53 protein-coding genes (2 of these 53 only partly in view) are annotated in these 56720 nt (G+C 65.9%); 24 read left to right on the top strand and 29 right to left on the bottom strand.

Annotated elements, in window-relative coordinates; all coding sequences use genetic code 11:
- Together atpA and WFP78_RS04725 are read right to left on the bottom strand one after the other, a co-directional pair.
- Window positions 1–822: the 5' portion of a F0F1 ATP synthase subunit alpha gene (atpA, locus tag WFP78_RS04730; RefSeq protein ID WP_336959220.1), read on the bottom strand. The gene continues 708 nt to the left of window position 1, outside the view; the window shows 822 of its 1530 coding nt (coding positions 1–822); it begins with the start codon at window positions 820–822; the stop codon falls past the left edge of the window.
- Between the two features lie 34 nt (window positions 823–856).
- A complete protein-coding gene (locus WFP78_RS04725; protein WP_336959218.1) occupies window positions 857–1411 on the bottom strand; it encodes a F0F1 ATP synthase subunit delta in 555 nt (184 codons plus the stop codon).
- A 338-nt stretch (window positions 1412–1749) separates the two neighbouring features.
- Here WFP78_RS04725 and WFP78_RS04720 point away from each other — a divergent pair, with 338 nt between their 5' ends.
- The gene (locus tag WFP78_RS04720) at window positions 1750–3501 is read left to right on the top strand and encodes a methyl-accepting chemotaxis protein (RefSeq protein ID WP_336959216.1); all 1752 of its coding nucleotides are present in this window, start codon (window positions 1750–1752) and stop codon (window positions 3499–3501) included.
- A gap of 34 nt (window positions 3502–3535) precedes the next feature.
- Here the strand turns inward: WFP78_RS04720 and WFP78_RS04715 are convergent, their stop codons facing one another.
- On the bottom strand, window positions 3536–5092 hold the full coding sequence (locus tag WFP78_RS04715; RefSeq protein ID WP_336959214.1) for a S1C family serine protease: 1557 nt from the start codon (window positions 5090–5092) through the stop codon (window positions 3536–3538).
- Window positions 5093–5227: 135 nt separating this feature from the next.
- Between WFP78_RS04715 and ada the strand changes: the two genes are divergently transcribed.
- From ada to yfiB, 4 genes are all read left to right on the top strand, one after another.
- Entirely contained in the window at window positions 5228–6322 is a 1095-nt protein-coding gene (gene ada / locus WFP78_RS04710; RefSeq protein ID WP_419722917.1) for a bifunctional DNA-binding transcriptional regulator/O6-methylguanine-DNA methyltransferase Ada, read from the top strand.
- 192 nt (window positions 6323–6514) lie between these two features.
- Window positions 6515–7054 carry a regulatory sequestration protein YfiR gene (gene yfiR, locus WFP78_RS04705; RefSeq protein ID WP_336959212.1) on the top strand — a complete coding sequence of 180 codons (540 nt, stop codon included), beginning with the start codon at window positions 6515–6517 and terminating at the stop codon, window positions 7052–7054.
- Complete coding sequence (gene dgcN, locus WFP78_RS04700; protein ID WP_336959210.1) at window positions 7051–8259, top strand: diguanylate cyclase DgcN/YfiN; 1209 nt, start codon at window positions 7051–7053, stop codon at window positions 8257–8259. The genes yfiR and dgcN overlap by 4 nt, the downstream gene beginning before the upstream one ends.
- 32 nt (window positions 8260–8291) lie before the next feature.
- Window positions 8292–8780 carry an outer membrane lipoprotein YfiB gene (yfiB, locus tag WFP78_RS04695; RefSeq protein ID WP_336959207.1) on the top strand — a complete coding sequence of 163 codons (489 nt, stop codon included), beginning with the start codon at window positions 8292–8294 and terminating at the stop codon, window positions 8778–8780.
- 74 nt (window positions 8781–8854) lie between these two features.
- Here the strand turns inward: yfiB and WFP78_RS04690 are convergent, their stop codons facing one another.
- The 3 genes from WFP78_RS04690 to WFP78_RS04680 form a co-directional block, all read right to left on the bottom strand.
- On the bottom strand, window positions 8855–10384 hold the full coding sequence (locus tag WFP78_RS04690) for a hypothetical protein (protein ID WP_336959205.1): 1530 nt from the start codon (window positions 10382–10384) through the stop codon (window positions 8855–8857).
- A 78-nt stretch (window positions 10385–10462) separates the two neighbouring features.
- The gene (locus tag WFP78_RS04685) at window positions 10463–12631 is read right to left on the bottom strand and encodes a primosomal protein N' (RefSeq protein WP_336959203.1); all 2169 of its coding nucleotides are present in this window, start codon (window positions 12629–12631) and stop codon (window positions 10463–10465) included.
- 349 nt (window positions 12632–12980) lie between these two features.
- Window positions 12981–14237: a penicillin-binding protein activator gene (locus WFP78_RS04680; RefSeq protein ID WP_336959201.1), complete on the bottom strand. Its 1257-nt coding sequence runs from the start codon at window positions 14235–14237 to the stop codon at window positions 12981–12983.
- A gap of 11 nt (window positions 14238–14248) precedes the next feature.
- Between WFP78_RS04680 and rsmI the strand changes: the two genes are divergently transcribed.
- Genes rsmI through WFP78_RS04660 form a run of 4 tightly spaced genes read left to right on the top strand, consistent with a single transcriptional unit; the run spans window position 14249 to window position 17105 of the window.
- Window positions 14249–15082 carry a 16S rRNA (cytidine(1402)-2'-O)-methyltransferase gene (gene rsmI / locus WFP78_RS04675; protein WP_336959199.1) on the top strand — a complete coding sequence of 278 codons (834 nt, stop codon included), beginning with the start codon at window positions 14249–14251 and terminating at the stop codon, window positions 15080–15082.
- Window positions 15079–15459 (top strand): YraN family protein, encoded by a 381-nt coding sequence (locus WFP78_RS04670; protein ID WP_336959197.1) that lies wholly within the window; start codon window positions 15079–15081, stop codon window positions 15457–15459. Before rsmI ends, WFP78_RS04670 begins: the two co-directional genes overlap by 4 nt.
- A gap of 55 nt (window positions 15460–15514) precedes the next feature.
- Window positions 15515–16471 carry a glutathione synthase gene (gene gshB / locus WFP78_RS04665; protein ID WP_336959195.1) on the top strand — a complete coding sequence of 319 codons (957 nt, stop codon included), beginning with the start codon at window positions 15515–15517 and terminating at the stop codon, window positions 16469–16471.
- Window positions 16472–16487: 16 nt separating this feature from the next.
- A complete protein-coding gene (locus WFP78_RS04660; RefSeq protein WP_336959193.1) occupies window positions 16488–17105 on the top strand; it encodes a DedA family protein in 618 nt (205 codons plus the stop codon).
- A 6-nt stretch (window positions 17106–17111) separates the two neighbouring features.
- On the opposite strand, the gene WFP78_RS04655 is transcribed toward WFP78_RS04660, so the two are convergent.
- Together WFP78_RS04655 and hemW are read right to left on the bottom strand one after the other, a co-directional pair.
- Window positions 17112–18008, bottom strand: a complete 897-nt coding sequence (locus WFP78_RS04655; RefSeq protein ID WP_336959191.1) for a tyrosine recombinase XerC — start codon at window positions 18006–18008, stop codon at window positions 17112–17114.
- Between the two features lie 71 nt (window positions 18009–18079).
- Complete coding sequence (gene hemW / locus WFP78_RS04650; RefSeq protein ID WP_336959419.1) at window positions 18080–19237, bottom strand: radical SAM family heme chaperone HemW; 1158 nt, start codon at window positions 19235–19237, stop codon at window positions 18080–18082.
- A 79-nt stretch (window positions 19238–19316) separates the two neighbouring features.
- Here hemW and WFP78_RS04645 point away from each other — a divergent pair, with 79 nt between their 5' ends.
- From WFP78_RS04645 to WFP78_RS04635, 3 genes are all read left to right on the top strand, one after another.
- Window positions 19317–19895 (top strand): CAP domain-containing protein, encoded by a 579-nt coding sequence (locus tag WFP78_RS04645; RefSeq protein WP_336959189.1) that lies wholly within the window; start codon window positions 19317–19319, stop codon window positions 19893–19895.
- A 237-nt stretch (window positions 19896–20132) separates the two neighbouring features.
- The gene (locus WFP78_RS04640; protein WP_336959187.1) at window positions 20133–20543 is read left to right on the top strand and encodes a hypothetical protein; all 411 of its coding nucleotides are present in this window, start codon (window positions 20133–20135) and stop codon (window positions 20541–20543) included.
- 217 nt (window positions 20544–20760) lie between these two features.
- The gene (locus tag WFP78_RS04635) at window positions 20761–21231 is read left to right on the top strand and encodes a GNAT family N-acetyltransferase (protein WP_336959185.1); all 471 of its coding nucleotides are present in this window, start codon (window positions 20761–20763) and stop codon (window positions 21229–21231) included.
- A gap of 68 nt (window positions 21232–21299) precedes the next feature.
- Here WFP78_RS04635 and rdgB read toward each other — a convergent pair whose 3' ends face one another.
- Window positions 21300–21929 (bottom strand): RdgB/HAM1 family non-canonical purine NTP pyrophosphatase, encoded by a 630-nt coding sequence (rdgB, locus tag WFP78_RS04630; RefSeq protein WP_336959183.1) that lies wholly within the window; start codon window positions 21927–21929, stop codon window positions 21300–21302.
- A complete protein-coding gene (gene rph, locus WFP78_RS04625; protein WP_336959181.1) occupies window positions 21926–22642 on the bottom strand; it encodes a ribonuclease PH in 717 nt (238 codons plus the stop codon). Before rph ends, rdgB begins: the two co-directional genes overlap by 4 nt.
- Window positions 22643–23014: 372 nt before the next feature.
- On the opposite strand from rph, the gene WFP78_RS04620 reads away from it, so the two are divergent.
- Window positions 23015–23536, top strand: coding sequence for a DUF6438 domain-containing protein (locus WFP78_RS04620; RefSeq protein WP_336959179.1), 522 nt, complete (start codon window positions 23015–23017; stop codon window positions 23534–23536).
- Between the two features lie 515 nt (window positions 23537–24051).
- Here the strand turns inward: WFP78_RS04620 and WFP78_RS04615 are convergent.
- The 7 genes from WFP78_RS04615 to WFP78_RS04585 all read right to left on the bottom strand — a co-directional run bounded on the left by WFP78_RS04615 (window position 24052) and on the right by WFP78_RS04585 (window position 33414).
- Window positions 24052–24744 (bottom strand): CDP-alcohol phosphatidyltransferase family protein, encoded by a 693-nt coding sequence (locus tag WFP78_RS04615; protein WP_336959177.1) that lies wholly within the window; start codon window positions 24742–24744, stop codon window positions 24052–24054.
- Between the two features lie 178 nt (window positions 24745–24922).
- Window positions 24923–26680: a M1 family metallopeptidase gene (locus WFP78_RS04610; RefSeq protein ID WP_336959175.1), complete on the bottom strand. Its 1758-nt coding sequence runs from the start codon at window positions 26678–26680 to the stop codon at window positions 24923–24925.
- Window positions 26681–27410: 730 nt separating this feature from the next.
- On the bottom strand, window positions 27411–29105 hold the full coding sequence (locus WFP78_RS04605) for a long-chain-fatty-acid--CoA ligase (RefSeq protein WP_336959173.1): 1695 nt from the start codon (window positions 29103–29105) through the stop codon (window positions 27411–27413).
- A gap of 355 nt (window positions 29106–29460) precedes the next feature.
- Window positions 29461–30144, bottom strand: coding sequence for a DUF1013 domain-containing protein (locus tag WFP78_RS04600; RefSeq protein WP_336959417.1), 684 nt, complete (start codon window positions 30142–30144; stop codon window positions 29461–29463).
- Between the two features lie 245 nt (window positions 30145–30389).
- Complete coding sequence (locus WFP78_RS04595) at window positions 30390–31418, bottom strand: glycosyltransferase family 4 protein (protein ID WP_336959171.1); 1029 nt, start codon at window positions 31416–31418, stop codon at window positions 30390–30392.
- A 19-nt stretch (window positions 31419–31437) separates the two neighbouring features.
- A complete protein-coding gene (locus WFP78_RS04590) occupies window positions 31438–32316 on the bottom strand; it encodes a UDP-2,3-diacylglucosamine diphosphatase (protein ID WP_336959169.1) in 879 nt (292 codons plus the stop codon).
- Window positions 32317–32433: 117 nt separating this feature from the next.
- Window positions 32434–33414, bottom strand: coding sequence for an NAD(P)H-quinone oxidoreductase (locus WFP78_RS04585; RefSeq protein ID WP_336959415.1), 981 nt, complete (start codon window positions 33412–33414; stop codon window positions 32434–32436).
- A 136-nt stretch (window positions 33415–33550) separates the two neighbouring features.
- On the opposite strand from WFP78_RS04585, the gene WFP78_RS04580 reads away from it, so the two are divergent.
- The 7 genes from WFP78_RS04580 (at window position 33551) to msrA (ending at window position 42297) form a co-directional block, all read left to right on the top strand.
- On the top strand, window positions 33551–33748 hold the full coding sequence (locus WFP78_RS04580; RefSeq protein WP_336959414.1) for a DUF1192 domain-containing protein: 198 nt from the start codon (window positions 33551–33553) through the stop codon (window positions 33746–33748).
- Window positions 33749–33924: 176 nt separating this feature from the next.
- Window positions 33925–36243, top strand: a complete 2319-nt coding sequence (gene clpA / locus WFP78_RS04575) for an ATP-dependent Clp protease ATP-binding subunit ClpA (RefSeq protein ID WP_336959167.1) — start codon at window positions 33925–33927, stop codon at window positions 36241–36243.
- A 502-nt stretch (window positions 36244–36745) separates the two neighbouring features.
- A complete protein-coding gene (locus WFP78_RS04570) occupies window positions 36746–37720 on the top strand; it encodes a hypothetical protein (RefSeq protein WP_336959166.1) in 975 nt (324 codons plus the stop codon).
- Window positions 37721–37731: 11 nt separating this feature from the next.
- Window positions 37732–38130, top strand: a complete 399-nt coding sequence (locus WFP78_RS04565) for a Pepco domain-containing protein (RefSeq protein ID WP_336959164.1) — start codon at window positions 37732–37734, stop codon at window positions 38128–38130.
- Window positions 38131–38678: 548 nt separating this feature from the next.
- Window positions 38679–39911: a hypothetical protein gene (locus WFP78_RS04560; protein ID WP_336959162.1), complete on the top strand. Its 1233-nt coding sequence runs from the start codon at window positions 38679–38681 to the stop codon at window positions 39909–39911.
- 233 nt (window positions 39912–40144) lie between these two features.
- Window positions 40145–40774, top strand: a complete 630-nt coding sequence (locus tag WFP78_RS04555; RefSeq protein WP_336959160.1) for a glutathione S-transferase family protein — start codon at window positions 40145–40147, stop codon at window positions 40772–40774.
- A gap of 989 nt (window positions 40775–41763) precedes the next feature.
- Window positions 41764–42297, top strand: a complete 534-nt coding sequence (msrA, locus tag WFP78_RS04550) for a peptide-methionine (S)-S-oxide reductase MsrA (RefSeq protein ID WP_336959412.1) — start codon at window positions 41764–41766, stop codon at window positions 42295–42297.
- Window positions 42298–42583: 286 nt separating this feature from the next.
- On the opposite strand, the gene WFP78_RS04545 is transcribed toward msrA, so the two are convergent.
- Window positions 42584–43909, bottom strand: a complete 1326-nt coding sequence (locus WFP78_RS04545) for a PQQ-dependent sugar dehydrogenase (RefSeq protein WP_336959158.1) — start codon at window positions 43907–43909, stop codon at window positions 42584–42586.
- Between the two features lie 41 nt (window positions 43910–43950).
- Window positions 43951–44133 (bottom strand): hypothetical protein, encoded by a 183-nt coding sequence (locus tag WFP78_RS04540; protein ID WP_336959156.1) that lies wholly within the window; start codon window positions 44131–44133, stop codon window positions 43951–43953.
- 181 nt (window positions 44134–44314) lie between these two features.
- On the opposite strand from WFP78_RS04540, the gene WFP78_RS04535 reads away from it, so the two are divergent.
- On the top strand, window positions 44315–44524 hold the full coding sequence (locus WFP78_RS04535) for a hypothetical protein (RefSeq protein WP_336959154.1): 210 nt from the start codon (window positions 44315–44317) through the stop codon (window positions 44522–44524).
- Between the two features lie 182 nt (window positions 44525–44706).
- Here the strand turns inward: WFP78_RS04535 and argC are convergent, their stop codons facing one another.
- From argC to WFP78_RS04515, 4 genes are all read right to left on the bottom strand, one after another.
- Window positions 44707–45660, bottom strand: coding sequence for an N-acetyl-gamma-glutamyl-phosphate reductase (argC, locus tag WFP78_RS04530; RefSeq protein WP_336959152.1), 954 nt, complete (start codon window positions 45658–45660; stop codon window positions 44707–44709).
- Window positions 45660–46562, bottom strand: coding sequence for a C40 family peptidase (locus tag WFP78_RS04525; RefSeq protein ID WP_336959150.1), 903 nt, complete (start codon window positions 46560–46562; stop codon window positions 45660–45662). The genes argC and WFP78_RS04525 overlap by 1 nt, the downstream gene beginning before the upstream one ends.
- Window positions 46522–46926 (bottom strand): MarR family transcriptional regulator, encoded by a 405-nt coding sequence (locus WFP78_RS04520; protein ID WP_336959148.1) that lies wholly within the window; start codon window positions 46924–46926, stop codon window positions 46522–46524. The genes WFP78_RS04525 and WFP78_RS04520 overlap by 41 nt, the downstream gene beginning before the upstream one ends.
- 146 nt (window positions 46927–47072) lie before the next feature.
- Window positions 47073–48470, bottom strand: coding sequence for a leucyl aminopeptidase family protein (locus WFP78_RS04515; protein WP_336959146.1), 1398 nt, complete (start codon window positions 48468–48470; stop codon window positions 47073–47075).
- 155 nt (window positions 48471–48625) lie between these two features.
- On the opposite strand from WFP78_RS04515, the gene WFP78_RS04510 reads away from it, so the two are divergent.
- Window positions 48626–48823: a hypothetical protein gene (locus WFP78_RS04510; protein WP_336959144.1), complete on the top strand. Its 198-nt coding sequence runs from the start codon at window positions 48626–48628 to the stop codon at window positions 48821–48823.
- A complete protein-coding gene (locus WFP78_RS04505; protein WP_336959142.1) occupies window positions 48823–49707 on the top strand; it encodes a DUF4163 domain-containing protein in 885 nt (294 codons plus the stop codon). Before WFP78_RS04510 ends, WFP78_RS04505 begins: the two co-directional genes overlap by 1 nt.
- A gap of 438 nt (window positions 49708–50145) precedes the next feature.
- On the opposite strand, the gene WFP78_RS04500 is transcribed toward WFP78_RS04505, so the two are convergent.
- From WFP78_RS04500 to serS, 6 genes are all read right to left on the bottom strand, one after another.
- On the bottom strand, window positions 50146–50469 hold the full coding sequence (locus WFP78_RS04500; protein WP_336959140.1) for an MliC family protein: 324 nt from the start codon (window positions 50467–50469) through the stop codon (window positions 50146–50148).
- A 121-nt stretch (window positions 50470–50590) separates the two neighbouring features.
- On the bottom strand, window positions 50591–51220 hold the full coding sequence (locus tag WFP78_RS04495) for a beta/gamma crystallin-related protein (RefSeq protein ID WP_336959138.1): 630 nt from the start codon (window positions 51218–51220) through the stop codon (window positions 50591–50593).
- Between the two features lie 133 nt (window positions 51221–51353).
- Entirely contained in the window at window positions 51354–52733 is a 1380-nt protein-coding gene (rimO, locus tag WFP78_RS04490) for a 30S ribosomal protein S12 methylthiotransferase RimO (RefSeq protein WP_336959136.1), read from the bottom strand.
- 259 nt (window positions 52734–52992) lie between these two features.
- Window positions 52993–54030, bottom strand: coding sequence for a potassium channel family protein (locus WFP78_RS04485; RefSeq protein ID WP_336959134.1), 1038 nt, complete (start codon window positions 54028–54030; stop codon window positions 52993–52995).
- A 108-nt stretch (window positions 54031–54138) separates the two neighbouring features.
- Window positions 54139–54903, bottom strand: a complete 765-nt coding sequence (gene surE / locus WFP78_RS04480; RefSeq protein ID WP_336959131.1) for a 5'/3'-nucleotidase SurE — start codon at window positions 54901–54903, stop codon at window positions 54139–54141.
- A gap of 74 nt (window positions 54904–54977) precedes the next feature.
- The gene (gene serS, locus WFP78_RS04475; protein WP_336959129.1) at window positions 54978–56258 is read right to left on the bottom strand and encodes a serine--tRNA ligase; all 1281 of its coding nucleotides are present in this window, start codon (window positions 56256–56258) and stop codon (window positions 54978–54980) included.
- 91 nt (window positions 56259–56349) lie between these two features.
- Here serS and WFP78_RS04470 point away from each other — a divergent pair, with 91 nt between their 5' ends.
- A protein-coding gene (locus WFP78_RS04470) for a host attachment family protein (RefSeq protein WP_336959127.1) crosses the window boundary here: on the top strand, window positions 56350–56720 show its 5' portion. Its footprint extends 67 nt past the window's final position; only the first 371 of its 438 coding nucleotides appear in the window; it begins with the start codon at window positions 56350–56352; its stop codon lies beyond the right edge, outside the window.

The raw sequence follows: 56720 nt of genomic DNA, 5'->3' as shown, positions 1-56720 counted from the left end.
CTGCTTGGAAAGATCGTCATATACGATGACGGCATGCATGCCGTTGTCGCGGAAGAACTCGCCCATGGTCACGCCGGTATAGGGCGCGAGATACTGCAGCGGCGCGGGCTCGGAAGCGGTCGCGGCGACGACGATGGAATATTCCATCGCGCCATTTTCTTCGAGCTGCTTGACGATCTGCGCCACGGTCGAGCGCTTCTGGCCGATCGCGACATAGATGCAATAGAGCTTCTTGCCCTCGTCGTCGCCGGCGTTCACGCCCTTCTGGTTGATGAAGGTGTCGATGGCGACGGCGGTCTTGCCGGTCTGGCGGTCGCCGATGATCAGCTCGCGCTGGCCGCGGCCGACGGGGACGAGGGCGTCGATCGCCTTGAGGCCGGTCTGCACGGGCTCATGCACCGACTTGCGGGGGATGATGCCCGGCGCCTTCACTTCCACGCGCTTGCGCTCGGTATACTGGATCGGCCCCTTGCCGTCGATCGGGTTGCCCAGGCCGTCCACGACGCGGCCCAGCAGGCCCTTGCCCACGGGCACGTCGACGATGGTGCCCGTGCGCTTGACGGTGTCGCCTTCCTTGATCTCGCTGTCCGAGCCGAAGATCACGACGCCGACATTGTCGGCTTCCAGGTTGAGCGCCATGCCCTGCACGCCATTGGCGAACTCGACCATTTCGCCCGCCTGGACGTTGTCGAGGCCATGGACGCGGGCGATGCCGTCGCCCACGGTCAGCACGGTGCCGACTTCGCTCACCTGTGCTTCGGTGCCGAAATTGGCGATCTGGTCCTTGATGACCTTTGAGATTTCTGCGGCGTTGATATCCATGTTCAGCCTTTCGTCGGACCTTTTTTAGGGGCCTTCAGCCCTTCATAGCATGGGCGAGAGTATTCAAACGGGTACGGATGGAGTTGTCGATCATCTGGCTGCCGATCTTGACGACCAGCCCGCCCAGGATCGCGGGATCGACCTTCGCCTCGATCGCGACATCGCGGCCGACGCGCGCCCGCAGGCTCTTCTGCAGGGCGGTGATCTGGGTCTTGGACAGCGGATGGGCGGACACCACCTCCGCGCGGGTCTCGCCCCGGTGATTCGAAAGCAGCGTCTCATAGGCGCGGATGACCGCGGGCAGCTGGGAGAGGCGGCGGTTCTGGGCGAGCACGCCCAGGAAATTGCCGGTCAGCACGTCCAGCTTCAGGCTGGCGGCGACGGCGGCGACCGCCTTTGTCGCGACATCGCGCCCGATCAGGGGGCTTGTTATCAAGTCCTTGAAATCGCTCGATTGTGCCAGCGCGATTTTCAGCGTGGCAAGGTTTTCGCCAACTGAATCGAGCGCCTTTCCATCACGGGCCAGCGCGAACAGCGCTACTGCGTAGCGCCCGCTGAGGCTTGCCTGAATGCCGCCGCTGTTTTCCACGCGCTCCAAATCCTCCGGCTCGATGTGCTGGCCATGCGAAACGGGGGAGGGAAGTTGCCTGCCCCCCATGACATGCGGGCCGGTTAGCAGGGGGGAGGCAGGGATGCAAGGCGGCTTAAAGCATTACTTGGCAGCGTCGCATTTGTGCGGAAAAAGGGCTGCCCCCGGCCATTTTCCCCGATCGCCGCAGTCCGCAATTGTTAACGGTTACATGACAGAAATGTGACGGTTTTCCGGGGAAAATTCTGTTTTTTCTTCGCCGCCATTAACCGGTTTTTATGTCCGAACTGCGAGTGATCGCCCGGCATTACGAACCTAATCGGGGCATGAATATAACCATGATCGACAAGTTGGGGTGGCGCGTGGGGCAATTTCTGCGGCGCAATCGCTCGCTGGCGGGGCAGGTCCGGCTGACGGTTGCGCTGTTGTGCGCGCTGCTGCTGGTCCTCACATTATCGGTTTTTGCCGCGACTCTGGTGAATCAGGTCGGCCTGGCCCGGCTGGTGGACGGGCGGATGCAGCCGATCGGTGCGCTGCAGCGGGCGGCAAGCGGCTATGGCCGGGCCATCGGCATCGCGTACAAGGTGCGCAGCGGCAATATGACGCCCCAGGGCGGCGTGAGCGCGGTCGGATCGCTGCAGAAGGAGATCGACCGGGACTGGGCGGCCCTGGAAGGGCGAGTCCCGGCCAGCGCCGGCGGCGTGCGCTGGGCCAGCCTGCGCGACGCGCGCGGACCTGCCGACGCCGCGCTGGTGCAGCTTGTCCGCCTGCTGGAACATGATGACGAGGACGGGCTGGATTTCTTCCTTTCCGGCAATTTCTATACGCAGGTCGATCCGTTGCTGACCACGGCGCAAAGCTATGTTGTCGGGCTGCGGCGGATGGCGGAACAGGAGCAGGCCGCGCTGCAGGCGGTGGCGCTCGGCACGCAGTTGATGACCGCGCTCACGCTGATTGCCGGCATGGCCTCGGGCTTCCTGATGCTGCGCCATGCCAATCGCAACCTTGTCGGGCCGCTGGTGGAGATTGGCCACTATACCGCCGGCAACTGGGCGAGCGGGGATGCAAGCGGCGTCGTGCCGCACCATGATCGCCAGGACGAGATCGGCGAGATCGCCCGCGCCATCGCCACGGCGGCCGAGCGCGCGGCCGAGGCCCGGCGGGAAGCGGCGGCCCGCCATGAGGCCGAACGGGTCATGCTGGCCATGGAACATGATGCGGTGGAGGCGGAGAGGCGCCGCGCCGCCGCGCTCGACCTGTCCTTCACCCGTTTCGAGACCGGGCTTTCGGCACTGGTCGGCGGCCTTGCCTCGGCCGCGCAGTCGATGCGCGGCATGGCGCACCAGTTGACCACCGCATCGGCGACCTCGGCCGACATGGCCGCCACGGCCGCGGGCGATGTCGAATCGATCGCCATCACCATGACCCAGATCGAGGAGGCGAGCACCACGCTGTTCGCCATCGCCGGCGATGTCGAGACGACGATCGGCCTGGCGCGCACCCAGACGGCGAACGTCTATGCGCAGAGCCAGGAGAACCGCACCCATGTCCATGCGCTGGGCGGCCTGGTGCAAGATATCTGCGGCGCGCTGGAGTTGATCAGCGCCATCGCGCAGCAGACCAACCTGCTCGCCCTCAATGCGACGATCGAGGCAAGCCGGGCGGGCGACGCCGGGCGCGGCTTTGCCGTGGTGGCGCAGGAAATCAAGAATCTGGCGCTGCAGACCCAGGGGGCCGCCGCCGACATCGACACCCGCCTGCAGCGGATCGTCGGCACCAGCGACCGGGTGCTGACCAGCGTCTCGCTGGTGGAAGACATGGCGGCGGGCATGGAACGCAATGCCGACCGTATTGGCGAGGCGGTGGCGACGCAGAGCCACTCCAGCCGGGAAATCGCATCGGCGCTGGGCCATGCCCGGATCAGCACGCGCGATGCGGTGGGCGGCATGACCGTGCTGCAGGACCGCGCCAGTGCCGTGCGGGCGGAGGCGAACGGCCTGTTCGCGACGGCCGAGGATATTGCCTGCAAGGCGGAGGCGCTGCGCCACGAATTTGCGCGTTTCGCCGGAGAGGTGAAGCACGCGGCCTGACCGGCCCATGGCCGGCCGTGCCGTTCAACCCGTGTCAGGGTTGTTCGGCCGGATCGGGCAGTTTCCCTTTTTCGCAATGATAGACCAGCTTTTCATTGGGCTGGGAGGGCAGGAGCGCGGCGATTTCCGATTGCATCCTGGCGATCTGCTGCAATGCCGCAGGATCGCCGGTGCAGGCGCCTTCCTTGTACTTCGCCCGGATTTCATGCGCCTGGTCGAGCGTGGCGAGGTCGGCAAGATAGCGGTCGGCCGTAAAGGTGCCGGTGCCGGGGTTGAAGCGGTCGATGGTGATCGCCGCGTCTTCCTTCGGCGCCGTCAGCCGGGTCCACTGGTCGCCTTCCGGCACGAACTGCGTCGCGCCGTTCGCGCAGCCCTGTTCGGTCCAGTTGAGCGGCACGTCGCTCAGGTCCGACACGGTGATGCGGCTGCGGCCTTCGTCGATCCGGCAGATATTGTCGCCGGCGGCGACATAGCCCTGGCTCGTCCGGGTCGTCGCTTCCCCGGTGTCGGGCGTCACGATGCGGTCTTCGATGCTGGAAAAACTGGGCTTGAGGAAAAAGAACAGCAGCGCGCCCAGCAGCAGCACGCCGCCCCCGATGCCGCACCACAGCGTCTGCCGTCGCTTGCCCTGCGTATAGCCGAGCCCGGCGGCGCCCAGCGCCAGCACCGCCATGGCGAGCAGCACGGCCGCGCCCGCCATCGCGTTTTCGCGGCCGGAAATGACTTGCTGTTCGGCCGTATCGCGCGCGCGCGCCATGGCGGCGTCGCGCCGCTCGGCATTGGTGCGCTCCGTCTCGGCGCGGACGGTCGCTTCCTGCGCGGAGCGGCGGGCATCCTCTTCGGCGAGCTGCGCGCTCGACTTGCACTGCACGCTGGTGTGCATGAATTTGACCCCCGCCTGCCGCAGGAAGGACGCGATCTCGCGGTTGGACACGGCAAAGCCATATTCCGCGTCATTGCCGTCCGACACCGAACCGAAGCTGTTGAGCCCCAATATGCGCCCGCAATCGTCCACCAGTGGCCCGCCGCTGTTGCCCGCCGCCATGGGCGCTGTGTGCAATATGGTGTCGAACTGCTTGCCCGACCGGCCGGAGGAGATGTTGCCGCCGGTCTTCACCGTCGTCTGCGGCTCGATCATGTCCTTCAGGCCCAGGCCCTGCGCGCGGTCGACCGCGCCGGGATAGCCGATGGCGGTCACATGCTCGCCATCCACCACCGCGCCCGAATAGAAAGTGCCCGGCGGCAACCGCCCCTCGCGCAGCTGGATCAGCGCCAGGTCGTTGCCCGGCGAATAGGCGATGACGGTGCCGCCATAGCTCTGCCGCCCTTCGGAGGGGATGACGCCGATGACGATGTTCTTCTCGTCGCGGGTCAGCTCGACCACATGGGCGTTGGTCAGCACCTTGTCCGGCGCGACCGCGATGCCGCTGCCATGGCCGACGAAATAGGCGTCGCTGCCGTCGGTCGCGACCAGCGCCACGCGCACCACGCCGCGCGCCGCCGCGCCGACATCGGCCTGATCGGCATGGGCGCTGGCGCTCAGGCCGGCGGCAAGCAGGATGGCAAGGATGCGGCGCGGGTGCAGGATCATATCGGCGGCACTACATATGCCATGCGCTGCTTTAGGCAATCGGGAAAAGCATGGGAGGCCGTTCGCGCCCGTCCGTGGGCTTTGACAGCAAGGGGCGGGAAGCGGCAGGAGGGGCGTGCCGCTAGACAGGAAGGCATGAACCAGATGACTCATCCCCGCGTCGCCCCTGTCGACGGAAATCCGGAGGCCGGCCGGGCCATGCCCTCCGACGACGCCTGCTGGGTAGCTTTTTCGGCGCGCGACCGCGATCAGGACGGGCGCTTCGTCGGCGCGGTGCGCACGACCGGCATCTATTGCAAGCCCAGTTGCCCGGCCCGGCACCCCAGGCGCGAAAATATGGCCTTCTATCCCGATGGCGCGGCCGCCCGCGCGGCGGGCTATCGCGCCTGCCTGCGCTGCCGGCCCGATGAAGTGGGGCGGGACCGGCTGGCCGTGGACCGCGCCCTGGCCCTGATGGCACAGGCCGAAGAGCCCCTGGCGCTGGAGGCCCTGGCGGCGGGCGTCGGCTATGCCCCGCATCATTTCCATCGCCTGTTCAAGCGCGCCACCGGCATCACGCCCGCCGCCTATGCCCGCAAGCTGCGGGCCGATCGTCTGGAAGTGGCGCTGGCGACGGGGGTGAGCGTGACCGAGGCGATCTATGACGCCGGCTATAATGCGCCCAGCCGGGCCTATGCCGATGCCGAGCAACGCCTGGGCATGACGCCCAGCGCATGGAAGGATGGCGGTCGGGGCGTCACCATCCGCTATCTGGTGGCGCACAGCAGCCTTGGCCCGATGCTGATCGCCGCGACCGACCGGGGCCTGTGCCGGATCAGCTTCGACGAGGACGAGGCCGCGCTCTGCCAGCGCTTTCCGCGCGCCGACATCCGGCCCGCCGACGCGGCTTTCTCTGCCCTCGCGGCGGAAGTCGTGGCGCTCGCGGACGACCCCGCCCGCGCGGCCAACCTGCCGCTCGACGTGGCCGGCACCGCCTTCCAGCAATCGGTCTGGGAGGCTTTGCGCGCGATCCCGCCGGGCGAAACCCGCACCTACAGGCAGGTCGCGGCCGCCGTCGGCCGTCCTGAAGCGGTGCGCGCGGCGGGCACGGCCTGCGGCGGCAACAATCTTGCGGTGCTCATCCCCTGCCATCGGGTCTTGCGCAGCGACGGGAGCCTTGGCGGCTATGCCTATGGGCTGGAACGCAAGCGCGCGCTGCTCGCCCGTGAACGGGGCGACGCCGACAGGTGAAGGCCGGCGCCGTAGCGGAAGGCGATCCTTGCCTCCCCGCACGCCTCCGACCGTCGTGGCTGCAAAACGCTTCACCGTCAAGAAACGGCGTGACACGGCCGGACCGCGGTGCTTAATGGGCATTAATGGTTCACCTTCTGCGCCGCATCATGCCCGTTCGGTACGGGAACGCGGGATCGACCTGATCGAGCCATGCCCGCTTTCCTGACCTTCCCTCTCTCCGTCCTCGTCTCGACCCAGCTTGCGCTGCTGCCGGCCAGCACGCAGGTGGCCGCCGGTCCGCAGGGGCAGGGCGCCGCCGTATCCGCGATCGTCGGCGACATCATCGGCTATACACGCTGGCCCGTGCCGCCCGCGCCGGTCCGCCTCTGCCTGGCCGGCGCGCCGCATCATGCCGGGCGCCTGGGCGCCATCATGCTGCCGTCGGGGCAGGGGGTGCGCGTGCAGCAGGTCGCGGTCCCCGCGCCGGTCGAGGGTGGGGACTGCGATGTCCTCTATGTCGGCGGCCTGGATGCCCCGCATGCCCGCGCCCTGCTGGCAGGCGCGCGCGGGCGGGCCGTGCTGACCATCGCGGAGGATGACGATCGCTGCCGTGGCGGCGCCATGATCTGCCTGCATGTCGGCGCGACGTCCATCGGCTTTGAACTGAACGTCGACGCCGTGTCGCGCGGTGCCGTCAGGATTGACCCGCGCGTGCTTCGTCTGTCGCGCGGATGGGAGAAGGTGGAATGAGCCAGGGGCGGCCAACCCTGCGTCAGGTGCTGTCACGCATGCACCTGCGCGTCACGCTGTTCGCGGTCGCCATGGCCGGGCTGACGGTGCTGGCGACGGGGCTGGTCGTCATGCGCGGCTATGCCCACCAGAATCTCGAACTGATCGCCCGGTCCGCCAGCTTCGCCGTGGAGCCCGCGGTCGTCTTCAACGATCGTCAGGGCATCAAGGAGGCGCTTGTGCCCTTTGTCGGCATGGAGGGCGTGTCCGCGCTGGTGATCGCCGCGCCCGACGGCCGGGAGATCGCGCGCTGGCGCCGCCCCGGCGAGGGCTGGATCTACCGGCTGGAACAGCGTGCCGGCGAAACGCTCTGGCCGCGCCCCGTGGTCGCGCGCATCGGCCATGGCGGTGTCGTCATCGGCGAAGTGCGCGTGTCCGGCGACGCGGGCGGCATCGGCCGCTATGTGATGATGGGCCTTGTGGTCGGCCTGCTGTGCCTGCTGCTGACCGCCATCGTGACATGGTGGATCGCCCAGCGCCTGCAACGCAGCGTCACCCAGCCGCTGGGCGCCATCGCCAGTGTCGCCCATGCCGTGCGCTCCGACCAGGCGCTGGGGCTGCGCGCGCCGGAATCCGACATTGCGGAGATCGACGCGCTGGGCCGCGACTTCAACGCCTTGCTCAGCGATCTGGAACGCTGGCAGAACCGGCTGCAGAGCGAGAACAACTCGCTGGCTCATCTGGCGACGCATGACGTGTTGACCGGCCTTGCCAACCGGGTGCTGCTGGAAGCGCGACTGGAAACCGCGATCGCGACGGCGACGCCCTCCGGCACCGATTTCGTGCTGCTCTATCTCGACGCCAATCGCTTCAAGGATGTGAACGACCGTTTCGGCCATGCGGCGGGCGACGCGATGCTGATCGCCATTGCCCAGCGCATCCGCGATTGCGTGCGCCGGGGCGATCTGGCGGCGCGCGTCGGCGGCGATGAATTCGCCATCGTGGCTTCGCCGCCCGCCAGCGAGCGGGACGCCGACGCCATCATCGCGCGGCTGCGCGTGGCGATGGCGGAACCCATCCGCCTGCCGGACGGGCAGGATGTCGAATCCTCGCTCAGCATCGGCATGGCGCTGTTCCCGCGCGACGGCACCGATGCCGGAATCCTGCTGCAACGGGCGGACGAAGCCATGTACGCCGCCAAGCAGCAGCGGCACGGCAACGGTTGACGATGACAATATAGGGCAAGATGATATCCACCATGCAGCTTTCCCGATTCCTTCCCGCCTTTGCGGCCGCCGTCCTTCTCGCCGCCTGCCAGACCACCGCCGATCCCTCCGGCCTCAGCCACCGGCAGGTCGCGACCCTGCGCGCCAACGGCTTCGTCCAGACCGAGCGCGGATGGGAATTCGACGTGGGCAGCCGCGTCCTATTCGCGACCGACGAGAGCAGCCTGGTACCGGACCAGCGCGAACGGCTGAAGACCATGGCGCATACCCTGCACGCGGTGGAGATCGACGCGGCGCGCGTGGAGGGGCATACCGATGTCACCGGCAGCGACGGCTATAACGAGGCTCTGTCCCTGCGCCGCGCCCGCGCCGTCGCCGATGCGCTGATCGAAGGCGGCATGGCCCAGAATGGCGTCGTGCCCACCGGCCTTGGCGCCCGCGACCCGGTGGAAAGCAACGCAACCGCACAGGGCCGCCACGAAAATCGCCGGGTGGTGATCATCGTGGGTGGTCAATCGTAACCGGTGGCATGATTCGGAAAATCGCGGGGCATGCCGTCAGGGATATGCCACGCCATTGCGCTTCGCGCGGAGGATCAGCCTTTCTTCTTGTCCTCCGCATCTTTCTTTGCCTTGGCTTCGGCCTCTTCGAGCGTCTTGAGCGCAGCTGCCGGGCCATCCTTGTCCAGCACTTCGATCATCTTCGCCATGGGATTGTCCGGGCCGGCATGTGGATTGTAGGCGACGGGAGCAAGAGCGGTGCGGGCTTGCGCGGTATCGCCGCGCTCCAGCAGCACTTTGCCGACCTTTACCCGCAGGTTGAGATCATAAGGGGCCAGCGCATAGGCGTAGAGTAATCCATCCTGTGCATTCTTGGTCGGTGCCTGTCCAGCCTCGCCAAAGCTGTCGTAATAGAGCATCAGCGGCACCGGATTTTCATTATCCAGCTTGTTCGCTGTCAGGAAGTTGCGGCGGATCGCCTGCCATTTGGCCGGGTCAGTTTCCTTGGCTTTTTTGGCTGCTGCCACCTGCGCCATGCCCTTATAGATGATGGCGCGGACGGCATTGGCATCAATTGCGATCGCACGTTCAGCCGCAGCTTCCGACGCAGCGAAATTTTCCGCATCATATTCCGCCTCGGCCAGTTCCATCTGTGCTGCCGTATCGTTGGAATAATCGGCTGCCAGCTTGCGGGCGAGGGCAGCAACCTTGGGTGCGGTCTCCTTGTCGACCCCACGTTGGGAGGCCATGCGTGCCGGCATCGTGGCAGCTTCGCCGGCCGACAGTTCGCGTATGGTCACCGGATCGACCTTGTACTGATCGGCCTTGATCAATGCCGAGCCGAGGCTTGGCCGCTGGCCATAGGCGTTGAGCGTAACGTCCGTAATGCCCTTGAACTCGGCTATGGCCTCGGCAACGGGCTTGCCGGCATTGATGTCCGCCAGATAGGCGCCAAACTCGGCTTGCTTGCCCGGGTTGAAGGTGAGGTAATGACTAAGCAGCCAGCCACGCCCGTAGAGCGCGGCCGTCTGTTCATCGTTCAATTGAGGTTGTGATGGCCGAAGCAGGTCGTTGAGAGGCAATTTATTGCCCCAGGCAACGCCATAAGTCCGATATTCCGGAACCGCACCAAAGATGATCGATCCATCGTCGCGGAAAATTGCAGTCGCATGCAACTCCGCGAAGCCTTCAACATACCATGCCGGAAATGCCGTGTCGGTCCAGTTCGCCAGCATGAAATGATGGCTATATTCATGCAGCAGAATTTCCCGCGCGCTCAGATAATCCCCTGCCTTGCGCGGTGAGAAGGCAACCGAGCCCCAGGCGCGGCCTTCGTAGAATCCAGCAATTCTGCTGCCACCCTTGCCATATAGCCTCTGGAGGTCATCCAGATCATCCAGCACGTACACGGTCACGCGATTGGCTTTCACCAGCGGTCGCGATTTCAGCTGGCGGAACACCCGCATGGCTGCGTCGAACCGCTCCAGTCGCTCGGTGAAACGGCGCACATTATCTGGCGTATCATTGGCATAGACAACGAAATGAGTAGAGCTGGCCTCCTGCCAGTTGGCATGAGCCATGGTCGGCATCAACAGGGATGCCATGATCATTATCTTGCGAAACATGCAAAACCCCCTTGCTTATATCTTTGGTGTAAGCGGGCTTTTCGGGGGCATCAAGCGGGGATGGTGCAGGCGCGTGCCCTACATGAAGCTATAGGGATCGATATCCACGGCCACCCGCGTGCTCGGTTTCCAGGCGATATTGCCCAGCCATTCGCGGATCACCGCCTGCAGTTCCACCTGCCGGGTCGCCTGCACCAGCAGGCGATGGCGGTGGCGGCCGCGCAGGACGGCGAGGGGGGCGGGGGCGGGGCCGTAGACGTCCATGCCGTCGACATGCGGGGCGCTCTTGCCGATCAGGCGGGCGATCTCGGCGGCTTCATGCGCGTCCTCGCTCGATACGATGATCGCGGCGAAGCGGCCGAAGGGTGGAGCGCCGGCGTGGCGGCGGTTCTCCGTCTCGGTCGCGTAGAAGCGCGCCGAATCGCCCGATACCAGCGCCTTGATGACGCCAGCCTCTGGCATCCGCGTCTGGATGAACACGCGGCCGGGCTTCTCGCCGCGTCCCGCACGGCCGGAGACCTGCACGATCTGCTGGAAGGTCCGCTCCGACGCGCGCAGGTCTCCGCCTTCCAGCCCCAGGTCCGCGTCGATCACGCCGACGAGCGTCAGGTTGGGGAAATGATAGCCCTTGGTGACAAGCTGGGTGCCGACGATGATGTCGATGTCGCCGCCCTCCACGCTCTTCACGAACTCGGCGGCCTTGGCCTGCGACCAGAGCGTGTCCGACGTCGCGATGGCGGTGCGCGCCTGCGGCCATTGCGCCGCGACCTCGTCGGCGATGCGCTCGACGCCGGGGCCGCAGGGGACAAGGCTGTCCTCTTCCTTGCAGTCCGGGCAGGCGCGCGGTGTCGGGATCACATGGCCGCAATGATGGCAGGCAAGGCGATGGGTCAGCCGGTGCTCTACCATCCATGCGGTGCAATTGGGGCACTGGAAGCGATAGCCGCAATGGCGGCATAGCGTGAGCGGCGCATAGCCCCGGCGGTTGAGGAACAGCAGCGCCTGCTCGCCCTTTGCCAGCGCCTCGTCTATGGCCTTCACCAGCGGCGGCGCGATCCAGCGGCCGCGCTCGGGCGGGTGCTCCAGCAGGTTGAGGCCGATGATCTCCGGCATCTCCGCGCCGCCATAGCGGGAGGGCAGGCGGATTTCCTCATAGCGGCCGATCTCCACCTGATGCCGCGTCTCGATGGCGGGCGTGGCGGAGGCGAGGATGACCGGGCACTGCTCCATCAGCCCGCGCACCACCGCCACGTCGCGGGCGTGGTAATGCACGCCGTCCTCCTGCTTGAAGCTCGCCTCATGCGCTTCATCGACCACGATCAGGCCCAGATTGGGATAGGGCAGGAACAGCGCGGAGCGCGCGCCGACCACCACCTTCGCCTGCCCGCTGGCGACCGCGCGCCAGGCCCGCCGCCGCTCCGACTGGCGCAGGCCGCTATGCCAGTTGACCGGCACCACGCCGAAGCGCTTTTCGAAACGCTCCAGAAACGGCTCGGTCAGCGCGATCTCGGGCAGCAGCACCAGCGCCTGCCTGCCCTCGCCGATCGCCTCCGCCATCGCCTCGAAATAGGTTTCGGTCTTGCCGGAGCCGGTGACGCCGTCGAGCAGGAAGGGCGCGAAGGCATGGGCCTTCACCGCCTCCACCAGCCGGTGCGCTGCGGCGGCCTGCTTGTCGGAGAGGTCGGGCGGCGCGAAATCCGGCATCGGCTCGGGAAAGGGCGTGTCGGTGCTCACTTCCACCGGCTCCAGCGCGCCGCTTTTCACCAGGCCCCGGATCACCGCGTCGGACACGCCGCCGATGGCCGCCAGTTCGCGGATCAGCCCCTGCCGCATGCCGATGCGGTCCAGCGCCTGCGTGCGCTGGTCGGTCATCCGCTCGGGGGTTAGGCCGGTCGGGCGATATTCGATGACCGTCCGCGCGCCCTCCAGCGCCGACATGGAAGCCAGCGCCATGCGCAGCACGGCGGCGGGCGGGGCGAGATAATAGTCCGCCGTCCATTCGATCAGCCGCCGCAAGGGCGTTGGGATGGGCGGGGCGTCCAGCACCGCGACCAGCGGCCGCAGCCGGTTGTCGCCCACCGTCTCCGTGCCGGGGAAACTCTCCTCCTCCCACACCACGCCGACCAGCTGGCGGGGGCCGAGCGGCGCCACGACGATGCTGCCCGGCGCGACCGTCATGCCATACGGCACGCGATAGTCGAGCGGGCCAAGGGCGGCATTGAGGATGAGGACACGGGCGCGGGACATGGGGTCGCTCCTAGGGCATTGTGCGACAAATGTGGATCACCATGTCCCCGTTCGCCCCGTGATCGAGTTCGGGGCAGGCTCAGCCCGAACGGGTCAGATTAAGCACATGACGCCCTGATATGATGGAAACGAAGTTGAAAGATCGTCACCCTGAACTTGGTTCAGGGTCCATCTCTCCCCACGGTCTGAGGCACCCGGAGGCGAAATGTGCAGCCGAGTCACGTGCCTCGGCTGCACTGAAACCAGTTCAGCATGACGATCTTTATTGGACGAATTTCGGTTCCAGATGACTAGCAGCCCGCAGCCCGCAGCGCCACCCGCCCGGCGGCGGGCAGCGCTTTGGTCTTGCCTATTCGCCGAAGCTGCGCGGCGCCGGGTCGATGGTCTGGAAGGTGCCGGCATTCACCTGGCTCACCTCCAGCGCGCGTTCGGCAACGCCGTCCCGGCCGAAGCGGAACGCGCCGTCGATGCCGGAAAAGCCGCCCGAATCGGTCAGGCGAGCGGCCGGGAAGGGGCTGCCCACTTTCCAGTTCTGCGCGATCCGCACCGTCAGCAGCACGGCGTCATAGCCGAGCGAGGACAGGCGATAAGGGGTCGAGCCGAAGCGGGCGCGATATTTGGTCGCAAGCTGGCGGTAGAGCCCGTCCGCGACGCTCGCAAACCAGGCCCCGCGCACCGCCGGATCGCCCGCCAGCGCGCTTTCGGTATTCCATAGCTCGGTGCCCAGGATGCGCGCGGTCGCGCCGGCCGGGGTCTTGCGCAGCTGCGCGGCGGTCTGCATCGCCACCCGGCCGCTGTCGGCGATCAGCACCGCCTCATAGCCGCTGGCCGCCTGCAGCTTCTTCACCGCCGCGGCGATGGCCGCGGGCGAGCGGTCGAAGGTTTCCAGCGCGACGACGGTGCCGCCGGCGCTCTCCACCGCGCGCAGCATCGCCGTGCCCGCGCGCTCGCCATAGACGCCCTTGGGCACCAGCGCCGCGAACTTGCTCATGCCCTTGCCGCGCGCATAGTCGACCACGCGGGCGATGGACTGGCCGGGGTTGTAGCCCATCAGGAACACGCCGTTGCCGGCGACGCTGCTGTCGTTGGAAAAGCTGATGACAGGCACGCCCGCCCGCGATGCGAGGGGGGCCACGGCCCGCGCATCCTCCGACATCAGCGGGCCCAGGATCAGCTTGTTGCCGTCCGCCAGCGCCCGGTTCGCCGCCGCGACGGCGCCGCTGCCGGTGTCATAGGTGGTGATGCGCACCTTCTCGGTCTTTGTATCCAGCAGGGCGAGCGTGGTCGCATTGGCGATGGACTGGCCCACGCCCGCATTGGGGCCGCTCATCGGCACCAGCAGCGCGATGCGATGACGCTGGGTATCGGTGGGCAGGCCAGGCTGCACGACGTCCGGCTGCGTCGGCCCGGTCGATACCGGTCCGCCGGGCTGCTCGCCGCGCGGCACGACGGTCGAACAGGCGGCGACCAGCAGCGCGCAGGCGGCGAACAGCAGTCTGGCGGCACGGCGCAGCGCGCCAAGGCCCTGCCCCGATCCACGATTAAAGCCAAAACTGCGTCCTTCGAGCCAAGCGCCCGCTTGCCGTCCGGCATCCGTCTCTGTCATTGGAGTGTCCTATGGTGGAATCTCTTGCTCCCGGCCTTTACATCGTTGCAGGCCCAATCGGCAACCTGGGTGATCTGACGCCCCGTGCCGCCGACATCCTGCGCCGCGCGGACGTGGTGGCGGTGGAAGATACGCGGGTCAGCGCCAAGCTGTTGCGTCATGCCGGGTCCGATCGGCCCATGCTGCCCTATCACGATCATTCGGGTGATTCCCTGCGCGCCCGGCTGGTCGAACGCATGGGGAGCGAGGCGGTTGCGTTGCTGTCCGACGCGGGCACGCCGCTGATTTCCGATCCGGGATACAAGCTGGTGCGAGACGCGCGCGCGGCGGGCCGCATGGTGACGACGCTGCCGGGGCCAAGCGCGGCCATCGCCGCGCTCACATTATCGGGCCTGCCCACCGACCGCTTCCTGTTCATGGGCTTCCTGCCCGCCAAGGCCAAGGCGCGGAGCGATACGCTGGCGGAGGTCGCGGCGCTGCGGGCCACGCTGGTCTTCTACGAAAGCGGCCCGCGCCTTTCGGCCAGCCTCGGGGCGATGGCCGTGGCGCTGGGCGACCGGGAGGCCGCCGTCGCGCGCGAGATCAGCAAGACCTTCGAGGAGGTGGCGACCGGCACGCTGACGGCGCTTGCCGCGCGTTATGACGATGCCCCGCCCAAGGGCGAGATCGTCGTCATCGTCGGCCCGCCCGGAGAGGCGCCGGCGGCCAGCGCCGACGAAGCGGACGCTGCGCTGCTGGAGGCGCTGGAGCGGCTGCCGGTGTCCAAGGCGGCGGGTGAGGTCGCCAAGGCGCTGGGCCTCGACCGCCGCACGCTCTACGCCCGCGCCATGGAACTCAAGGGGTGAAGCGCCCCGGCCCGTCGCAGCAGGGGGCGAAGCAGGCAGCGGAAAAGCGCGGGCGGCAGGCGGAGCGGCTGTGCGGCTGGTGGCTGCGGCTGAAGGGTTGGCAGATCCTCGCCCGGCGCGTCCGCACCCCGCTGGGCGAAGTGGACCTGATCGCACGGCGCGGCGCGATGGTCGCGTTTGTCGAGGTGAAGGCGCGCAGGACGGCCGCTGAGCTGGACCTTGCGATTGACGAACGCCGCCTTGCCCGCGTCGCCGCGGCCGCCGAAATCCTTGGCCCCAGCTACATGCAGCCGGGCGATGATATGAGAATCGACGTCATGCTCCTTGCGCCCGGCCGCGCGCCGCGCCATCTGACCAACGTCTGGCACGGGGGCTAGGCGTCCGCCATGCCCCCCGCTGCCGCCTGCCCGACCGAATTGGGAGCATGAAAGCATGACGTTGAACATCGCCGTACAGATGGACCCGATGGAGAGCATCAAGATCGGCGGCGACTCCACCTTCCATATCATGCTGGCGGCGCAGAAGCGCGGATACAGGCTCTACCATTATCTCGCCACCGACCTCACATGGGCCGGCGAGCGGCTCTATGCGCAGGCCCGCCCGGTCGAGATCCGCAAGGTGGAGGACGACCATTTCAGCTTCGGCGATCCCGTCCGGCTCGACCTCGGCAAGGATATCGACGTCGTGCTGATGCGGCAGGACCCGCCCTTCGACCTCAGCTACATCACCGCCACCCATCTGCTGGAACGCATCCAGGGCGAGACGCTGGTGGTCAACGATCCCGCATCGGTCCGCAACGCGCCCGAAAAGCTGTTCGTGCTCGATTACGCCCGCTTCATGCCGCCCACGATGATCACCCGCAGCCTCGCCGAAGTCCGCGCCTTCCTGGCCGAGCATGGCGAGATCGTGGTGAAGCCGCTCTACGGCAATGCCGGCAATGCGGTGTTCCATGTCGGCAAGGGCGGCGCCAACCTGTCCGCGCTGGTGGAACTGTTCAACGCCTCATGGGTCGAACCCTTCATGTGCCAGGCATTCATTCCCGATGTCGCGAGCGGCGACAAGCGTATCGTGCTGGTCGACGGCGACGTCGCGGGCGCGGTCAACCGCATTCCGGGCGCGGGCGAGATCCGTTCCAACCTGGCCGTCGGCGGGTCGGCGGCGAAGACCGAGCTGACGCCGCAGGAACGCGAAATCTGCGACGCGCTGGGGCCGGAACTCAAGAAGCGCGGCCTGCTGTTCGTCGGCATCGACGTGATCGGCGGCAAGTGGTTGACGGAAATCAACGTCACGTCGCCGACGGGGATCGTCTCGATCGAGGCGTTCGACGGCACCGATACCGGCGGCATGATCGTCGACGCCATCGAAGCGCGGCTGGCGGCGCGGGCCTGATCGCGCGGATTGCCCGATGACCGACTGGGTCCTGCATTTGATCGACGCCGGCGGCTATTGGGGCATCGGCTTCCTGATGGTGCTGGAGAATGTGTTTCCGCCGATCCCGTCGGAACTTATCATGGGCATTGGCGGCATCCGGGTGGGGCAGGGGCGGATGGAGATGCTGCCGCTGCTCGTCGCCGGCACCATCGGCACGACCATCGGCAATTATTTCTGGTATCTGGTGGGGTCGCGGCTGGGCATCGCCCGGCTGAAGCCACTGGTGATGCGCTATGGCCGCTGGGCGACGCTGGAATGGCGCGACGTGGAGGCGCTGGACAACATCTTCCTGCGCTACGGCCAGATCGTCGTCTTCGTCTTCCGTTTCATGCCGGCCTTCCGCACCATGATCTCGCTGCCCGCCGGCCTCTTCCGCATGGGCCATATCCGCTTCCTGTTCTGGACGCTGGCGGGTGCGGCGATCTGGAATGTCATCCTTGCCTATGCCGGCTATGTGCTGGGCTATAATTTCAAGGAAATCGACCGCTATGTCGGCCCCGCCGCGACGGCGACGGTGGTGCTGGCGCTCGCCTTCTATATCTACCGTCTCGCGACTTGGAAGCCCAATGGCGTGCAGGAGGAAGAGGCGTAAGGCGCGCTATTGTGCCCGTGGATGGGCGTTTCTGTAAACGTCCAGCAGGTGCGCGGCGTTGACCTCCGTATAGACCTGTGTGGAGGACAGGCTGGCATGGCCTAGCAGTTCCTGCAGCGACCGCAGGTCGGCGCCCCGGCCCAGCAGATGCGTGGCGAAGCTGTGGCGCAGTGCGTGGGGCGTCGTGCGGTCCGACAGGCCCAGCCGCCCGCGTGCGCCCTGCACCGCGCGGCGGATGAGCGCGGGGGAGAGCGGGCCGCCGCGCGCGCCCTTGAACAGCGGCGCGCCCTTTTCCATCGGATAGGGGCAGAGCGCGACATAGGCCTCCACCGCGTCGCGCACCTGCGGCAGCACCGGGATGACCCGTGTCTTGTTGCGCTTGCCCGTCACGCGGATGGTCTCGCCCATCGGCTGGATGTCGCCGGTCAGCCCCATCGCCTCGCCGATGCGCAGCCCGGCGCCGTAGAGCAGCATCAGCACCGCCCAGTCGCGCGCGCCGATCCATGCGTCGCGTGCGCCCTCGGCAATGTCCTCGGCCAGCGCAATCACCTCGTCGGGCGCGATGGGGCGGGGCACGCCGCGCTTGACCCGCGGCCCCTTGACGGCGGGCACCCGCGCTTCCTCGCCCCCGGCGAAGCGCAGGAAGCTGCGCACCGCCGACAGTTCGCGCGCGGCGGAAAGATTGCCGATGCCGTCGGCGCGCCGGTCGGCCAGGAAGGCGCGCAGGTCGCCCGCCTGCAATCGCTCCAGCACCGCCGGGCCGATGGTGCCGCCGCGATGCTGCTGCAGGAAGGCGACCAGCCGCTCCGCCGTCGCGACATAGGCGCGCACCGTATGCAGCGACCGCCGCCGGTCATGGGCCAGATAGGCGCGATAGGCTTCGATGAGTTCCGCGATCGACATGAGGGGGAGTGTAGGGCGCGAGCCCCGCCCAGTCACGCCGGTATCAGTCACGCCGGTTCGGACATCTTGGCTCAGTCGCCGGCGATCACGACCTGCGGCAGGATCGCGTCGAGCAGCAGCATGCCGGCGGGCAGCACGGTCAGCCGGTCGCCCGCACGGTTCACGAAACCCATGTCGGCAAGGCGCGATATAGCCGCCTCGTCGACCATCCGGGGCACGCTTAGCCCGCTCAGCGCCGCGATGCGCGACAGGCTCACCCCCTCGGCAAGGCGCAGCCCCATGAGCAGCGCTTCCTCGGCGCGCTCGGGGTGGGGAATGGGCAGTTCTTCCTGCAGGCCATGGCCGTTGCGATCCACCGCCGCCAGCCAGTTTTCCGGCTTCCTGTGCCGCCGCGTGGCCATGCCGCCGCGCCGGCCATGCGCGCCGGGGCCGATGCCGACATGGTCGCCGTAGCGCCAATAGGTGAGGTTGTGCCGGCTTTCCTGCCCCGCCCGCGCATGGTTGCTGACTTCATAGGCGGGGATGCCGGCGGCGTCGGTCATCGCGCGGGTCAGTTCGAACAGGGTGGCGGCATGGTCCGGGTCGGCCGGGGTGAAGTCGCCGCGGCGCACCATCGTCTCGAACCGCGTGCCGGGCTCGATGGTCAACTGGTAGAGCGAGAGATGATCGGTGCCCAGCGCCAGCGCCCGCGACAGCTCCGCTTCCCAGTCCGCCACGCTCTGGCCGGGGCGGGCATAGATGAGGTCGGCATTGACCCGCGCGAACACCCGCTGCGCGACATCCAGCGCAGCGCGGCCTTCCGCCGCGTCATGCACCCGGCCAAGGAAGCGCAGCGCCGGATCGTCCAGCGCCTGGATGCCCAGCGACACGCGGTTGACCCCCGCCGCCGCCAGATCGGCAAAGCGCGCCGCCTCGACCGAGCTGGGGTTTGCCTCCAGCGTGATCTCGATGTCGGGCGCGAAACCCCAATGGTCCTGTGCCGCCGCGATCAGTTTCGCCGCAAGGGTAGGCGGCATCAGCGAGGGCGTGCCCCCGCCGAAGAAGATCGAGCCGAGCGGCCGGCCCGGCATCAGCGCCGCCTCATGCGCCATGTCGGCCAGCAGCGTGCGTTCCCAGCGCGCCATGTCGATCCGGTCGCGGACATGGCTGTTGAAGTCGCAATAGGGGCATTTGGCCACGCAGAACGGCCAATGGATGTAAAGCGCCAGCGGCGTTAGGCCGGCGTTCATCGGCGCGTGATTAGGTGCGGGGGGCATGTCGGCGGGGACCAATAGAGTGATTTCACGGGCAAGGCCATGGCTGGCGGCCATGATGATGACAGCGATGGCGATGGGCATGCCGGGGAGCGCCGCCTCCGCCCAGACGGCGCGGCAATGGCGTCAGCAGAGCCAATGGAACGATGCGGAGGTGGCCCGCCCGCGCGGCGACGCGCTGATGCGGCGGGAAATGCTCTACGCCCATAATCGCGCGCGCGACGCCATCGGCGTGCCGCCGCTCGGCTGGGACGCCGCCCTGGCGCAGGATGCCGATCGCTACGCCTATGACCTTGCCCGCACGCGGACCTTCCGCCACAGCAGCAAGGCGCAGCGCTCCAGCCCCCAGGGCGAGAATCTGTGGATGGGGACGCGCGGCGCCTTCACCTATGCGGAGATGACCGCCAGTTGGATGGACGAGCGCCGCTATTATCGTGCCGCCGCCTTCCCCGATATCAGCACCACCGGCCAATGGCAGGATGTCGGCCATTATACCCAGGCCGTCTGGCGCAGCACGACCCGCGTCGGGTGCGCGCTGCGGTCCAATGAGACGAACGAATATCTTGTCTGCCGCTATTCCCCGCCGGGCAATATCTTCGGCCGGACGGTGATGGACGACCAGCCGACGCGCTGAGCGCATCTGGGCGCGCCGTATCGGGAGCCGCCGCGTCCGCCCCCGCATTACCGATTTGTCATTTGCCCATATCCCCGCATGCGGCTGCAATGCCATGCGCATCCGGCCTTTGGGGCTGGCGCTAGAGCATTCTGAAGTCGGCTGGGACAGCCGACGGCTCGCAGAATGCGGAAAACAAAAGACAATCAGGGCGGTGAACGATTTCATCTCATCGTTCACCGCCCCAGGGGATTCGCCATGTTGCAAAGGATCATGGGCCTATCGCTGCTGCTCTTCGCCACGGCGGCGTCCGCGGGGCAACCGGCGCGTTTTGGAGAGACGTGCGACGGCATGGAAATCATGCGGGTCGGCCAGCAGCCCAACCGCATGTTGCCCTTCCATATCCATCTGAACTTCGACCTGTCGGCAAGGCGCTATTGCTACGACACATGCGCAAGGGCGCAGAGCTACGATATCGCCGACATCGTCCCGCCGCTTGTCGTCATGTCGGACGTCGACCTGCCCGAACAGCGGCGATGGATGGTCTTCGATCCGGTCGCGCAGCGGCTGGTGGACGAACAGCGCATCGCGCTTGGTCCGATGACGACCCTGCGGCACGTCTCGGTCGCCTGCAAACCCGCCGATTTCATCGCGCCCGCCCCGCATTGAGGGCATCAAGGCAGGCGAAGATCGTCCGCCCCTCGGGCTTGAACGGGCGCGGGCGAAGCGATAATGGGGCGCTGTCCACACAGGAGAATGCCTTTGCCCACCATGCCGAACGATGTCCGCCTTTGCGGTCGATCGGCGTTGGGCGTGGAAGGCCCCGCCGATTGACCGCTCGGTCGCGTGCCTTTTTGCAAGGCGCGCTTTTTACGTCCGAGAGTGAATGATGATCATAGAAACAAGAGAAGATGACGACCATGCCCTGGTCGCCGGTCTGGCCCCGCGCGGGCTGCGCGCTGCCGACAGTCCAGTCGCCGATCCACCCGTGCTGGCCATGCTGTGCGGGCTGGCGGCCAGGATTCGCGGGAGCTTCACGCCGGCATCATGGCTGATCGTGGAGGATGGCGAACTGGTGGGCATGTGCTCGATCACCCATGCGCCGAAGGATGGCGTCGTGGACATCGGCTATGGTGTCGCGCCGACCCGGCAGCGGCGCGGCATTGCCAGTCGCGCGATCGGCGATGTGGTGGCCTGGGCCATGGCTGACCCACGGGTGCGCAGGCTGACGGCGGACACGGCGACCGGCAATGGCGCGTCGCAACAGGTGCTGGAACGCAACGGCTTCGTGGCCATGGGCGAGCGGGTCGATGCCGAGGATGGCCCGCTGATCTACTGGCAGCGCGACTGCGTGTAGAGGGCTGCGGGGAGGGGCGCGCCGCCTCTCCCCACGGCTTTTTCAGAACAGCGCTTCAGAACAGCGCTTCAGAACACCGCCGCAACCAGCTGCCGGAAGGCGTCGGCCCGGTGGCTCATCGCATGCTTGGCGGCCGGGTCCATCTCGCCGAAGCTGATGGCGTGATCATTGGGCTGGAAGATCGGATCGTAACCGAAACCGTTCTTGCCGCGCGGCGGCCAGCTGATGATGCCGTCCACCCGGCCCTCGAACACCTCCACATGGCCGTCGGGCCAGGCGAGGGCGAGGGCGCAGACGAAATGCGCATCATGGCCGGCATCCGGCCCCTTATCGACCAGATGCTGCCACACCAGCCGCATCGCGAAGTCGAAATCCTTGTCCGGCCCGGCCCAGCGGGCGGAAAAGATGCCGGGATCGCCGCCCAGCGCCTCCACGCACAGGCCACTGTCGTCGGCCAGCGCGGGCAGGCCGGAAAGATCGGCCGCCTGCAATGCCTTCAGCTCCGCATTGGCGATGAAGGTCGTGCCGGTTTCCTCCGGCTCGGGCAGGTCGAGTTCGGCCGCGGAGACAGGCACCACGCCATGGGGGCCAAGCAGATCGCGGATTTCGCGGACCTTGCCGGCATTATGGCTGGCGATCACCAGCTTGCCGGGGGCCAGCTTGCGGATCGCCTGTTCGCGGCCGAAATCGTCCGTCACCGCCCGGTCGCCTTGTTCTGCGCGGCGAAGATGGTGCCGCAGCCGATGCGGGCCAGGCGCAGCAGGCGCAGCAGCGCTTCCTCGTCATAGACCGCGCCTTCGGCCGTGGCCTGCACTTCGGCGATGTTGCCGTCGCCGGTCAGCACGAAATTCGCGTCGGCGTCGGCATTGCTGTCCTCGTCATAGTCGAGGTCGAGGACCGGCGTGCCCTTGAAGATGCCGCAGCTGATCGCGCCGACATTGCCGGTGATCGGATCGGACTTGAGCGCGCCGCTGGCGATCAGCTTGTCGACCGCGATGCGCAGGGCAACCCAGCCGCCCGAAATGGCCGCCGTGCGGGTGCCGCCATCGGCCTGGATCACGTCGCAGTCGATGGAGATCTGGCGCTCGCCCAGCGCCTTCAGGTCCACGATGGCGCGCAGCGAGCGGCCGATCAGGCGCTGGATTTCCTGCGTGCGGCCGGATTGCTTGCCCTTGGCCGCCTCACGCGATCCGCGCGTGTGGGTGGCGCGCGGCAACATGCCATATTCCGCCGTCACCCAGCCTTCGCCCTTGCCGCGCAGGAAGGGCGGCACGCGCTCTTCGACCGATGCCGTGCAGAGCACCTTGGTATTGCCGAAGCCGATCAGGCAGCTGCCCTCGGCATGGATGGTGTAGCCGGGCTCGATGCTGATCTCTCGCATCTGGTCGGGGGTGCGGCCTGATGGGCGCATGAATGACGTCTCCTTAAAAAAGCATAGTGCCGGGCATATGGCGGAAATCAAGCGCGGGGCTTAGCGGCCCCGGCGACGTCATGCCAGTGGCGTCGCGGAGAAAAACCGCGCGGCGCGCGATTCCGTTGCGATACAGGCCGGGCGCCTGGCGCAATTTCGCATCGGGCGGAATCATCCAACGGCCCGGACATTGCGGCATCGAAGAACGAAGAGCGGTTCCGTGCGGATGGAAACCGTTCTTGAGGGCGCGGCGTTACATCTGACGCAGGGCGTGCGCGCTCATTCTTTGTGGTCGCATCGTTTTTTGCGCAAAACCGGTTCCCACTTTTGCGCGCGATGCTCTAGAGCCGCAAGGGCAGGAGGAAGCAGACGATGCGGAAGAGCTTGGGCGTTCTGGCGGTGGCAAGCGCACCCCTGTGGCTGGCGGCGTGCGCACACAGGGCGGACATGGCCGAAGGGCCGCCGCCCACGGCCGACACCATCCGTTTTGCCGCCGGTGCCTGTTTCGGCGCCTGCCCCAGCTATAGCGTGACGATAGAGCCCGATGGCTCCGGCGTGCTGATCCCGCAGAAGAATACCGCCGTGCCCGGCGAAACCCGCTTCACGGTGACGCCGGCGCAATATCGCCGCCTGCGCACCGCGCTGGCGCCCTGGCGCCCCGCCACCGGCACGAAGAAGCGAATCGCGCCCGGCGAGAATTGCGAGCGGGCGGCAACCGACATGCCCGGATATCAGATCGAATGGAGCCGCCGGGGGCAGGGCAGGACCAATCTCGATTTCTATTCCGGCTGTTTCGACGCCCGCTATGCCGGCCTGCGCAGGACGGTGAGCCAGGTGCCCGCGATCCTGGAGATCCAGCGGATGCTGAGCGTGCCGGCGAAACCGGGCGGCTGAGGGCAAGGCCGGCAATAGAGCGTGGGGCGTAGCCGGAAAGGCGGATTTCCAGGGGTGCGGGGCGGTGCGGCATGGCGCGATCGTGCCTGTGTTTCCGGGCGAAATCCGTGGTCTCGGAAGTACGATTGCAGTTTTTGCAATCGTATATTTGCCCTTCGCACTTGCAGCAAATTGCTCATCGCGCCAAAAGGACTGTGCCTTTCAGGCATCCTCTCCTAAAACTTTTCGGGCTGGTCTTCGGATCAGCCTTTTTTTTGTCGCAGCAATCCGCTACGGGGGTGTTGCTGTTGCCGCGCCGAATAATATAATTCTGGAGCGGAGCCGCCGGTAAGACCGGCATGGCGAGGCTGCGGCATGGGGGATGGAGCCGTCGCCGAAAGGTGCGCTCTCCCCCAGTCTTCTTTCTCTCCCGTCTTCTTCATTCGTCTTCCTGCATTCCGGTCATGTCCGCCGGGCAGCATGCCCTGCCCGGCGATATCCCGTCACATCAGGCGATGGATCGCGCGATCCATCGCTCACCCTCTGCCTTCCTGGCGTTCCTTCAGGGCAAGGCGCCGGCCGGTGACGAGGGTCTGGGTCACGAACAGCAGGATCAGAATGACGCCGATCGTCCCCACAAAGACATCGAAGCCGGAGATAGCGCCGAAAAGGCCGGGTGCCGGACCGAGCACCATCATCATCAGGGTCAGCGCGATCAGCATCAGCCGCAATTCGGTCGGCCCGGCGGACAGGTAGGAAAGCTTCAGTTCGCCAAGCACGCGCGCCGAAAGGAAGGCGTGGATCGAGAGCAACAGATAGCCGGCCAGCGCGATCAGGGCGACATCCATCCTGACGAAGGGGCTGAACCCCATGCCGGCAAGGATGAGAATGGTCGCAAGCCCATCGCAGCTATGGTCGATGAAATAGCCATAGGATGGCCGCTCGATCCGGCGATAGCGTGCCAGGCTGCCGTCCATGGAATCGCCGAACCACTGGATCGCATAGCCGCAGAGCGCCACGCCCAGCCAGGCGGCGGAAGCGCCGCTGGCCGCATAGCCGATGAAGATCGCCACGGCGCCGGCCATGCCCGCAGCCGTCAGAAGATCGGGCGTGACCCATCGGGGCATGCGGCTGCACAGCCATGTCAGAAGCCGGCGTTCGGAAGCGGCCAGGACATTTTGCTGGATTCGCGAGAGAGGATGTGCGGTGGTTTGTCTCTGATTTGTCATGTGCCCTTATCGGAGCGCAACGCCCCGGACGCAATAACGCGCAGCGCTTCTGTCCACGGTGGGGCTTTATGTCCATGGGGAGCAACCCCTGCACCCGGTTCTGCGCGGGAGAGAATCGGGCGTGGCGCAGGGCGCAGGCCATCGGCCCGTCCCGCGCTCGGCCGCGTCTCGCCCCGGATCACTTGCCCGCCGGGGCTTTTTCCTTCGCCTTGGCGTCTTCCGCGGCCTTCCATGCCTGGAAGGCGTCGATCTCGTCATTCTGGCGCAGCAGCTTGCTCATCGGGTCGATGCGTGGGCGGGCGCCGGGCGGCAGGGTGAGCGTGCCGGTGCCGTCGGTCATCGGAAGGGTGATGAGGGTGCCGGCGACATCCACCTCCACCGGCATGGCGAAGGTCGATTTCGCCGCCGTTTCCCAGCGCAGGGTCAGCCGGTCGCCCTCGCGGCTTTCCACCAGCCGCGGCAGCCTGGGCTGGCGGAAATAGCTGTCGAAGAACCAGCTGTAATCCTTGCCCGTCACGTCCCGCAGGATCGCCTCATAATCCTTCGTGCTGGCGAAGCGGGGCGTGAAATTGCCCGGCTTGGGATCGGGCCGGCCATAGACGATGCGGCGGGTGGCATCGAAGAACGCCGTGTCGCCGATCAGGCCGCGCAGCGTGTGCAGCACCAGCGATCCCTTGTTATAGATGTCGTTCCCCGGCCCGATCTCCTTGTTGTAGACCTGCTCCTCCGTCATCGGCTTGCCGGAGACGACGGGGAAGCGGTTCATCAGCGCGATGCGCTGCTTCCACAGCGTCTGCATATAGGGCATCTCGCCGCCGCGCCATTGCAGGTAGAGCGGCTGCATATAGCTGCCATAACCCTCATGCAGCCACATATCGTCCCAGTTGCTGTTGGTCAGCTGGTTGCCGAACCATTCATGGCTGAATTCATGGTGGAACAGCCAGTCATAGCCCTCCGGCGCTTGTTTGTACCCATTGCCATAGGCGTTGATCGTCTGGTGCTCCATGCCCAGATGCGGGGTCTCGACCACCCCCAGCTTCTCGTCGCCAAAGGGATAGGGGCCGATCATCGCCTCGAAGAAATCGAGCGTCGGGGCGAACTGCGCGAACAGCGCCTTTGCCTGCGCTTCCTCGCCCGGCAGATACCAGTAGCGCATGGGAATGACATTGCCGAAGCGGCTCTTATAGTCTGCCTCAATCACCTTATAGGGCGCGATGTTGAGAGCGATCGCATAGCCATTGGGATGCTTCGCCCGCCAGTGCCAGGTGCGGCGGCCATCGGCCTCGGCGCTCAGCCCCATGAACACGCCGTTGGAGGGCGCGACCAGATCCTGCGGCACGGTGATGTGCAGGTCTACGGTGCCCACCTCCACCATGGGATTGTCGAAACAGGGCCAGAACAGGTCGCAGCCCTCGCCCTGCACGGCGGTGGCGATCCAGGGCTTGCCATCCTTGGTCTTCGCCCAGACGAAGCCGCCATCCCAGGGCGCGTTCACCGCGACATGGGGCGTGCCGGCATAGCGGACGGTGAGGGTGAAACCCTGTCCTTTCGCGATCTGACGGGGTAGCGCCACCCGCACCATGCCATCGGGATTGCGCCAGGCGGAGGCGGGCAGGGGCTTGCCGTCAAAGGCGATGGCGCTGATCGGCAGGTTGCGATCGAGGTCGAAGACCATGGCGCGGACGGGCGCCTTTGCGGTGAAGCTGAGCTTCGCGGTGCCGGCGATGGCATGGCGATCGGGCAGGACCTCTATCGCAAGATCGGCGGTGGTGAAATCGACCGCCTGCTGCTCGGGCGTGAGGGGCAGGCCGGTCGCTTCGGTACGCTCGGTGAGCGGAGGCTTGCCCTTTTCGGGGACGGAGGCGGCGTTCTGGGCGATTGCAGGCGCGGAGGCTGCCAGCAGGCAGGTGGCGAGGAAGGAGAGGGGTTTCGTCATATTGCGCCCTTGGTGCCTGTATCAGTGTGCCGTGACAATAAGGCGGTGATGGCGCGGGGCAAGCAGGGATCGGCGGGGCTGCGGGAGGCGCGCAAAAGGGAGAGGTTGGGAAAGACTGGCCCAGAAAAGATGCGGGACGCGGGCCGATAGTCAGGGGAAATCCAACATCATTCTTTCGTCATTCCCGCGCAGGCGGGAACCCATCTCCTGACCTGGCATCCAGCGTCTTCTGATGGGAGATGGATTCCCGCCTGCGCGGGAATGACGAAAGGGGTGGGTAGCTGAACGACCGCGTTCGGTTCCAGATACGGAGTTAGCCGCCCTTGGAATTTGACGATTGTAGGATTGCGACACGCTAGGAAATGAAACGGATCGCCAGCAAGAGACCGCTTAATGCCCCCAATATGTATCCGCCAATTGTGAACCAATATTGGAATGGATGGTCCTTGCGAGCCACCGCAGGCATCGGCCACCTCGCAGGAATAACTGCGGTCATCAGGCTGAAAACGGCAACGGTGCCGGCAAGAATTGCCAGCCCAGCCCCAAATAAGCCCACCCCATTCACTCTGGTTTCCCCGGCCTCGGCTTAAGCGTCGCCATTCTTTGAACTCTCGCCCATCGAATTTCGAAGCATTAGACGATAGATTACGTCCGCTGTTGAGATCGAGCAATCATTCCCACAACGTCGAAGAATGGTCGATAACCCCCGCTACCGCACGCCCACGCGCGTCTAAGCCGCCCCCGCCAGCGCCTTGGCTTTTTCCTCGGCCACCAGTTCCTTGCGGGAGAGCTTGCCGACCAGCGTCTTGGGCAGCGTTTCGCGCACATCCACCGCCACCACGCGTTCATGCTTGCCCAGCTGCGGATTGAGCCATGCCATCAGTTCGGGGCCATCAACGGTCGCGCCGCCCTGAAGCGTCACGAACGCCTTGGGGCTTTCGCCGCGATAATGGTCGGGGATGCCGATCACCAGCGCCTCGCGCACCGCCGGGTGGTGATAGAGTACCGCCTCGATCTGGCTGGGGAACACCTTGAAGCCGCCGACGGCGATCATGTCCTTCAGCCGGTCGACGATACGGATATAGCCGTCCGCGTCGATCTCGCCGACATCGCCGGTGCGCAGGTAATTGCCCACGAACACTTCGGCATCGGCGTCTGGCCGCTGCCAATAGCCCTTCATCACCTGCGGCCCGGAAAACACGATCTCGCCCGGCTGGCCCTCGGGCGGCGGGCGGGTCGGGTCTTCCTTGTCCACCAGGCGGACGGTGGTGCCGGGGATCGGCTGGCCGATGGTACCGGTCTTGTTCAGCAGCTCATAGGGGTTGGAGGAGACGACACCGCTGCTTTCGGTGAGGCCATAGCCTTCCACCACCTTGGCGCCCGTCGCCGCCTCGAACCGCTGCTTCACCTCCAGCGGCAACGGCGCGCCGCCTGAGATGCAGACGCGCAGCGAGGAGAGGTCCACATTGCTGATCGCCGGGTGATCCAACAGCGCCTGGAACATGGTCGGCACACCGGGCAGCGCGGTCGCATGGGTGCGCTGGATCGCGGCCAGCACCTGCACGGCGTCGAAACGCGGCAGCAGGATGATCTCGCCGCCGTTCAGCACCGTGCGGTTGAGCACGCAGGTATTGGCGAAGACATGGAAGAAGGGCAGCACGCCCATGATCCTGTCCTGCGCGGGATCGCCCCGGCGCGGGTCGATCAGCTGCACCTGCCGCGCCACCGCCGTCATGTTCTGATGCGTCAGCATCGCCCCCTTGGGCGTGCCGGTAGTGCCGCCGGTATATTGCAGCAGGGCGATGTCGTTATAGGGGTGGATGACCTGCTGCGTGCAACCGCCGTCATTGTCGATCAGCTTCGAAAAGGCGGTGATGCGCGGATCATGCGGCGGCGCGACGGACTCGGCGCGCTTGAACAGGCGATAGAGCAGCGACTTGGTGCGCGGCAGCACCCCGGCGACCGATCCGACCACCAGTTTCTCCAGGCTGCTTCCCTCCAGCACCTTGAGCGCGGTAGGCAGCAGCGCCCGGGCCGACAGGGTGAAGAGGATCTTCGTGCCGCTGTCCTCGACCTGATGCTCCAGCTCGGTCGCGGTATAGAGCGGGGAGAAATTGACGACGATGCCGCCGGCCATCAGGATGCCGTAATAGGCCGCGACATAATGGGGCACATTGGGCAGATAGAGGCCGACCCGGTCGCCCTTCTCCACCCCCATCGCCTGCAGGCCGCAAGCCACCCGCCGCGCCCCGTCCAGCACATCGGCATAGCTGAACTTGCGGCCCATGAAGTCGATTAGCGGATTGTCGGGCGCGCGCGCCGTGGTGGCGGCCAGCATGTCCGGCAGGGACAGCGGCGGGAACGTCTGCTCCCACGCGGCCGGGTGGTTGTAATGCTCTCTCCAGGGGATCGTATCGTTGTCCATTACGGACAATCTATGGGGATTGCCGGGCGCGCGCAATCAGCGCCGTTCACAAGGCATGAAACAGTGCGGCGAGGCGGCATCCGCTCACGCGCTTGACGTAGCGGCGGACACTGGAGAAATTTTTTGCAGGCCACGCGCAGGAGGCTCATCGCGGGGCTACGACTCGGCGCGACCCGCCGGGTCAGGGGCCATCGCCATGCGTCCGGGGGAGCCAAAGGGACGGTTTGCGCGCGCCGCAGCGACGGCATTGAAACGAAGTCAGGTGCCTCGTTTCAATGCCTTGCAGGCCCCTGCGGGCGGGTCGGTGGCATGGGGCCGGCCAGCATGGGGCCGGCCGGCCATCAGCCCCGGAGGATCAGATGTGACCCTTGTTGTTGCTGAACGGGTCCAGGATGGTCGCCACCTCGGAGATGATCTGCGCCTCGCTGTGCAGCGCCTCTTCGGCGCGGCGCGTGGCATCGTCACGCTCGCGACGCAGTTCCTGGATCAGGGCGGCACGGTCGCCATCCAGACGATTGTCGACCGGCGCTTCGATGCCGGCCTTCTTCGCGGCCTTGGCGACCAGCGCGTCCAGCTCCCGCTGCGAGCACAGGCCCAGCGTCACCGGGTCCTTGGGCACGATGTTGGAGATGTTCCAGTGGCTGCGCTCGCGGATCGCCTGGATCGTGGTGCGCGTGGTGCCGATGAGGTTGCCGATCGCACCGTCCGAAACTTCGGGATGGTTGCGCAAGATCCAGGCGATGCCGTCGGGCTTGTCCTGGCGCTTGGAGACCGGCGTATAGCGCGGGCCCTTGGTGCGGCGGACGGGCTCGGGGCCCTTCAGGATTTTCAGGCGATAATCGGGGTTCGCCTCGCCCTTGTGGATCTCGTCCATCGTCAGCTCATGCGCGCGGACGGGATCGCGGCCGGTATATTTGGTCGCGGCGGTATCGTCGGCGATGGCCTGCACCTCAAGGATGTGGAGGCCGCAGAATTCGGCGATCTGGTCGAAGCCAAGGGCGGTGTTGTCGACCAGCCAACTGGCGGTCGCATGGGGCATGAGCGGTTGGGACACGGGAAGCCTCTTCCTGCAAACAATAAGGGCCGCCCCTCACGGGACGGCCTTCGCACCCCGATGATGTAGTCCATCGCGGGCGCCACGGCAAGGGCAAGCTTGGACGGCCCCGGATGGCGTCAGGTTGGGGACTGGTATTTCCGACCGTCACCCCCGCCTACGCGGGGGTGACGGCGCAGGATTGGCTCAATCCAAGTCAGGACAATCGATCATTCATATCGGTTTGCAACTTATGCCGCCTCGCCGATCGCCGCCGGATCGAAGGCATGCAGCCCGCCCAGGAACTGCCGCGCGCTTTCCGCCCAGGTGAAGGTGGCGCCATAGGCCGCGCAGGCTGCCCGGTCGCGGGTCAGCGCCTGGGCGATGGCGTCCTCCAGCCGCTCGGCCAGCGCGCCGGTCTGCGCGGTGACGATGTCGATGGGGCCCGTCACCGGATAGGCGGCAACCGGGGTGCCGCAGGCCAGCGCCTCGATCATCACCAGCCCGAAGGTGTCGGTGCGGCTGGGAAAGGCGAACACGTCCGCCCCGGCATAGGCGCCGGCGAGGTCGGCGCCCGACAGGGGCCCGAGGAAGACCGCATCGGGATAGGCCCGCTCCAGCGCTGCGCGCGCCGGGCCGTCGCCCACGACGATCTTCGTGCCGGGATGGCCGGACGCCAGGAACGCCTCCAGATTCTTCTCCACCGCGACCCGGCCGACATAGAGCTGGATCGGGCGCGGCAACCCGGCATAGGCATCGGGCGCCGCGACATCGGGCGAGAAATTCGCCAGGTCCACGCCCCTGCCCCAGGGCCGCACCTGTGCGATGCCATGGGCGCGCAGCTGCTCGCGCACCGACCGGGTCGACACCAGCACCGCCTGCGCCGGCCCATGGAACCAGCGGATATAGGCCCAGAACCATGCAGCGGGCAGGCCGGTGCGCTGCGCCACATAGTCCGGGAAATGGGTGTGGTAGGCGGTCGTGAACGGCAATCTGTTGCGCAGGCACCAGCGCCGCGCGGCCAGGCACAGCGGCCCCTCCGTCGCCAGATGGATCGCATCCGGCGCGAAATCGGCGATCGCCCGGCCCACCGTCCGCGCCCGCGCCACCGCCAGCCGGATTTCGGGATAGGTCGGGCAGGGCAGCGAGCCATATTGATCGGGCGAGACGATCCGCACCACATGGCCGGCGCGCTCCAGCTCGGCGCTGACCGATCGCAGGGTCCGCACCACGCCGTTCACCTGCGGCGCCCAGGCATCGGTGACGATGGCGATGCGCATGGCCGTCTTTCCCCAGCGATCAGGCGACCAGCCGGGGCCGGGCCAGGTCCGCCTCGATCGCGTCGCGCGCCGCCATTTCCTCGGCCCAGTGCAGCACCTCCATGCGGCCGTCGAAATGCTCGACCAGCGCCGTGCATCCCTCCACCCAGTCGCCGTCATTATAATAAGCGATGCCCGCGATCTCGCGGATTTCAGCGGTGTGGATATGCCCGCACACCACCCCGTCGACGCCCCGCGTGCCGGCTTCATGCGCCACCACTTCCTCGAACTTGGAGATGAACGCGACCGCGTTCTTCACCTTGTGCTTGGCCATTTTGGAGAGCGACCAATAGGGCAGGTTCATGCGCTGGCGCACCGCGTTCACCACGATATTCAGCCGCATCATGATCGAATAGGCCGCGTCGCCGACAAAGGCGAGCCAGCGGTGCGCCAGCATGATCGTGTCGAACTCGTCGCCATGCAGCACCAGCAGCTTGCGGCCGTCGGCGGTCTCATGGATCGCCTTGCGCCGGATTTCGACGCCGCCGAAATTGAGGCCGGTGAACTGGCGGAACATCTCGTCATGATTGCCCGGGATGTAGACGACGCGGGTGCCGCGCTTCGCCCGCTTCATGATCCGCCAGACGATGTCGTTATGCGCGGCCGGCCAGTAGAAGCGCTTCTTCAGCCGCCAGCCGTCGATGATGTCGCCCACCAGATAGATGGTCTCGCTGTCCACGCTGTCCAGGAAGTCGGTGAGCATCGCCGCGTTGCAGCCGCGCGTGCCCAGATGGATGTCCGAAATCCAGATGGTACGAAAACGGCGGCGGCTGCCCGATGTGCGCTCCGGCACATGGAAAGGCAGATGATCGAAATCCTCGACGTCGGCGGCAAAAGGCAGCCGGCTGATCGCATCCATGTCCAGTCCCCCAAGGTCGATGTCCTCGGGGCACGATCCCTAGCTGCGCACTGTGACAATTTAAGTTGGAATATGACGGAAATGCTACGATTTCCGCCATTCCGGCACGATCAAGGGCTAGGAAACCACCAGCATGATCTTGCCGAAATGCGTGCCCGCATCCATCCGGGCATGGGCCTTTGCCGCCTCTGCCAGCGGGAAGCGGCTGTCCATCGCGGGGCGCAGCGTGCCCTCCGCGACGAAGGGCCACACGGTGCGGGCGATCTCTTCCGCGACCAGCCCCTTGAACGCGACCGAACGGGGCCGCAGGGTGGAGCCCGTCAGGGTCAGCCGCCGGCTCATGATCTCCGGCAGGAAGATCGTCGCCTTCGGCCCGGCCTGCGTCGCGATGGAGACGTGGCGGCCATCCTCCGCCAGGCATTTGAGGTTGCGCGGCACATAATCGCCGCCGATCATGTCCAGCACGGCGTTCACGCCCTTGCCATCGGTGATCCGCGCAACTTCCTCGACGAAATCCTGCGTGCGGTAGTTGACGGCATGCGTGGCGCCCCAGGCCAGCGCCTGCGCGCATTTATCGTCCGACCCGCAGGTGACGACGATCGTGATGCCGAACAGCCGGCACAGCGCAATCGCCATGGTGCCGATGCCGCTGGTGCCGCCATGCACCAGCACGGTGTCGCCCTCCACCACATAGGCGCGCTCGAACAGGTTGGTCCACACGGTGAAGAGCGTTTCGGGCAGCGCGGCGGCTTCCACCATGTCATAGCCGTCGGGCACCGGCAGGCACTGGACGGCGGGCGCAACGGCATATTGCGCATAGCCGCCGCCCGCGATCAACGCGCAGACGGGCGTGCCGACCAGCGCGGCATCGGCCCCTTCCCCCACCGCGACGACGGTGCCGGAAATTTCCAGCCCCGGCAGGTCGGAGGCGCCGGCGGGCGCGGGATATTTGCCCATGCGCTGCATCACGTCGGGGCGATTGACGCCGGCCGCGGCGACGCGGACCAGCACTTCGCCGACGCCCGGCTGCGGCACCGGGCGCTGCTGCGGCACCAGGACGTCCGGCCCGCCGGGCGCGCTGATGCCGATCGCCGTCATCATTGCGGGAACAGCGCCCAGCTCAACCATCCCATTACCCCCCGAGGCAAGCCCATTTCCGCACCGCAGCAATGCATGCGACGGACGGTTCGGCGCCCTTATTGACAGCGGCGAACGCAGCGTCAACACTGCACCGATGGACATGGAAGAATATCTGCCGAAGAAGGCCGATGATCCTCTGGCCCGGCTGATGGCGCAGGATCTCGATCCCTTCTCCGTGGCGGAATTGCAGGTGCGGATCGTCGCGCTTGAGGCCGAGATCGTCCGCAGCCGACAAAAGATGAACGCCGCCGTTAACCATAAGGCAAGCGCCGAGGCGTTATTCAGGAAATGAGCCCATGCCGCGCCTTTCCTCTCTCCACGCGGATCGCTCCCTACGGGCGGCCTGGCGGAGGGCGGTTTCGGGGCACCATCGCGAAGGCCGTGCATCGGCACGGCTTGATCGTGGGGCGCTCCGTTCCGACATAGGGTTCAACACAGGCCCCACCCCGGGGCAAGGAGTATGAGCTGATGCCTTCCTTCGCAGCCGCCCTAGAGACGACCCTGCACAATGCGCTGACCCACGCTTCGGAGCGGCGCCACGAATATGCCACGCTGGAGCATCTGCTGCTGGCGCTCATCGACGACGAGCATGCGTCCAAGGTGATGCAGGCCTGCGGCGTGGACCTGGGCGAACTGGGCGACGCTGTTACCCAGTATCTCGACACCGAGCTGGACAGCCTGAAGGTGGAGGGCGAAACCGATCCCTCGCCGACCAGCGGTTTCCAGCGCGTGGTGCAGCGCGCGATCCTGCATGTGCAGTCTTCCGGCAAGGATGAAGTGACCGGCGCCAACGTGCTGGTCGCGCTCTTCTCCGAGCGGGAGAGCTATGCCGTCTATTTCCTGCAGCAGCAGGACATGAGCCGCCTCGACGCGGTCAGCTATCTTTCGCATGGCGTAGGCAAGGGCACGGCAGCACCCGAGCAGCGCGAGGTCAAGGGCTCTGCCGAGGAAGAGAAGAAGCCCGTGGACAAGAACAAGAAGGATTCGGCGCTCGACCAGTTCACCGTCAACCTCAACGAGAAGGCGGAACGCGGCAAGGTGGACCCGCTGATCGGCCGCACGGCCGAGGTGGACCGCACCATCCAGATCCTGTGCCGCCGGTCGAAGAACAACCCGCTCTATGTGGGCGATCCGGGCGTCGGCAAGACCGCCATCGCCGAGGGCCTTGCCCGCAAGATCATCGAGGGCGACGTGCCAGAGGTGCTCAAGGAAGCGGTGATCTACTCGCTCGACATGGGCGCGCTGCTGGCGGGCACCCGTTATCGCGGCGATTTCGAGGAGCGGCTGAAGGCGGTCGTCACCGAGCTGGAGAAGATGCCGCATGCGGTGCTTTTCATCGATGAGATCCACACGGTGATCGGCGCCGGCGCGACCAGCGGCGGGGCGATGGACGCCTCCAACCTGCTGAAGCCCGCGCTGTCGGGCGGCACCATCCGCTGCATCGGCTCCACCACCTACAAGGAGTTCCGCAATCATTTCGAGAAGGACCGGGCGCTGCTCCGGCGCTTCCAGAAGATCGACGTGAACGAGCCCACGGTCGAGGATACGATCAAGATCCTCACCGGCCTGCGCACGGCCTTCGAGGAGCATCACCACGTCAAATACACGCCCGACGCGATCAAGGCGGCGGTGGAGCTGTCCGCGCGCTACATCAACGACCGCAAGCTGCCCGACAAGGCGATCGACGTGATCGACGAGGTCGGCGCGATGCAGATGCTGGTGGTCCCCTCCAAGCGCAAGAAGACGATCACCCCCAAGGAGATCGAACAGGTGATCGCCACCATGGCGCGTATCCCGCCCAAGACCGTGTCGTCGGACGACAAGACCGTGCTCAACACCCTGACGCAGGACCTGAAGCGCGTCGTCTTCGGCCAGGACAAGGCGATCGAGGTGCTCAGCTCCGCGATCAAGCTGTCGCGGGCGGGCCTGCGCGATCCGGATAAGCCGATCGGCAACTATCTCTTCTCCGGCCCCACGGGCGTCGGCAAGACGGAGGTGGCCCGCCAGCTCGCGCATCTGCTCGGCATTCCGCTCCAGCGTTTCGACATGTCGGAATATATGGAACGGCACTCGGTCAGCCGCCTGATCGGCGCGCCTCCGGGCTATGTCGGTTACGACCAGGGCGGCCTGCTGACCGATGCGGTCGACCAGAATCCGCACAGCGTGCTGCTGCTGGACGAGGTGGAGAAGGCGCATCCGGACCTGTTCAACATCCTGCTGCAGGTGATGGACAATGGCCGCCTGACCGATCACCACGGCAAGACGGTCGACTTCCGCAACACCATCCTCATCATGACCACCAATGCCGGTGCGTCGGACATGGAGAGGGAAGGCATCGGCTTTGGCAACATCGCCCGCGAGGATGTGCAGGAGGACGCGGTGAAGAAGCTCTTCACCCCGGAATTCCGCAACCGCCTCGACGCGATCGTGCCCTTCGGCTACCTGCCGCCCGAAGTCGTCGCCCGCGTGGTCGACAAGTTCATCCTGCAGCTGGAACTGCAGCTGGCCGACCGCGACGTCCACATCACCCTGGACGACGAGGCGAAGGCATGGCTCACCAAGCGCGGCTATGACAAGCTGTACGGCGCGCGCCCGATGGGCCGCCTGATGCAGGAAAAGATCAAGCAGCCGCTGGCCGAGGAATTGCTGTTCGGCAAGCTCGCCCATGGCGGCGAGGTGCATGTGCGCATGAAGGACGACGCCCTGGCCTTCGAAATCATCCCCGCCGCTCCCAAAAAGGGCAAGAAGGGTGCGCCGAAGAAGCCGGCGGAGAAGGCCGAGAAATAAGGCTTGGGCCGAGTGTGATTAAGGGAAAGGGCGGCCTTCGGGTCGCCCTTTTTATTGAATTGGAGCGTTTTCACGATGAGCGAAAACGCTCTCGTCCCTTGTTGTCGCATTTTCCGAGCCATTGACCGTAAACGGTCAAATTGAAAATGCTCTGGCGGAAGGCGATAGCGCATTTTCCGAATATTGGTGAGGGATGCAGTGGCCGATTGCGGAATGGCTGGTTCGAAGTGGCGAAGACTGAATAGCTCCCGTTTGCTTGAAAATCATTTCACAGGCAGCTGCCAACCATTTCAGTTATTCCGTAGTTATCGCTGGCGCATCTGCTCGTGACTATAGCAGCCGCTGTGAAAAGCTACTGTTCGCTTCATCTGAAACGGAGCTGCGCCTGCCCCTATCTGAATTTGATTGATGCGCATTTCGCGCGGCGCTTGTCGGGTGATGCTGTATCGTTGCCGCAACGAGCGTCGCGACTCATAGTTGCGACAGGATGGGGGACGATCTCATGGAATATTCAGACGCCTATCTGCGCGAATTCTTACCGCGCGAAGACCCGTCGCTCGAACAGGTGCCGGGCGACGTCATCGACGAGATCGAGCGCTGGGGTGAGTTCATCGGCGAGGATCGCCAGTTGATCGCGCGCTCGACACGCTGGACTTATGCGATCTTCTCCGAGTTGGGGCTCGGCCGCTATCGATCCGAGGGCTACTTTGATCGGTACTGGCGGGACAAGCCATGGTTCCCCCCAATCGGACCGGGACTGGACATAAAGCGCATTTCATTCGGTCTGTTCGATCGCGAGTCCGAAACGCCCGGTCTGGGCCTCATCATCGATGTTCCCCAATGGAACGGACCGACATTTGCGGTCATCGATAGGATCGGTTTTCCGCGCCTTGGCAAGGAAGATTTCCCGCTTGCGATCCGCCAGTCGGAGATCGATCTACACGTCGCTCATCCGAGCGGCGCGACCGGCGCCTGCTGGGCGCAGTGCAAGACCAGTTCGCTCTGGGGCGTGCTCACCGCCGGCCATGCCGTCGGCGGCAATCGGCCGGGCCGCGCGGTGCCGATGGCGTCGGGCAATGTTGCGAGCTTGGGCCGCTGCTACTTTCAGCCGGTCGATGCCGCCTTCGTGCTGACGCCGGCGCCTGGCCACAAACCGGCGCCGCTTCCGATGTTGAGCTTTGCATCGATGGGCATGCCGGTTACGGTCGACTGTCAGTCCGGGCCGGTGTCGCGCACGGTTGTCGAGGTCCAGAACAATTGCGGCGTGCTCAACACGCGCGAGGTCGGCGTCACCCTGTGCCTTGATCGACCCGCCACCAAAGGCGATTCCGGCGCGCTCATCCGCGCCGCCAATGGCGATGCGGTCGGCCTCTATCGGGGCGCGATGAATGTGCCGAGCGCGCCCACCGGGCAGCGCGGGCTTGCCCAGAATTTCGAGCAGGCGATCCTCGCACTCGATGTCCTTCCCTATCTGTAAGGAGCACCGTGATGACTGAGGCCGCACCCGATGAATTTGAAATCTCCATCTTCGTGCCCGAAGGCGACACCGCACCGATGCTGCCACCCGATCCGTCGGTCGAGCATCATTCGATGCGCGACTGGGTACCGGGGCTCGGACGCGTCGCCCGAGTGGGTGCGGCCGAAGTCCAGGAGCAATGGGGCAGGACCGTCGATACGCTCATGAAGTTGAGTTCGACCATTGCCGCCCGCTCCAAGGAATGGTCGATTGAGGAGATTGAGGTCGGTCTTACACTGAGCGCCAAAGGCGAACTCCTATTCATCGCCGAAGCGGGAGCTGAGGCAAGCATCAAGTTCACACTGAAACGAAAGGGCGCGCAGCCGCCCGAGCCTGCGCCCTTGGTGACGCCAGTGCCCACGGGAAGCTGACAATCATGGCGCAAATGATAGTCCCCGCGAATGCGCTCGCGTCCTATCAGCAAGCCTTCGCGGCAGGTGCGATCCCGCTGTAGTCGGGTCGGCCCGATCGCACGATCTTCATGGCGGCTTCTAACCGAGGCTGTGTAAAAACGTCTCGCCGCAAACGAAATGAACAACTTCAGAATCCGCAAAGTGGCTGTCGCGTACGGAAAGAATCCGTGGGCGATCATCCATGAATCAATATTGCGTGATCAAACTGGCCTTCGGCGTTTTTACACGGCCTCAACCAATCCCGGTCATTTGCCGCGACTGTCGTGAATGGCAGGAATGTCTCTAAGACAAGTCACCCTTACGTCATCGGCACTCGATAAACGAATGGCCGGTTCCAGGAAGCTGCTACACGCTCGCTGACGACAACAAATGGCGCGTATCAGTCCTCCCCCCATCACCCCCACATTCCCCGCGCACCGCTAAATCAAAGCTGCTATGGAAGCGGCAAAAGAAAAGGTCGCGTCCGCAAACTCGGCATCAGGGGATGAGTGACAGTGCGCAACCAGATGAAATCCGCCCTTTTCCGTAGCGCCGCCGCGCTGGCCGCCCTCGCGACGCTCGCCGCGCCCGGCGCAAGCCAGCAGCAGAGCGCGCCCATCGCCCGCTACACCATGGATGCCGGCACCATGTCCGGCTTTGCCGCCATGGGGCAGGGCGGCGGCATGGGCGGCGCGATGTCGATGATGTTCGGCGGCGGTGGCGACCGGGTGATCCATGAACTGGTGCTGCGCCTGGGCTCCAGCCAGTCCGCCACCGGCGGCGCGCCCAGGGCCGATCACTTCATGCCCACGGGCGCGAAGCTCGGCAAATCCGTGCCCCTCGTCACGCCCACCATCAGCAAGGGCGAGGAAAAGCCGGCGCCGTTCGAGCGGCCCAAGGGGCGCCTGCTGATCTATTGGGGCTGCGGCCCGACCGCGCCCAAGAACCAGCCCGTCGTCATCGACTTTGCCAAGGTCGCCGCCGGCCAGATGCCGCCCGGCCTCTACGCCACCCCCGCCAGCCTGCCCGCCGACTGGCAGGTGCGCTTTTCCAACAGCAAGACCTATGGCGACTGGCCCAATGGCAAGGATACGAAAGCCGTCTCCGCCAGCTCCTCGCTGATCGGCGACCACCGCATCGCCGGCAATTACGCGCCGGAGATCAAATTCGCCCTCGATCAGGATTTCATGGCCGCGCTCTCCGGCAAGTCCACCGCGCTCCCCAGCGGCGCGGTGCAGCTGAACTGGAACAGCCTGCCCAATGCGACCGGCTATTATACCTGGGTCTTCGCCGCCAATCCGGGGCCGGATGGCAAGGCGATGGACATGGTCTGGTGGGCATCCTCCACCACGCAGCAGTTCGGCGGGCCGATGTGGGACTGGCTCTCGCCCGCCGCCGTGCAGAAGCTGATCGGGCAGAAAGTGGTGATGCCGCCCAGCCAGACCAGCTGCATCGTGCCGGCGGAGGTGAAGAAGGCCGCGAGCCAGATGATGATGGGATCGCTCTACGCCTATGGGCCGGAAGCGAATTTCGCCTGGCCGCCGCGCCCCGCCGATCCCAAGATCGTCTGGAAGCCCGAATGGATCGCCCGCGTGCGCTATCGCTCCAACACCATGTGGATGCTGAACGGGCCGGATATGGGCGCGATGATGCGCGGCGAGGAACAGAGCGGCGGCAAGGGCGATGCCCCGCCGCCCAAGAAGAAGTGCAAAGGCGGCTTTGGCGGCATCCTCGCGGGCGCGGCGGGCATCGGCTGCTGAACCGGGTTCCACCCCACCCGCCTCGTCATGCTGAACTTGTTTCAGCATCCATTTCTCCCCATCCGCAGTTGTTTGAGGAGGCAGGATAGATGTTGGAACAGGTTCGGCATGACGGGCTGGAAGACGGGCGGCTGGAAGACGGGCGCTTCACCATAAAGCAAGATGCGGGACTCGCCTGACATCCACAAATGTTCTACATATGTTCCAAATGATTCGCATGAGGGAGGAAGCCAATGAGCAGCACCGTGACCCTGTACACCAACCCCATGTCGCGCGGGCAGATCGCCCGCTGGGCGCTGGAGGAGGTCGGCGTCCCCTATGAAGCGGTGATCCTGGATTATGCCTCCACCATGAAGGGCGCGGACTATCTGGCGATCAACCCGATGGGCAAGGTGCCGGCCATCGTCCATGACGGCAGGGTGGTGACGGAATGCGCCGCCATCTGCGCCTATCTCGCTGCCGCCTTCCCCGACGCCGGCCTTGCCCCGCGCCGGGAGGAACTGGCCGACTATTATCGCTGGCTGTTCTTCGCCGCCGGCCCGGTGGAAGCGGCCGTCACCAACAACGCGCTGGGCGTGAAGACCGACGAGAAGACATCGCGCATGGCCGGTTACGGCAGTCTTGAGGCGGTAATCGACACACTGGAAGGCGCTGTGTCAAAGGGCGACTATATCTGCGGCGCCCGCTTCACCGCCGCCGATGTCTATGTGGGCGCGCAGGTGGACTGGGGCCTCAGCTTCGGCACCATCCCCACCCGCCCCGCCTTTGAAGCCTACGCCGCCCGCCTGCGCGAACGCCCGGCCTACAAGCGGCAGAAGGACATCGACAACGCCCTGATCGCGGAAATGCAGAAGGCGGGGTGAGGTGGCGGAGGCGATGACGAAACCGGATGAACGCAAGCGCGGTTTGACGGCGTCTGCGATTTGGGGTTTCGTTTTCGCTCTGGGCGTCTGCACCGTTGCGGCTGCATATCTCGCGCTGGAGGCGGCGATGTAGTTTCGTTGGTCGGAAGAAGAAAAGCAGCCGGGTGGGTTGCGACCATTTGTAGACATTCGCCTTTTAGGCAAATAGCTTTCAAGCCTGCCATCAAGGCTTCTCGACAAACGGATCGCTATGAAGAAGTTCACCGTTGTTGCAATTCTGGGCATCATCGCTTGTTTGTCGGCTCCCGCATTTGCGTGTTTGCCACCCCCACCAAGAATGCCAGAACCTCCTCCCCCGTCAACCGCCGAGCAAGCCCAAGGCATATATGGTTGGGCCACTGAAATTCTTTACGGGGAGATTGTGAGCACAAATGGGCGGCCGCGCTTTAAGGTGCTTCACACATATAAGGGCCACCCTAGGCCGGGAACAATCATTAGGGTCGACATAAGCCATGGCTTTCCTCCTCCGGTTTGTCCTGGAATGTTTCCTCCCTTTCCACGGTTTAAAGGAGAAAAAGGTGTAATCGCATACGGGGATACACCCGAGCTGAAGTTTTTGAGCGGTGAATTACTTCAAGCCCTGTTTGGTCAGGGGCTCATCAAACGGTAAAAACATCATGGCAGCTTTTCCCTAATAGCCGCCATTCCGCCACCCACCCTTTACCGTCATGCCGGACTTGATCCGGCATCCATTGGCTCGACGGGCAGCGTTTGCGCTCATGGATTCCGATCAGGTCCGGGATGACGAAATTGGGGGGAGGGGATAAAACTGGGCCTTCTGCTTTCCACCCTTCGAGATAGTCTCGTTCTGCACGATGTGAGCGCGGCTGCGGGCACCTTGGTCGCGGTATCTCTCCCACGTCGAAGCCGACTGGAACGCCGCGCATCGCCGCACTATCTATGCGCCAACCCTTTTGGAAGGACATATGATGGCGCAAGAGATCGCGACCCTGGCCGGCGGCTGCTTCTGGTGTACGGAGGCTGTCTATCAGCGGCTCAAGGGCGTGGCATCGGTGGAGAGCGGCTATATCGGCGGCGCGAAGCCCAACCCGACCTATGAGGAGGTCTGCACCGGGGGCACCGGCCATGCCGAGGCGATCCGGATCGGCTTCGACCCGGAGGTCATCAGCTATGGCGACCTGCTGGACATCTTCTTCGCGACGCATGATCCGACGACCTTGAACCGGCAGGGCAATGATGTCGGCACCCAATATCGCTCCGCCATCTTCCCCCATTCGCCCGCGCAGGAAGCCGAGGCGAAGGTCGCGATCGCGCGCGCGCAGGCGGATCAGGCAAGCCCGATCGTCACCGCGATCGAGCCGATGGCGCCCTGGTATCCGGCCGAGGATTATCACCAGAAATATTGGGAGCGGGTGGGGGACAGGAACCCCTATTGCATGGCGGTGATCCCGCCCAAGCTCAGCAAGCTGCAGAAGAAATTCGGGGAACGGGTAGGCGCCTGAACGGGGCATATCCACCCGCCTGCCATCCTCGCGACGTGCTTCTGCGCAGGCAGTCGAGATGAGTCACGTGCCTCATCTCGACCAGGGCATCGGGCATGGCAGGTGATCCGGGAGATACCTGGGTTCCCGCCGTCGCGGGAACTTGGAGGTTCCCAATGCCGTTCGTCCTGAGCGTGTCGGAGGACCGTTCTTCTCTTCAGTGAAGAAGAACAAGGGTTGGCTAACGCCGCCCTTCGGGTCGACAGGCTCAGCCCGAACGGTTTGGGGTGTATCGTTCCGACAGCCCCTATTTCGCACTGACCCGCCAGATCACGCCGCCCACATCGTCGCTGACGAGCAGCGCGCCGGTCTTGTCCGCGGTCACGTCCACGGGGCGGCCGCGGGCCTGGCCTTCGGCGTCGAGGAAGCCGGTCAGCACGTCCATCGGCTTGCCCTGTGGCTGGTCGTTGCCGTTGAAGCCGACATAGACGACCTTGTATCCGGCGGCGGGCTTGCGGTTCCAGCTGCCGTGCAGGCCGACAAAGGCGCCATCGTTGAATTTGGGGCCAAGCTTCAGGCCGGTGGCGAAGGTGAGGCCCAGCGGGGCGACATGGTTGCCCAGCGCATAGTCCGGCCGCTTGGTATATTCGCGGACCTCGGGGTTCTCGGGCTGCACCCGGCGATCCTCATAGCCGCCCCAGTAATTCCACGGCCAGCCATAGAAGCCGCCGAATTCCACACGCGTCAGATAATCGGGCACCAGGTCGGAGCCCAGCATGTCGCGCTCGTTCACCACCGTCCACAGCGTCTGCGTGCGCGGTTCCCAGGCGAGGCCGACGGGATTGCGCAGGCCGGCGGCGAAGATGCGCCAGTCCTTCGTCTTGAGGTTCAGCTCCAGCACATTGGCGCGGTTCGCTTCCGCGTCCATCCCGCCTTCCGCGATATTGCTGTTCGATCCGACGCCGATGTAGAGGAACTGGCCGTCGGGGCTGGCCACCAGGCTCTTGGTCCAGTGCATATTGGGCGCGGCGGCGGGCAGGTTCATGACCTTGCGGCCCTTGTCCGCGATCCGGGTATCGCCCTCCTTGTAGGGGAAGGCCATCAGCGCATCGGTATTGGCGACGTACAGCGTGTCACCCACCAGCGCCATGCCATAGGGCGAATTGAGCCCGGTGAGGAACGCCGTCTTCACTTCCGCCTTGCCGTCGCCATCGGCGTCGCGCAGCAAGGTGATGCGGTTGGCCGAGGGCACGCCGGCGCCGGCGCGGCCCATCAGCCAGCCCATGATCCGATCCTTGATCCCGCCGGCCGGACGGGGCGGACTGTTGGTTTCCGCCACCAGCACGTCGCCATTGGGCAGGCGCAGCATGGAGCGGGGATGGGCCAGCCCCTCGGCGAAGCGGGCGACCTGCGTCCCGGCGGCGGGGGTTGGCGCCTCGCCGGCCTTCCAGCCGACGGCTTTGGCGACATTGATGGTCGGGAAGATTTCCCGCCGGGCGAGGGTGATGTTGGGCTCGCGTCCGACCGTCTGATCCTCCGGCAGCCGGGCGGTGTCGCCCCGTCCGAAATAGAAGACGCCGCCGCCGATGAGGACCAGCGCGATGAAGCCGAAGAGGGCGAGGGTTCTTTTCATGGGCCCTAGTTATGCCGGTGCGGGCCGGGCCGCAAGACACCTCAGCGGCTGCGCCACCACATCAATAAGGCAATCGCCACGCCCAGGCCGAGGCCCGCAAGAAAGCCGATGCTCGGCTGGCCCATCAGCCCGCCGGCGATCACGCCGAACATGACCAGGAAGGCGATGATGGCGCCGGCGCCCTTTGGCGATTTTGGGGCCGAGGATCTGGGGGGAGTCGTCATGGCCGCGACCCTTGCCATGCTTCATCGCGGGACGCCAGCCGTCCCGCGATGACACGATTGTCCCGATTTGGCATTTGCCTAACGCCCCGTTGACCAGTGGAAGGGGCGGGCGGCCATCGGCGCGGCGAAATGGCACGAAGGTTGAACCCGTGTGGGCATGACAATGACGCAGGGGATGCCAATGCAGCTGCCGTTTCTCTCAAGCCGGAAGAGCTATGAAGATGCGGCGGAGCTGATCGCGATGTTCGGCGACAATGCCGGCTATGAAGCCGCCGCCCGCGCCGACCGCAGCCGCGACATCGGCAACCATATCCACTTCTGTCACTGGCGCCAGATCGAGCGCCTGATCGTGCTGCTCTCCATCGACGAGGCGCTGGGCACGGTGCATTGAGGGGTGGCAGGTTGAGGCGGTGGATGGTTTGTTCGCGGTGAAAATCATTCTTCCGTCATTCCCGCCTGCGCGGGAATGACGAATCTGGGGCCACATCCTTCCCCGTCATGCTGAAACATGTTCAGCATGACAAAAGAAACGGCCGATCCAGGTCGTTTTTGCCGATTCCTGATGGTCTACCCTTAAAGCCGCAATCCCGCCGTCTCGCTGAGCCCTGCCATGATGTTGAGGTTCTGCACTGCCGCGCCCGCCGCGCCCTTGCCCAGATTGTCGAGCGCGGCGACCAGGCGGGCCTGACCCGTGGCGTCGTTGCCGAAGACGAACAGTGCCAGCCTGTCGGTCGCGCCGACCTGCTCGATGCCGATGCCGCCCATGGCGCCGCTCCGGTCGAGCGAGGCGACGCTGACGGAGGCGGAGCCGGCATAGGCGCCTGCAAGCGCGGCGTGGACCTGGGCGAGGCTGGGCGTCGTCGCCATGGCGCGCAGCTGCAGCGGCACTTCCACCAGCATGCCGCGATAGGTGTGGGCGACGGCGGGGGCGAACAGCGGCGGATGCGCGGTGCCCCCATGATGCTGCATCTCCGGCACATGCTTGTGCGCAAGGCCCATGGCATAGGCGCGGAAGGCGGTGTCGGTCGCGTCGGGCGCCTGCGGGTCTTCGAAGGCCGCGATCATCGCTTTGCCGCCGCCCGAATAGCCCGACACCGCGTTGACCGTCAGCGGCCAGTCGGCGGGAATGAGCCCCGCGCGCAGCAGCGGCCGCACCAGCGCCAGATAGCCGGTGGGATAGCAGCCCGGATTGGCGACGAAGCGCGCGGCGGCGATGCGGTCGCGCTGGTCCGGCTCCATTTCGGAGAAACCATATGTCCAGCCGTCGGCCACGCGATGCGCAGTGGAGGCGTCGATCACCTTCGTGCGGCCATTGTCGATCAGCGACACCGCTTCGCGCGCGGCATCGTCGGGCAGGCAGAGGATGACGATGTCCGCATCGTTCAGCGCCTGCCGTCGCGCGCCCGCATCCTTGCGCCGGTCGTCGGCGAGGGTGATGAGCGCGATCTCGCTGCGCCCGGCCAGCCGTTCGCGAATCTCAAGGCCGGTCGTGCCCACCGCGCCATCAATGAAAACCTGCACCGTCATCAACCGATCCTCCGCCGCGCCAAAATGGGCTGTTCATGCGCGGGTTCAAGGCGCGCCACGACATCGGCGAGCGGTTCGACCACCGTTGCCATCCAATGGGCATTGGCGTGCAGCAGCGTGTCGCCGTCCGCCATCATGCCGACATGGCCGGGGAAGAAGACCAGATCGCCCCGCCGCAGCGGCGCGTCGTCGGGCAGGGGCGCGCCGATGCCCTCCCGCTGCAGGTCTGTGTCGCGTGGCGCGGCAATGCCGCAGGCGGCGAGCGCCACCTGCACCAGGCCCGAACAGTCGACGCCGCCATGGCCGCGCCCGCCCCAGACATAGGGCTGGCCCAGATAGCGCATTGCGACTGCCACCCAATCGCTTTCCAGCGCGGCGATGGGCGCCAGATGCCGCAGATGGACAAAACCCTCCGCGCAGGTGACGAAGGCGCCGTCCTGCGCGCCCGCGCACAGTGCGCCCATCGGCCAGAAATCGACGATCGGCGACTTGATGTCGGCGGCGGAAAACACCGGCGCGCTGGCCTTCACCCGCCATTGCGGCAGTTCGCGCCGGTCCAGCGCCTCGCGCCGGACATAGCCGACATAGCCGTCATGCCCGCAAAAGCCCCAGACCCAGTCGGTGGTGATGTCCAGCGCGTGGAAACTCTCGCCATGCAGGATCTGCGAGGTCGCGATAGCGCTGACCGATGGCGTGGCGCGCAGCATGGCGCTGTCCGCCACGCAGTTCATCTCCACCGCCCTGGCATAATGGGCGGAAAACAGCAGGCCAGCCAGCGACACATCGGCCAGATCGCCGCGCACGGCATGGATTCGGTTGTCCAGTCGAACGGATGGGCCGGTCAGGCGGAACCGGGTGCGGTCAGGCTGCGTGCTCCGCAGCGGTGTGTGCTTGCCTTCCATCGCCTGTTCCTGCGATGAAATGGTTGAATCCGTCAAGAAATTGGGCCCCTTTAGCCGTCTGCGTGACGAAAATATTCCGGCGGTCCGCCGCGTCGCGCTCGCGGCGCAGATAGCCGAGCGCGGACAGCTTGTTAAGAGCGCGCGTGATGACGGGTTTGGAGACGTTCAACTGCTCTGCCAGGCCGCGCACCGTATGGGGGGCGGGAAGGATGTAGATGGTCATCATCAGGGCCATCTGACGGTTGGTGAGATCGGGTTCGCCCGAGCGTACATAATCGACGAGCGTGCGCCGCCAGTGATCGAGCGATCGTGGCGCAGCATTGTCGCTGGAAGGCGCATTCTGGGTGGGCGGAACACCGTTCATGCTTCGTCAAACGCGCAACATCCGCATCGGTTGCGTAACGGCCCGACATGCCTGATTTTTTTGATATTCCGGGGCCGCCGGTCGATGCAGGTGCGCGCGGTCCCGTCTCAAGCCCCGCCTTCAGCCCTCGTCTTAAGCCCCCGCCTTCAGTCTCCGCCGCGATATCGCTGGACGAGCATGGCGAAGGCCGCGCGCAGGCCCAGCGCCTCGCCGCCCTTGGGGCGTCCGGGCTTGGCCGCCGGGCGCCAGGCGAAGGTATCGAAATGCGCCCAGGTGGTGCCTTCGGCCACGAACTTGCGCAGGAACAGCGCGGCGGTGATCGACCCGGCAAAGCCGCCATCGGGGGCGTTGTTCACATCCGCCACGTCGGACTTGAGCATTTCGACATAGCCGTCCCACAGCGGCAGGCGCCAGACGGGGTCGTCCACATCCCTGCCGGCGCCGGCCAGCGCGTCGGCCAGCGCATCGTCATTGGCGAACAATGCGGGCAGGTCCGGCCCCAGCGCCACGCGGGCCGCGCCCGTCAGCGTGGCGAAATCCAGGATCAGTTCGGGCGATCCCTCGCTCGCCTTGGTCAGCGCGTCGCCCAGCACCAGCCGGCCTTCCGCGTCGGTATTGCCGATCTCCACCGACAGGCCGGCGCGGCTCGACAGGATGTCGCCGGGGCGGAAGGCATTGCCGCCGACGGCATTTTCTACCGCCGGGATCAGCAGGTGCAACTGCACCGGCAGGTGCGCGGCCATGATGAGCTGCGCCAGCGCCAGCGCATGGGCCGCGCCGCCCATGTCCTTCTTCATCAGCCGCATGGCGGAGGATGGCTTGATATCCAGCCCGCCGCTGTCGAAGCACACGCCCTTGCCGACGATGGCGATGCGGGGATAGCCGGCGTTGCCCCATTCCAGCTCGATCAGCCGTGGTGTGAAGCTGCGGTCGGCGGCGCGGCCGACGGCGTGGATCATCGGATAGCCCGTCGCCAGGGCGTCGCCGCGCGTGACGGTGAACTTCGCGCGATGCGCCCTGGCGATGGCGTGCGCCTGCTCCTCGATCTGCGGCGGCCCCATGTCGCAGGCGGGCACGTTCACCATGTCGCGGACCAGCGCGACCGCCTCGGCGACCTGCACGGTGGGGGCGATGCGCGCGACATCGCTGGTCAGCAGCACGCGCGGCCCCTCCACCTTGTCCGCCTTGCGATAGCGGTCGAAGCGATATTGCGCCGTCAGCCAGCCGAGCATGGCGGGGCCGGGCGCGCCCTCTTCCAGGCGATAGCTGCCCTGCGGCAGTGCTTCGGCGAGGCGCGCAAGGCACCAGCTGGAGAGTGCGGTGCGATTGGCGACGCCGGCGACCACGGACCAGTCATCGGCCTTCTCACCGGGCAGCACGGCATATTCATAACCCTTGCCGGCGAATTTCTGCGCGGTAACGGCGGCGCGATGCCGGTCCGGCTGGCGCCCCAGCCAGTCGGCGAAACTGGCTTCGTCCACCAGGGCGATGGCATGGGCGGGCTGGCCGCTATCGGCTTTCAGCAGGTCGGGATAGATGCTCATCGGGTCATCTAGGGGAAAGCCTTGCCTCAGGGAAAGCCGGTATTTGTCGTCACCTGTTGCCGTTCTGCCGCCTATGCCCTTTGCATGGCCGCCGATGAGGCATAGACTGGCGGGCAGAGCCTAGCCATGGGCCGGAAAAACCAAGGAGAATCAGGATGTCCATCCGTCAGAACCCCGCCCAGCGCGCGCTGCATGAACGCGCCTGTCAACTGGCCGACAGCGGCCGTTTTACGAATGTCCGCGCTGTCGAGCAGGCGCTGATCGGCGAAGGCTGGGCCGATGCCGGCCGGCAGATGCAGGGCGATTATCTGCGCAAGGCCGTCGGCGAGCGTTGCCGGGCTGCGGCGCATTGATGATGCGGCGGGCCGGCGGCGGCAACGGATCGGGCCCGGTCATGCTGGGCAGGATCATGTTGGGCGGGGTCGGCCTGGCGCTGGTCCTGCTTGGCGGATGTTCGTCGCAGGCGGATGAGGGGGGCAAGGCGGAAGCGGGCGGCGTGGAAGCTGGCGGCAATACCATTGCCTCCGTCCCGCCGGGGCAGCCCCCGGCGCCTCCGCCCGCCAAGCCGTTCAAGGTCGAGGAAAAGACCGGCCTGCTGGAATTTTCCTATGCTTGGCCATCGGAGGCCGCCGCCGTGCCCGCGATCGCGGCCAGGCTGCGCGGGGAGATGGACCGATCGAAAGGCGATGCGCTGAAGCTCGCGGGTGAGGACAGGAAGAGCGCGCAGGCCAACGGCTTCCCCTTCCACGCGCACAGCCTGCAGACCGCATGGGAAAGCCACGCCGCGACACCGCGCCTGCTGAGCCTGCTGGGCCAGTCCTATGTCTATACCGGCGGCGCGCATGGCATGACGGGCTATACGCCGCTGCTGTGGGACAGGAAGACCGGGCAGGAGGTTGCCCTTGCGACGATGCTGACATCGCCGGGCGCGCTGAAGCAGGCGAGCGGCAAGCGTTTCTGCGCTGCGCTGGACGCGGCCCGCGCGGAAAAGCGCGGCGCCCCGGTCGTGCGCAGCGGCCAGGACGATTTCACCGCCTGCCCCGACATGATGCGGCAGGCGATCGTGCCGGAATCGAAGAACGGCAAGAGCATCGATTCCCTGACCATCGTCATCGGCCCCTATGAGGCCGGCCCCTATTCCGAGGGCAGCTATGATATCCCGCTGCCCGTCGACGCGGCGATGCTGCGGGCGATCAAGTCCGACTATCGCGAGGCATTTGGCGCGGCGAAGGATTAGGACGGATCGACATTCAGAAAGGGGCGGGCTGGTTATCGCCAGGAACATCGTCATCCTGAACGTGTTTCAGGATCTATCGTGCCTCCTGAAGCCATCACGCGTGTGGAGGAATGTGCTGCCGAGTCACGTGCCTCGACTCCACTGAAACATGTTCAGCATGACGAATTGGAATAAACATAGTTCAATCATTCAAGAGAGTTGAATGACGATTCGTCCTGTAGTGCTTTCGCGCCGGATGAAATCCTCCGGCGATTCGGACATCACGGGAAACGGAATCTCCAGCCTCATGCCTGTTCAACCGGAACCGGCAGGAGTCCCGGGCGGATCGACATTCGGCCCATGTGCGCCGATACGCGGCATGCCTTTCGCCGCCGCCCGAACGGATCATGACGGGGCTGCGCCGCGCAAGTCCGCCGATGTCGGCGGGCAGGGCCAGCCCTATCGCGGCACCATGATCGTGCGGCAGCGTTCGGGGGCCATGCGCAAGGCGGTGTTCCAGATGGCGCCGCCGCCGGTGCGTTCCAGCCGCTGGCCGGCGCGCCCTTCATAGACGGCGCCGCCGGTCGAGGGCGTCTGCCGCATGGCGATGCGGCGCCCGCCATTCACCTGAACGATGGCGCCCTTGCCGGTATAATCGACGGTCAGGCGCGTGCCCCGGTCGCACTCGTAGAAGCTGGCGCCGCCCGGCGTGCCGACCGTGCGGCAACCCGTCAGCGCGAGCATGCCGCCTGCCAGCATGATGGCGATGGTCTTCACCTGCATCCGTTCCTCCTGTCGGTCGATGATCGCTCTATGCTTTTGATTGGACGATTCTCCGAGCCATCAGCTTGAAATACTCCAGGCATCGCCCCGACGCGCCGGTGCCCCGATTTTCAGCGACGCCTCAATGCCCCGTGCGGGTGCAGAGCACGTCGGCCAGGTAGATACGCCGATTGACCGTTTCCATCGCCTCGCGCGCCGATGCGGTCCAGCCGGCGTTGCGGCAGAATTCGTCCGCCGTGGTCGCGGCGCAGGCGGCGGTTCCCGATCCGCGCTGGCAGGCGAGCACCCGCGATCCGCGCCATTCCGGGGCGGGATAGAATTCGGCCGCCATGCCGCGCAGCGACCGCCCGCCGCTACCGCCGCCCGGGCCACCGGGGCCGCCACCGCCACCGCCGCCGGCAATGGGGCGGATGGAGCGCAGCTGGTTCATCCGGCCCAGCTTGCCGATGATATTGGGCGTGCTCGCCATGGTGGTGAAACAGGTGCCGCGGAAATTGGGCTCGCTGCACAGCTGCCAGGCCCCCCGCGCCACCCGCACGCTGGTGACGGGCCAGGCGAGTCGCACATCGGGGTTCGCCCGGGAAACGGCCATCGCCGGCCCGCGATAGAGGATGTCGCGGTAGATGGTGGCTTCCGACCCGCTGGCCTGAACCCCGCTCGATTGCGCGATGCCCGGTGTCGGGCCCGATGCCGGGAGGATGGCGATGCCGGCGGAAACGGCCAGCAGGGTGACAAGAGCCTTTGCGGTCACGGCACTCTCCCTGTTCGGTGCGATCGCCTGTGCTGCGCGACTCGCTTTTCCGGGGCGGAGGCTATGGCGGATCGTTACGATGGGCAAATGGATATTGGATGGCGCTCGCCCACCGCCTCGCGCGCCCGATGCGTCAGGCGTCGGCGGAGGTCGGCGCCCCGAACAGGTCATGCTCGTCGGCGTCTTCGATCACCACGCTCAGGATGTCACCGGCCTTCGTGCCTTCGGGCACGTCGCGCAGGAAGACGTTGCCGTCGATTTCCGGGGCGTCGGCCTGCGAGCGGGCGGTGGCGCCGATGCTGCCGTCCTCCTCGTCCGGCTCGCCGACCTCGTCGACGATGACGGGGAGCGTGCGGCCGACCTTGGCGGCGAGTTTCGCGGCGGAGATTGCGGCGGTCTTTTCCATGATCCGCTGGTAGCGCTCTTCCTTCACCGCTTCGGGCACCGGGTTGGGCAGCGCATTGGCGCTGGCGCCATCGACCGCCTCGAAGCGGAAGGCGCCGACCCGGTCGAGCTGCGCCTCGTCCAGCCAGTCGAGCAGATACTGGAAGTCCGCTTCCGTCTCACCGGGGAAACCGACGACGAAGCTGGAGCGGATGGCGATATCCGGGCAGATGTCCCGCCATTTGTGGATGCGGTCCAGCACCTTGGCTTCGTTGGCGGGCCGCTTCATGGCTTTCAGCACGCTGGGCGCGGCATGCTGGAAGGGGATGTCGAGATAGGGCGTCAGCAGGCCGTCGGCCATCAGCGGCACCACCTGATCCACATGCGGATAGGGATAGACATAGTGCAGGCGCACCCAAGGCGGCGTGCCTTCCGCCGTGCGCAGGCCACCCAGTTCGCGGGCAAGATCGGTCATGTGCGCGCGGACCTCGCGGCCCTTCCACTGGCGCGGCTCATGCCGGGTATCGACGCCATAGGCCGATGTGTCCTGGCTGATGACCAGCAATTCCTTCGTGCCCGCCGACACCAGCTTTTCCGCCTCGCGCAGCACCGCGTCGATGCGGCGGCTGACAAGGTCGCCGCGCAGCGAGGGGATGATGCAGAAGGAACAGCGGTGGTTGCACCCTTCGGAAATCTTCAGATAGCTGTAGTGGCGCGGCGTGAGCTTCAGCCCGCCTTCGGGCACCAGGTCGACAAAGGCGTTGGGGACGGGCGGCGATGCGTCATGCACCGCGTTCACCACATCCTCATATTGATGCGCGCCGGTGATGGCGAGCACCTGGGGGAAGCGCTGGCGGATCAGTTCCGCCTCATTGCCCATGCAGCCGGTGACGATGACGCGGCCATTCTCCGCCATCGCCTCGCCAATGGCTTCGAGCGATTCCTCCTTGGCGGAATCGAGGAAACCGCAGGTGTTGACCAGCACGACGTCCGCGCCGGCATAGTCCGCCGACATTTCATAGCCATCGGAGCGGAGCTTGGTGAGGATGCGTTCGGAATCGACCAGCGCCTTGGGACAGCCAAGCGAAACCATGCCGATCTTGGGCGCGGGGGGGAATGTTGTTGCCATGATTGCCGCGGCACATAGGGATTTATTGGTGGAATGTCACGGGGCGCGTGGATTCATTGGCGAGAGGGGCCGGGATGGGGAAGGAACTTACTTCCCTCCAACCGTCATGCCGAACTTGTTTCGGCATCCATCTTGCCCGTTCTGCTGTCGTGTGTGGGGAGAAATGGATGCTGAAACAAGTTCAGCATGACAAAGAGGATATGGCCGCAATGGGTAGAAATCCTTCTTTGGTCGCCAGTAACCATCTAGTCTTACATCCTTATTCCAGCGTCCGCTCCTCCACAATCTCCACGATCTTGTCCCCGGTCTGCAGCGCCTTCGCGCCCTCCTCCCAGAAGCCGATGGGGCGGTCCTGGCGGTAGATGCGCACGCCAAGGCCGGTGGCGATGGCGGAGAGGGGGTGGCCGATTTCCTCCGGCCGCACGGCGCGTTCGTTGAGCTTCACGCGGCCGCCCGATGCGGCGAGGTCGGCCATGTAATCGGCGATGTGCGGGCCGGTGGTGCTGCCCGCCAGCAGCAGCCCGGCGAAGCTGACCGGGTTGATGACGGTGGTGGCGCCCGCTTGTCGTGCGGGCAGTTCATTGTCCTCGTTGCGCACGACGATGCTGATCGGCAGGCGCGGGGCGAGGTGGCGGGCAGTGAGCGTGATGAGGATGGAGGTATCGTCGCGCCCGGCCGAGACGATCATCGTGCGGGCGCGGTGGATGGCCACATCCTTGAGCGTCCTGTCGCGGGTGGCGTCGCCGCACAGGATGTTGCAGCCCAGCTCCTCCGCACCCTCCAGCGCCTGTTCGTCGGCGTCGATCACCACGATCTCATGCGGGTTGGTGCCGCGCGCCAGCATCTCGCGCACCGCCTCCGCGCCGCTGGTGCCAAAGCCGGTGACGATGATGTGATTGTGCAGATCGGCCTGAATGCGTGCCATGCGCCACCTGTACACGATGTTGCGGAAAAAGAGGTTATAGGCGGTGCCCAGGAAGATCAGCCACACGACCAGCCGGATCGGCGTGACCAGCAGCGCTTCGAGCAGGCGCGCGTCGGGGCTCACCGGCACGATGTCGCCATAGCCCACGGTCGTCACCGTGACGGTGGTGAAATACAGCACGTCGATGAAGCTGATCTGGTTGTCCAGATTGTCCTTCAACCCCGCGCGTCCGACCCAGTGCAGGATGAGCACGGCGCCGAACAGCCCGAAGACGAGCGCCACCCGCCAGAGCAGGTCTGCCCAGACGGGCAGGGTGGAGCGCCGCCGCAGGAAGCCGGTGGCCACGGGCTTGCGGGCTTTCTCCAGCCTCATGGATGGGCGGGCAGGTGCAGCATGGGATCGGCCGGCTCCTTGGCAAGGCGGGGCAATGTCTTTGCCCGATCTGCATAGCGGGCGTTTCGCGGCAGGCCAAGAATGGCGTCAGTCGGGGAAGATGGCCGTCAGCGATGCCATGGAATCGACATGGGTCAGGTCATAATGCAGCGGTGTCACGGTGACATAGCCCTGCGCGATGGCGGCAAGGTCCGATCCCTCCGGCACCGCGTCGCTGCTGCCCAGGGTGAACCAGTAATAGTCATAGCCGCGCGGGTCGCGCCCCTCGACGATTGTGGAACGGTCGACATCGTGGAACCCCTGCCGCACGACCTTGATGCCCTGCACCTGATCGGGGTCGATGGCGGGGAAGTTGACGTTCACCAGCATCCGCCGCCCGGCGGGCTCGGCGATCAGCGGGCGCAGCACGCGCTCGCCCCACATGCTGGCGCAGGCGAAGGGGACGGTGTCGCCCATGCCTTCCTTTGCATAGACCTGGCTGAGCGCGATCGAGCGGATGCCCGAAATCGCGCCCTCCATCGCGGCGGCGACGGTGCCGGAATAGGTGATGTCCTCGGCCAGGTTTGCGCCGCGATTGACGCCGGAGAGGATGAGGTCGGGCAGGCAATCCTTCATCACATGCCGCACCGCCATCATCACCGCGTCGGTCGGCGTGCCGGTGACGCTGAAGCGCCGCTCGCCATGCTGGCGCAGGCGCAGCGGGCGGGTGAGGGTGAGGCTGTGGCCGGCGCCCGAATTCTCCTCGGCGGGGGCAACGACCCAGATGTCGTCGGAGAGGGTGCGTGCAATCTCTTCCAGCACGGCCATGCCGGGTGCGTGATAGCCATCGTCATTGGTGAGGAGAATGCGCATGGGGCAGGCAGACCTTTGCAATGTTCCGTTCGCCCCCGGATCGCGTCCGGGGCTGGCATGGCCCGAACGGATGGTTATCCCTTGGGCGTCAGCGCGGTGATGCCGCCCATATAGGGCGCCAGTACGGACGGCACCGTGACACTGCCGTCGGCCTGCTGATAATTTTCCAGCACCGCGACCAATGTGCGGCCGACCGCAAGGCCCGATCCGTTCAGCGTATGCAGGAAGCGCGTGCCCTTTTCGCCTTCGGGGCGGTAGCGCGCGTTCATCCGCCGCGCCTGGAAATCGCCGCAGTTGGAGACGGAGCTGATCTCGCGATAGGTGGTCTGGCTGGGCAGCCAGACTTCCAGATCCCAGGTCTTGCGCGCGCCGAAACCCATGTCGCCGGTGCAGAGCAGCACCTTGCGATAGGGTAGCTCCAGCGCCTGCAGGATGCTCTCGGCCGCCGCGCACATGCGCGCATGCTCGGCTTCGGACTCTTCGGGGCGGCAGATCGTGACCAGCTCGACCTTCTCGAACTGATGCTGGCGGATGAAGCCGCGGGTGTCGCGCCCGGCCGATCCCGCCTCGGATCGGAAGCAGGGGGTGAGCGCGGTGAGGCGCATCGGCAGCGTGTCGGCGGCGGCGATCTGTTCGCGCACAAGGTTGGTCAGGCTGACTTCGGCGGTGGGGATCAGCCAGCGCCCGTCGGTGGTGCGGAACAGGTCCTCGGCGAATTTGGGCAGCTGCCCGGTTCCGAACAGCGCCTCGTCGCGCACCAGCAGCGGCGGGTTGACTTCCTCATGCCCATTCTCGCCGGTCTGTATGTCCAGCATGAACTGGGCGAGGGCGCGATGCAGGCGCGCCATGCCCCCGCGCAGCGCGGTGAAGCGCGCGCCGGAGAGCGCCGCGCCGCCTTCGAAATCCAACCCCAGCGCCGGGCCGAAATCGGCATGGTCCTGCGGCACGAAATCGAAGCTGCGGATCGTGCCCCAGCGCGCGATCTCGATATTGTCCTTCTCGTCCTCGCCCTGCGGCACGTCGTCGGCCGGCAGGTTGGGGATGGCGGCCAGCGCTGCGTCCAGCGCTTCGCCGGCGGCGCGGTCTTCATCCTCCAGCGTGGACAGGCGCGATTTCAGCATCGCCACCTCGCCCTTGATCTGCTCGGCAAAGGCCATGTCCTTGGCGGCCATCGCCTTGCCGATCTCCTTGCTCGCCTCATTGCGGCGGGCCAGCCCTTGCTGTAATTCTGTCGCAATGGCGCGACGCCGCTCGTCCATCGCAAGGATGGAGTCGCTGAGCGGGGCCGCCCCGCGACGCGCAAGGGCTGCGTCGAAAGCGACGGGGTTTTCGCGGATGAAGCGGATATCGTGCATGCCCGCCCTATGCCGCCGCGCGTCGGGCCGCGCAACCCTGCCGCGCGTCATCCGTTGGACCCGACACCCCATGCAGACACAGGAGGCACGGATGCTGATCGATCATGGCACGCTGATAATGGTGGCGGATGGACGCAAGATGCTGGTTTTTCGCAATGCGGGCACCGGCGCCCGCCCCAGGCTGGAGACGGAGGCGGTGCGCGCGCAGGACAATCCCGCCAGTCGCGACCAGGCATCCGACGCACCCGGCCGCATGGATACGCCACGGGGGCCGGGCAGCGCCATGGAGCCCACCGATTTCCACGATCTGGAGGAACGGCATTTTGCGCAGGAGGCCGCCGCGCTGCTCAACCGCCGGGCGCTCGACAATGATTTCGAGAAGCTGATCATCGTCGCGCCGCCCACGACCCTGGGCGAGATGCGCCGCCATTATCACAAGGCGGTGGAACAGCGGCTGGTGGC

The organism is Sphingobium aquiterrae (genome assembly GCF_037154135.1).
Lineage (GTDB): Bacteria > Pseudomonadota > Alphaproteobacteria > Sphingomonadales > Sphingomonadaceae > Sphingobium > Sphingobium aquiterrae.
The sequence above is the reverse complement of the archived record's forward strand: the minus strand, read 5'-3'. Positions and strand labels throughout refer to the sequence as shown.

Coding starts and splice junctions, on each gene's coding strand:
- WFP78_RS04720 (WP_336959216.1), top strand. CDS start 1,750: ATGATCGACAAGTTGGGGTGGCGCGTGGGGCAATTTCTGCGGCGCAAT.
- WFP78_RS04715 (WP_336959214.1), bottom strand. CDS start 5,092: ATGATCCTGCACCCGCGCCGCATCCTTGCCATCCTGCTTGCCGCCGGC.
- ada (WP_419722917.1), top strand. CDS start 5,228: ATGAACCAGATGACTCATCCCCGCGTCGCCCCTGTCGACGGAAATCCG.
- yfiR (WP_336959212.1), top strand. CDS start 6,515: ATGCCCGCTTTCCTGACCTTCCCTCTCTCCGTCCTCGTCTCGACCCAG.
- dgcN (WP_336959210.1), top strand. CDS start 7,051: ATGAGCCAGGGGCGGCCAACCCTGCGTCAGGTGCTGTCACGCATGCAC.
- yfiB (WP_336959207.1), top strand. CDS start 8,292: ATGCAGCTTTCCCGATTCCTTCCCGCCTTTGCGGCCGCCGTCCTTCTC.
- WFP78_RS04690 (WP_336959205.1), bottom strand. CDS start 10,384: ATGTTTCGCAAGATAATGATCATGGCATCCCTGTTGATGCCGACCATG.
- WFP78_RS04685 (WP_336959203.1), bottom strand. CDS start 12,631: ATGTCCCGCGCCCGTGTCCTCATCCTCAATGCCGCCCTTGGCCCGCTC.
- WFP78_RS04680 (WP_336959201.1), bottom strand. CDS start 14,237: ATGACAGAGACGGATGCCGGACGGCAAGCGGGCGCTTGGCTCGAAGGA.
- rsmI (WP_336959199.1), top strand. CDS start 14,249: ATGGTGGAATCTCTTGCTCCCGGCCTTTACATCGTTGCAGGCCCAATC.
- gshB (WP_336959195.1), top strand. CDS start 15,515: ATGACGTTGAACATCGCCGTACAGATGGACCCGATGGAGAGCATCAAG.
- WFP78_RS04660 (WP_336959193.1), top strand. CDS start 16,488: ATGACCGACTGGGTCCTGCATTTGATCGACGCCGGCGGCTATTGGGGC.
- WFP78_RS04655 (WP_336959191.1), bottom strand. CDS start 18,008: ATGTCGATCGCGGAACTCATCGAAGCCTATCGCGCCTATCTGGCCCAT.
- hemW (WP_336959419.1), bottom strand. CDS start 19,237: ATGAACGCCGGCCTAACGCCGCTGGCGCTTTACATCCATTGGCCGTTC.
- WFP78_RS04645 (WP_336959189.1), top strand. CDS start 19,317: ATGATGATGACAGCGATGGCGATGGGCATGCCGGGGAGCGCCGCCTCC.
- WFP78_RS04640 (WP_336959187.1), top strand. CDS start 20,133: ATGTTGCAAAGGATCATGGGCCTATCGCTGCTGCTCTTCGCCACGGCG.
- WFP78_RS04635 (WP_336959185.1), top strand. CDS start 20,761: ATGATGATCATAGAAACAAGAGAAGATGACGACCATGCCCTGGTCGCC.
- rph (WP_336959181.1), bottom strand. CDS start 22,642: ATGCGCCCATCAGGCCGCACCCCCGACCAGATGCGAGAGATCAGCATC.
- WFP78_RS04620 (WP_336959179.1), top strand. CDS start 23,015: ATGCGGAAGAGCTTGGGCGTTCTGGCGGTGGCAAGCGCACCCCTGTGG.
- WFP78_RS04615 (WP_336959177.1), bottom strand. CDS start 24,744: ATGACAAATCAGAGACAAACCACCGCACATCCTCTCTCGCGAATCCAG.
- WFP78_RS04610 (WP_336959175.1), bottom strand. CDS start 26,680: ATGACGAAACCCCTCTCCTTCCTCGCCACCTGCCTGCTGGCAGCCTCC.
- WFP78_RS04605 (WP_336959173.1), bottom strand. CDS start 29,105: ATGGACAACGATACGATCCCCTGGAGAGAGCATTACAACCACCCGGCC.
- WFP78_RS04600 (WP_336959417.1), bottom strand. CDS start 30,144: ATGCCCCATGCGACCGCCAGTTGGCTGGTCGACAACACCGCCCTTGGC.
- WFP78_RS04595 (WP_336959171.1), bottom strand. CDS start 31,418: ATGCGCATCGCCATCGTCACCGATGCCTGGGCGCCGCAGGTGAACGGC.
- WFP78_RS04590 (WP_336959169.1), bottom strand. CDS start 32,316: ATGGATGCGATCAGCCGGCTGCCTTTTGCCGCCGACGTCGAGGATTTC.
- WFP78_RS04585 (WP_336959415.1), bottom strand. CDS start 33,414: ATGACGGCGATCGGCATCAGCGCGCCCGGCGGGCCGGACGTCCTGGTG.
- WFP78_RS04580 (WP_336959414.1), top strand. CDS start 33,551: ATGGACATGGAAGAATATCTGCCGAAGAAGGCCGATGATCCTCTGGCC.
- clpA (WP_336959167.1), top strand. CDS start 33,925: ATGCCTTCCTTCGCAGCCGCCCTAGAGACGACCCTGCACAATGCGCTG.
- WFP78_RS04570 (WP_336959166.1), top strand. CDS start 36,746: ATGGAATATTCAGACGCCTATCTGCGCGAATTCTTACCGCGCGAAGAC.
- WFP78_RS04565 (WP_336959164.1), top strand. CDS start 37,732: ATGACTGAGGCCGCACCCGATGAATTTGAAATCTCCATCTTCGTGCCC.
- WFP78_RS04560 (WP_336959162.1), top strand. CDS start 38,679: ATGAAATCCGCCCTTTTCCGTAGCGCCGCCGCGCTGGCCGCCCTCGCG.
- WFP78_RS04555 (WP_336959160.1), top strand. CDS start 40,145: ATGAGCAGCACCGTGACCCTGTACACCAACCCCATGTCGCGCGGGCAG.
- msrA (WP_336959412.1), top strand. CDS start 41,764: ATGGCGCAAGAGATCGCGACCCTGGCCGGCGGCTGCTTCTGGTGTACG.
- WFP78_RS04545 (WP_336959158.1), bottom strand. CDS start 43,909: ATGAAAAGAACCCTCGCCCTCTTCGGCTTCATCGCGCTGGTCCTCATC.
- WFP78_RS04540 (WP_336959156.1), bottom strand. CDS start 44,133: ATGACGACTCCCCCCAGATCCTCGGCCCCAAAATCGCCAAAGGGCGCC.
- WFP78_RS04535 (WP_336959154.1), top strand. CDS start 44,315: ATGCAGCTGCCGTTTCTCTCAAGCCGGAAGAGCTATGAAGATGCGGCG.
- argC (WP_336959152.1), bottom strand. CDS start 45,660: ATGACGGTGCAGGTTTTCATTGATGGCGCGGTGGGCACGACCGGCCTT.
- WFP78_RS04525 (WP_336959150.1), bottom strand. CDS start 46,562: ATGGAAGGCAAGCACACACCGCTGCGGAGCACGCAGCCTGACCGCACC.
- WFP78_RS04520 (WP_336959148.1), bottom strand. CDS start 46,926: ATGAACGGTGTTCCGCCCACCCAGAATGCGCCTTCCAGCGACAATGCT.
- WFP78_RS04515 (WP_336959146.1), bottom strand. CDS start 48,470: ATGAGCATCTATCCCGACCTGCTGAAAGCCGATAGCGGCCAGCCCGCC.
- WFP78_RS04510 (WP_336959144.1), top strand. CDS start 48,626: ATGTCCATCCGTCAGAACCCCGCCCAGCGCGCGCTGCATGAACGCGCC.
- WFP78_RS04505 (WP_336959142.1), top strand. CDS start 48,823: ATGATGCGGCGGGCCGGCGGCGGCAACGGATCGGGCCCGGTCATGCTG.
- WFP78_RS04500 (WP_336959140.1), bottom strand. CDS start 50,469: ATGCAGGTGAAGACCATCGCCATCATGCTGGCAGGCGGCATGCTCGCG.
- rimO (WP_336959136.1), bottom strand. CDS start 52,733: ATGGCAACAACATTCCCCCCCGCGCCCAAGATCGGCATGGTTTCGCTT.
- WFP78_RS04485 (WP_336959134.1), bottom strand. CDS start 54,030: ATGAGGCTGGAGAAAGCCCGCAAGCCCGTGGCCACCGGCTTCCTGCGG.
- surE (WP_336959131.1), bottom strand. CDS start 54,903: ATGCGCATTCTCCTCACCAATGACGATGGCTATCACGCACCCGGCATG.
- serS (WP_336959129.1), bottom strand. CDS start 56,258: ATGCACGATATCCGCTTCATCCGCGAAAACCCCGTCGCTTTCGACGCA.